Origin of the sequence: Thioclava electrotropha (assembly GCF_002085925.2) — a bacterium.
Classification (GTDB): Bacteria; Pseudomonadota; Alphaproteobacteria; order Rhodobacterales; family Rhodobacteraceae; genus Thioclava; species Thioclava electrotropha.
In genome coordinates this window covers 459,062-514,733 of sequence record NZ_CP053562.1, presented here as the reverse complement: position 1 = coordinate 514,733, position 55,672 = coordinate 459,062, and the positions used below count along the sequence as shown (strand labels likewise).

Here is a 55,672-nt window from a genome sequence, read left to right as displayed (position 1 = left end):
CATCGCGTTGTCGGCGGCCAGCAGATATTCGTCGGGCGCATAGCCATGATCTGCGAGCTCGTCTTTCGCCAGCATCAGCGAATCGAACGCCACGCCCTCATCGGGGTATTCATAGCCCCAGTACCACTGGTAGCCGGTCACCTTAACGGTGATGTCGCCTTCCGGGATTTCCTGCTGATTCCACAGCGCGGGCAGCGAAAACGCCCCGATCGCCACGAGAATCACGATCGGCACAAAGGTCCAGGTGATCTCGAGCGGCGTGTTATGGGTGAAGCTGCGCGGCGTCGGATTGGCGCGGCTGTTGAAGCGCAGGATCGCGTAGATGATCAGCGCGAACACGAAAACGCAGATCGCGGCGATGATCACCAGCAGCATATGGTCGAGCCATTGCTGATCTTCCGCGAGGTTCGAGGACGCGGGCTGGAACCCCGTCCCGCCCAGATGCGGCTTACCGATCACCGGCAGCCCCTTGATCATGTCCTGAGCCGAGGCCTGCCCGGCGACGATCGTCAACATAACAGCCGACGTGACAGCGGCCGCGATGCCGCGGCCCTTGCTTGCAAAGCGCATAAGTCCCATGTCTCCCTTTTGGCGGCGTTTCTCCCTGCCGCCCGACGGCGTTCGGATCTCCCAAACCGTTCACCGTTGCGTGTTCTCACTTTAAAATCATATTGGGAGGGTGGCGCAAGCAAAAGCTGCGACATTTTGTCAAAATTGATCGCCTTAGCAGGAGTCCAGATGACCAAGCCCGACCGTTTCGCCCCTTTCGAGGACAAGCTCGACCAGGATCGCGCGCTGCATCTGCTGCGTGAAGCGACCGCAGGGGCCGAGGATGGCGAGCTGTTTCTCGAGCAGCGCCGGTCCGAGGCGCTGGTCTTCGACGATGGCCGGGTGAAGACCGCCTCTTACGACGCCTCCGAAGGATTCGGCCTGCGCGCGGTGAAGGGCGATGTCGCGGGCTATGCCCATTCGACCGAGATTTCTGAGGCCGCGCTGAAGCGGGCGACCGAGACCGCGCGCCTCGCCGTGGGCGATGGCGGCGGCACGATGGCGCCCCCGCCCAAGGGCACGAACCTACATCTTTATAGTGACACCGATCCTGTCTCGGACACGCCCTTCGCCGCGAAGATCGACATCCTGCGCGAGATCGACGCGTTTGCCCGCGACCTCGACCCGCGCGTGGTGCAGGTCTCGGCCTCGATGGCCGCCAGCCTGCAGGAAGTGTTCATCCTGCGCCCCGAGGGCGGGCTGGTCTCGGATATCCGCCCGATGGCACGGATCAACATCTCGGTCATCGTGGAAGAGAACGGACGCCGCGAATCCGGCGGACATGGCGGCGGCGGGCGGTTCGGCCTGTCGGGCCTGATCGAGCCCGCGCATTGGCAGCCGGTCGCGCGCGAGGCGCTGCGCATCGCGCTGGTGAACCTGCGCGCCGAGCCCGCGCCTGCGGGCGTGATGGATGTGGTGCTTGGGCCGGGCTGGCCGGGCGTACTGCTGCACGAAGCGGTGGGCCATGGTCTGGAAGGCGACTTCAACCGCAAGAAATCTTCGGCCTTCGCCGGGTTGATGGGCCAGCAGGTGGCGGCGAAAGGCGTGACCGTGCTCGATGACGGCACGATCCCCGACCGGCGCGGTTCGATCACGATCGACGACGAGGGCACCCCCTCGGGCAAGAACGTGCTGATCGAGGATGGCGTGCTGGTGGGCTACATGCAGGACCGCCAGAACGCCCGCCTGATGGGCGTGGAGGCCACCGGCAACGGGCGGCGCGAGAGTTTTGCCCATGCCCCGATGCCGCGGATGACCAACACCTACATGCTGGGTGGCGATGCCGATCCGGGCGAAATTCTCGCCGATCTGAAGGACGGAATCTATGCGGTCGGCTTCGGCGGCGGTCAGGTCGACATCACCAATGGCAAGTTCGTCTTCAACTGCACCGAAGCTTACCGTGTGAAGAACGGTGTCGTCGGCGCACCGGTGCGCGGGGCGACCCTGATCGGCGACGGGCCGACCGCGATGCAACATATCCGCGCCATCGGCAACGACCTCGCGCTCGATCCCGGCATCGGCAATTGCGGCAAGGCGGGCCAATGGGTGCCGGTGGGCGTCGGCCAGCCGACCCTGATGATCGGCGGCCTGACCGTGGGCGGCTCTGCTGCGTAGACGATTCGCCGACGGGCGTGGGGGAGATGATCCGGAAGGTCCTCCCCCGTGGCCCCAAGCCGCAAATCGATAGCGCCCAAAATCTGCAACCAAAACGTGAAAAATTTATCCCAAACCCGTCGCGATACGGGGTTTGGTAACGAGTTATTAAGAATAACGCGGCAGAAAGGGTGAGCGATTGAGGCGGAGGGTCGGATGGAAACAGATTTGTTTTCTTACCCCACCCCTTCACCCCACCCACCACGGAAGAAGATGAACTGCCGGTTCTTCGCCTCATTCGTTCCCGACGTGTCGGACCCACAACCTTCCACAGATTGATCGGTGAACATGGCTCAGCGGCGGCAGCGCTCGCGGCCCTGCCTGAAGTCGCCCGCGCGGCGGGCGTCGCCGATTACATCCCCTGCCCCGAGAAACAGGCCCGCGCCGAGATCAAGGCGGGCAAGGCGGCCGGCGCGCGGCTGTTGATCCATGGCGGGCCGGGCTATCCCGCCGCCCTTGCGGAGATTGACGACGCGCCGCCCGTGCTCTGGGCGCTTGGCCAGCTGGAACTGCTCACCCGCCCGATGATCGCACTGGTCGGCGCGCGCAATGCCTCTTCGCTGGGGCTGCGCATGGCGAAGCGGTTGAGCGAAGGTCTGGGCGCGGCGGGCATCTGCGTGGTCTCCGGGCTGGCGCGCGGGATCGACGCCGCCGCCCATGAGGCCGCCCTGCCTACGGGCACGATCGCGGTGCAGGCGGGCGGCATCGATGTGATCTATCCGCAGGAGAATACGGCGCTTGCCCGGCAAATGGCCGAGACCGGACTGCGGCTGACCGAAGCCCCGCCCGGCACCCAGCCGCAGGCGCGCCACTTCCCCGCGCGCAACCGGATCATCTCGGGGCTCAGCGCGGGCGTCGTCGTGGTCGAGGCGGCGCTGAAATCGGGCAGCCTGATCACCGCACGCGACGCCCTCGATCAGGGGCGCGAGGTCATGGCCGTGCCGGGCCATCCGATGGACGGGCGCGCGGGCGGCTGCAATGCGCTGATCCGCGACGGAGCGACCTTGGTGCGCGGGTCCGAGGATGTGCTGGCGGCGCTGAACGCCCGCGCGGCGCCACCCGACCCGCACCCTGCACCAAACCCTCCGCCAACGCGCCGCGCCGTGAAAAGCGGCGATCTCGGCGCGAAGATCCTCGAACGTCTCGGCCCCTCCCCCACCGCCGAGGATCAGGTGATCCGCGATCTCGACGTGCCCGCGGCGGCCTTCTCGCAGGCCCTCACTGCGCTCGAAATCGAAGGCCGGATAGAGCGGCATCGCGGCGGCCTGATCAGCCGTCCGCTCTAAGGGGGAAGGGATTACCTCAGGGTCAGGATGCATTGACAATTCGCCCCAAACGCCCACATGTTCCGCGCCCAGACCCTTTTTGCACTGAATAGTGAGGACCTTATGGCTGTTGTTGTCGTCGAATCCCCTGCCAAGGCCAAGACGATCAACAAGTATCTAGGGTCTGACTACACCGTGCTCGCCTCTTTCGGTCACGTCCGCGACCTGCCTCCGAAGGATGGCTCGGTCGATCCCGAGCACGATTTCGATATGAAATGGGAAGTCGCGAGCGACTCGAAAAAGCACATCAAGGCGATCACCGACGCGCTGAAAGATGACGACACGCTGATCCTCGCAACTGACCCCGATCGCGAAGGCGAAGCGATCTCGTGGCACCTGCAGGAAGCGCTGGAGAAGAAGCTCAAGGGCAAGAATGTCTCCCGCGTCACCTTCAACGCGATCACCAAGACCGCGATCCTCGAGGCGATGAAGCATCCGCGCGATGTCGATGCCCCGCTGGTCGAGGCCTATCTGGCCCGCCGTGCGCTCGACTACCTCGTGGGCTTCAACCTCTCGCCGGTCCTGTGGCGCAAACTGCCCGGCGCGAAATCCGCGGGCCGTGTGCAGTCCGTCTGCCTGCGTCTCATCGTCGAGCGCGAGATGGAGATCGAAGCCTTCAAGCCGCGCGAATACTGGACGGTGAAGGTGATCCTGACGACGCCGCGCGGTCAGGAATACGAAGCGCGCCTGTCGGTTCTGGGCGGCAAGAAGCTCGAGAAATACGACCTCGAGAACGAGACCGCGGCCGAGATGGCAGTGCAGGCGATCACGTCGCGCGATCTCAGCGTGACCTCGGTCGAGGCGAAACCCGCCAACCGCAACCCCTACCCGCCCTTCATGACCTCGACGCTCCAGCAGGAAGCCAGCCGCAAGTTCGGCTTCGGCGCGCGGGCGACGATGTCGGCGGCGCAGCGTCTCTATGAAGCCGGTCACATCACCTATATGCGGACCGACGGCATCGACATGGCCCCCGAGGCCGTGATGCAGGCGCGCGATGCGATCAAGGACAAGTTCGGCGACAGCTACGTTCCGAAGTCCCCGCGCATGTACAAGAACAAGGCGAAGAACGCGCAGGAAGCGCACGAATGTATCCGCCCGACGGATATGTCGAAATCGCCCGACAAGCTGAAGCTCTCCGACGATCAGTGGAAACTGTATGATCTGATCTGGAAGCGCACGATCGCGTCGCAGATGGAGGCCGCGCGGTTCGAGCGCACGACCGTTCTCGTCGGCTCTGGCGATGAGCAGGTCGAGCTGCGCGCGACCGGCTCCGTCGTCGTGTTCGACGGCTTCCTGAAAGTCTACGATCAGGGCCGCGACGACGACGAGGGCGAGGACAGCAACCGCCTGCCGCAGATCCACGAGGGCGAAGAGGCCAAGAAGGGCGACATCACGCCCGAGCAGCACTTCACCCAACCGCCGCCGCGCTACACCGAGGCGACGCTGGTCAAACGGATGGAAGAGCTCGGCATCGGGCGCCCCTCCACCTATGCCTCTATCGTCACGACGATTCAGGACCGCGGCTATGTGCGCAAGGACAAGAACCGCCTTATGCCCGAGGATACCGGGCGGCTGGTGACGGCCTTCCTGTCGAATTACTTCAAGCGCTACGTCGAATACGATTTCACCGCCGATCTGGAAGACCAGCTCGACGATATCTCGGCCGGCGATCGCGACTATAAGGAAGTGCTCAAGCGGTTCTGGCGCGATTTCTCGGCGGCTCTGGAAGAGACGTCGGAGCTGCGCATCTCGGAAGTGCTCGACAAGATCGACGAAGTGCTCAGCCCCCATCTCTATCCGCCGCGCCCCGACGGGTCCGACCCGCGCATCTGCCCGCTTTGCGGCAGTGGGAAGCTGCATCTGAAGACCGCGCGCTCCGGCGGGGCCTTTATCGGCTGCGGCAACTACCCCGAATGCCGCTTCACCCGGCCCCTCTCCGCGCCCGATGGCGATGACGAGGTGCAGGCGCTTGACGGCAAGGTGCTGGGCTATGACGAGGATCAGGCGATCACGCTGCGCGTAGGTCGTTTCGGTCCTTACGTCCAGAAGGGCGAGCCGACCGAGGATGTGCCCAAACCGCCGCGTGCGTCGCTGCCCAAGGGCTGGAAACCCGAGGAAATCGACCTCGAGAAGGCGCTGCTGCTCTTGAGCCTGCCGCGCGAGATCGGCCCGCACCCGGAAGATGGCGAGCTGGTCGAAGCCGGGATCGGGCGCTACGGGCCCTACGTCAAGAAGGGCCGGATCTACGCGAACCTGCCCGAGGTCGACGAGGTCTTCACCATCGGTATGAACCGGGCCGTGGAAGTGATCGCCCAGAAGGCTGCCAAAGGCGGGCGTGGCGCTGCCGCGAAGCCGCTCAAGGAGCTGGGCGAACACCCCGAGGGCGGCCCGATCGCGGTCATGCCGGGGCGCTACGGGCCCTACGTGAAATGGGGCAAGATCAACGCGACCCTGCCGAAAGAGCTGGAACCGGAATCCGTCACGCTCGAAGACGCGCTTCCGCTGATCGAAGCCAAGGCGGCGAAGAAGGGCGGCACGAAGAAGAAAGCCGCGCCGAAGAAAACGGCCGCGAAAAAGCCTGCGGCCAAGAAAGCGCCCGCCAAAAAAACTGCGGCGAAGAAGACGGCAGCAAAGAAAACCGACGAGGAGTGAGGCGCCCGCGCCCCTTCCCCTTGGTGAAAATATTCCGGGGGAGCTCGCATCGCGAGCGGGGGCGGAGCCCCCTCTCTCTTAAGCCTTGTCGCCCTACGGCGACGGGGGCAGCGCCCCCTCTCCCGGTCTATTTACGCGTGAAGTTGACCCCAACGCCTCGCTTCGCCGCATCGCAGCAATTGACTCCCTCCGCCCCTCGCGCCATCCTCGCGCGCATATGAGCGGAGGACTTCTATGAGCAAGATTTACGGTTCCGCGGAAGAGGCCCTGGACGGGCTTCTTTTCGACGGAATGCTGATCGCGGCAGGCGGCTTCGGCCTTTGCGGCATCCCCGAAATGCTGATCGACGCGCTGGTCGAGAGCAAGGTCAAGGACATCACGGTCGCGTCGAACAACTGCGGCGTGGACGGGTTTGGCCTCGGCAAGCTGCTCGACACCAAGCAGATCAAGAAGATGATGTCGTCTTACGTGGGCGAGAATGCCGAGTTCATGCGCCAGTATCTGAGCGGCGAGCTCGAGCTGGAATTCAACCCGCAAGGCACGCTGGCAGAGCGCATGCGCGCCGCCGGCCACGGCATCCCCGGCTTCTACACCAAGACCGGCTACGGCACCCAGATCGCCGAAGGAAAAGAGGTCAAGGTGTTCAACGGCGAGCACTACATCCTCGAAGAGGGCATCTTCGCCGACGTCTCCATCGTGAAGGCGTGGAAAGCGGACGAGACCGGCAATGCGATCTTCCGCAAGACGGCGCGCAACTTCAATCCGCCGGCGGCGATGTGCGGCAAGGTCTGCGTGATGGAAGTCGAAGAGATCGTGCCCGTGGGCTCGCTCGACCCCGACTGCATCCACCTGCCGGGCATCTACGTGCACCGCCTGATCCAGGGCGAGCACGAGAAGCGCATCGAGAAAGTCACCACCCGCGAAAAGAAGGAGGCCTGACCCATGGCATGGGATAGAAATCAGATGGCCGCCCGCGCGGCGCAGGAGCTCGAAGACGGCACCTATGTGAACCTCGGCATCGGCATCCCCACGCTGGTCCCGAACTTCATCCCCGAGGGCGTGCACGTCACGCTGCAATCGGAGAACGGTATGCTCGGCATGGGCCCCTTCCCCTATGAGGGCGAAGAGGATCCCGACCTTATCAACGCCGGCAAGCAGACGATCACCGAACTGCCCAACACGGTCTATTTCGACAGCTCGATGAGCTTCGGCATGATCCGCGGCGGCAAGATCGCGATGGCGATCCTCGGCGCCATGGAAGTGGCCGAGAACGGCGATCTGGCGAACTGGATGATCCCCGGCAAGCTGGTGAAAGGCATGGGCGGCGCGATGGACCTCGTGGCGGGCGTGAAGCGCGTCATCGTCGTGATGGACCACACCAACAAGCATGGCGACAGCAAGCTGCTGAAGGAATGCACCCTGCCGCTGACCGGCACCGGCGTCGTCAACCGCATCATCACCAATCTCGGTGTGCTCGATGTGGTCGAGGGCGGGCTGAAGATCGTCGAATGCGCCGAGGGCGTCACCGAAGACGAGATCCGCGAAGCGACCGAGGCGACGATCGTCAACTGATCGCCTCTCGATAGGCTAGAGACGAAGAGAGCGGCCCTCAGGGGCCGCTCTTTGCCATTTGGGTGACCTGGAAGACGCAGCCGTCGCTCACCAGCTGCGGACGCGTCGCACAAAGCCCCCGCGCCACGTTCCACGCCGCCAGCACCTTCGGCACGTAGTCACGCGTCTCCGCATAGGGCGGCACACCGTCATTCTTCTTCACCGCGTTCTCGCCCGCGTTATAGGCGGCGATGACCATCAGCGGATCGCGGTCGAATTCCTTCATCAGCCAGTCGAGATAGCTCACCCCGCCCGCGATGTTCTGCGCGGGGTCCTTGCTGTCTGCGACGTCGAACCGCTCGGCCGTGGCCGGTATCAGCTGCATCAGCCCCACGGCGCCTGCATGGCTTTGCACATCATGGCGCCCGCCCGATTCCACCGCGATCATCGCCAGCACCAGCGCGGGCGAAACTTCGGTTCCGATGGTGGAGCGCAGAATATCGGTGCCATGGGCGCGCGCGATCTTCGCGAGATCGTTGAGCCGCGGCTCGCGCACCCGTGTGCCCTTCGGCCCTTGCGACAGCGCTGAGATCGCCTGATCGAACCGACCCGCCCGCTCTCCAAGGCGCGGCGAGACCTTGTTCCAATACCACGCGTAATGCGCAGGCGCGCGCGGCGTGGGCGTAGAGGCGGGTGCATCGCCCGTCGCGCCGTCCTCTTTGGCAGGGGCTGTTTCCGGCTCCCAAGGCTGCTTGGCCATCGCGGCAAGCTGGCGCTTCTGCTCCTCGGGGTCGATCTGGATCGTAATGAAGCGTTTGGTGCCGGGCGCAGGCGGCTTGACCGTCTTGGGCTTCACGCTCTTGAAGATGGGGGCTGCAGGCTCGGCCCCCACGGGCGCGACCACGGCCACCATCGCACTGCAGAGAATCCCTGCGAAAACCTTGCGCATCTGCGCCACCTGCTCACTGCCTCGCGCGGCTCTCGAGGGCCGCTTTGGCCCGACTATCCCCGAAAACCCGAAAAAATTCCAGAAAATCCGCCGTTTTCAGGCCGACGAATCGTGGTTTGGCGGCCGAAACTCGGACGTAAAATGCATATCTCACAAAAAGTCAGATTTTTGTTTCTTTAATTAACAATGACTTAGCTCCTTCGTCAGGCAGGATTTTCATTTTCGCGAAATCGCCTGCGATGCGCCCAAATCGCGCCACGTTCCGGGGGCCATATATCCCCATACCGCGAGACGGAAAACGGCAAGGACGCCAGCCGGGACCGCGGGGCAGAGACAAACCTTAGGAGAGACACCATGATGAAGTTTTTCAAAATCAAGAAGTTCCACGACGAAGAAGACGGCGCTGTGACCGTTGACTGGGTTGTGCTGACCGCTGCTGTCGTCGGCCTCGGCGCTGCTGCGATGGCGCTGATCCGCACCCAGACTGCTGGCCTGTCGGGCAAGATCGCTGCTTATCTCGATAAGGCGCCCGTAACCGAATCCTTTACTGGCGAAGAAATCACTGCTGGTGAAGCTGCAGGCTACAAGCCGCAGTAATTTCAGCTTCCGCCGGAAGTTAGAGAGACCGCCCTCTTTGGGCGGTCTCATAGTTTCAAACCGCGGCCTCAAGCCCTCTTCGCTGAAGCTTTTCGCCCGCGACAGGCCAGCTCGGTTGCAAGAAATACCCCGCGAGCGCCCGGATTCCGCCACGCCTTCCCGCCAAGTTTCCGTCGAAGGTTCCGAAAAGAAAGCCGAGACACCGAGATGAAAAAAGTGATTTTCAAATTAAGAAAAGTACTTCGCGCGGAGGACGGCGCTGTGACGATAGACTGGGTCGTTCTCACGGCATCTCTGGTCGCTTTTGGTTTCATGGCGACGGCCATGATCTGGACACAGACCGCGGGCACCTCGGGAAAAATCGCCAAATATATCGACAAGCAGGAAGTCAGCCCCGATTTCACGACCGAGGAACTCGCGGACGACGATGGCTGATACTCACCAGTGCTGCGGATGCGCCAAGTTTTCGCCACTTTGATCTGTAATAAGCGGCTCTGTTCACAGGATTGTCGCCGATCAGAAAACAGAAGGATGAAACGATGCGACTGATTTTTGTTCTTTTTCTCGTGGCCGGTGTCGGCCTCGCCGGCGTCGCCGTAATGATGGCACAAGGTCAAATTTCTCAGTTTCAAGCCGAACGCGACCAGCTCGCAGAGATGCAGAAAAACGCGCCGAAACTCGGCGAAGTGGTCATCGCGCGTCACTCAATGAAATACGGCGAGCACTTCAATGCTGAGGATTTAGCTGTCATCAAGATGCAGGCCAACGCAATCCCGCCGACGGCCTTTCGAACGGTCACTGCGAAAGCCGGAACGCCGGAGGCGGAACATGCCGTGTTCCTCGAGGGCGAAACCAAAAGCCGCGCCTCCATGCGGACGGTGACGGGGCGAGAAGTCATCCTGTCGGATCGCGTGACCAAGCCCGGCGAAAACGCGGGCATCATGGCAAGCCTGCCCGACAACCGCCGTGCCTTTACGATCCAGGTCTCATCGACCTCAGCAGTCTCGGGCTTCCTGCGTCCGAACGATCTCGTCGACGTCTACTGGTCCGGCACGATTAACGGCGAGCCGGTGACCAAGCTCATCGACACCAACCTCAAACTGATCGCGATCGATCAAAGCACCGATCCGGACCGCAGCAACGCCACGCAGATCGCGCGCTCGGTCACCGCTGAAGTCAGCCCCGAGCAGGTCGCGGCTCTGACGCTCGCGCAGAACACCGGGAACATCACGCTGTCGCTCGTTGGGCTTTCGAACACTGAGCAGGTGAGCCAGATCGAAATCAACCGTGACGAGCTGCTTGGCATTCAGAAGCAAGAGGCCAAACAGGTCGAAAAAGCACAGGTCTGCACGATCAAGACGCGCAAGGGCACGGACGTCGTCGAGACTCCGATCCCCTGCACCAACTAAATAAATGACAAATATCAGTCATTTGCGCGGGGTCCTACGGGGCCCCGCTTTCACATGTGACCGTTTATCCACATCAAGAACGGCGCTCAATCCATTGATTCTTGCAAAAAAACAGGTCTTGGCGCATTCTCCTTTGCAATAATGGACCAAAACAGTCCCTAAGCAGACAAAAGATTTGCGAGTGGCGTGATCGGAGAGGCAGGGTCACAGATGAAATTGAAAACCTTAATGCAGGCCTGCCTATGCGGCATGGCGCTGAGCGTCGCGGTAATGAGCCCGGCGCAAGCAGACACGTTGCGGATTCTGTCCGGAGCAACTCAAGCTCCGCTGACGGTTCCGTTGAACCGCGCGGTGGTCGTGGAAAGCGACACGCCGTTTTCGGAACTCTCGATCGCCAATCCCGGCATCGCGGACATCCAGACCCTTTCGGATCGCTCGATCTACGTGCTGGGCAAGGTGCCGGGCCGGACGACGCTGACGATCCTTGGTGCCGATGGCAAGCTGGTTTCGAATGTTGACGTTCAGGTGACCCCGGACCTCGCGGAGTTCAAGGAACGCCTCAAACAGATCCTGCCCGGCGAGAACATTCAGGTGCGCACTGCGAATGACGGGATCGTCCTATCGGGCACGGTCTCCTCGGCGCAGAAGCTCAGCCGCGCGCTGGAACTCGCCAATCGTTACGCGCCCGACCGGGTGTCGAACCTGATGATGGTCGGCGGTACGCAGCAGGTCATGCTGAAAGTGCGCTTCGCCGAGATGCAGCGCTCGGTCGCGAAAAGCCTTAGCTCCTCGATCAATGCGAGCGTCGGTCCGCGTGGTGGCTTCGGGACCGGGGCTGGCTTCGGCGGCACCCAGACTACCACCCTCGGCGCGACCACTCAAAGCTACGACAACGGCATCGGCCTTGGCCTCACCCGTGGCACGTTCCAACTGGGCGTTCTCATCCAGGCGCTGGAAAACAAAGGCGTCGTACGCACCCTCGCGGAACCGAACCTGACCGCACTTTCGGGCCAGTCGGCGGATTTCCTCGCCGGTGGCGAATATCCGATCCCGGTGCTCAACAACGGCGATGTCTCGATCCAGTACAAACCTTTCGGCGTCGAGATGTCCTTCACGCCGCGTGTGGTGGACGGTGACGTGATCAACCTAGAAATCGCCGCCTCGGTCTCCTCGATCGACACGGCGAACGGCTACACGAGCGGCACGTTCAACGTCAGCGCCTTCAAGAAACGCTCGACCTCGACCACGGTCGAGATGCGCGACGGCGAAAGCTTCGCGATCGCGGGCCTCCTTCAGGACGACTTCAACGATTCCGTGGGCCAGATTCCGTGGCTCGGCGATGTTCCGGTGCTCGGCGCGCTGTTCCGCTCGACCGAATTCGAACGCAAGCAATCCGAACTGGTGATCATCGTCACGCCGCATCTTGTCTCGCCCGTCAAGGGCGACACGCTGGCGCTGCCGACGGATCGCCTGAAGCCGCCAACCGAGTCCGAGCTGTTCCTCAACGGCAGAACCTCGGGCGGCAAAGCGCCGCAGAAAGGCCCTGCCGCAGAAGTCGCCAAGCAGGACTTCTCCGGCTCCTATGGCTATGTGATGGAGTGAGCGAGATGGCTGGAAACATGAAACTGCGCACTCTCGCGATCACCATCGGCACCGTCGCGGTACTGGCTGGCTGCACCGAAGGCACCCAGACCTTCAATTCCGAGGTCGGCTCGACGACGGAAGGATCGCTGGGCTTCGGCTCCGCCATCGCCCAGAACCAGGCAATGATGAGCGGCGACAAAAGCTACGTCATCAATATGACGCGCAAGTTCGCCGCCGACGTGCCGAACACGGTGCATTTCGCCTTCAACTCTTCGGTGCTCGATGCGCAGGCGCGCAATGCACTGTCGCAGCAGGCGAACTGGATCCGGCAGAACCCGGAAGTGCGCTTCCGCGTCTACGGACATACCGACCTTGTCGGTTCCAACGCTTACAACAAGGCTCTGGGGCTGCGCCGCGCGCGGGCCGTGGTGAATTTCCTCGTCTCGCAGGGCATCTCGCGGTCTCGGCTCGAGGCGCTCGTGTCCTACGGCGAAACGCATCCGCTGGTCTACACGCAGGCCCCGAACGAACAGAATCGCCGCACCGTCACCGAGGTCTCGGGTTTCGTGACCAAGGGCAAACCGATGCTGCTCGACGGCAAGTACGCGGCGGTGATCTATCGCGACTACATCGCCTCGGCGAGCGCCGGGGGCGAAGGCAACTAAGGCTCTGGATTCACCTATTTGTCTCGCTGCGGCGAGACGACACAGTACCGAACGGCGGGCGCTTTCAACAAAGCCCGCCGTTTTTCTTTATCGTCTCTCTTTATCCCACAATTGAAACAGTCTGGCCCCAATGTCGCCCAGATTGGAAACGAGATTGATCCTCGACGGAATAGGCGCGTCCAGCGAGTCGCGTCCGGTCTGCGGCGTAGCAACAGAGTTAACCGAACCCCGCCGCGGGTCACGAAAAAGAGGACAGAGGCAATGACTGCAGCAGCTATCATGACTTCGGAGCCGGCCCCGATTCAGGCGTGCACCGTGTCACGCGATGTGTCGAATTTCGACCTGTTGATCGAGGATATGGAGACCGAGCTTGGTGAAAGCTGGGGCGACCTTACCTTTGACGAAGCGGCAATCTTCCTGAGCCAACCCGATGCGGAACAGCTCGAGTTCATCGCGATCGCCGTGGATGGCGAAGACGAGGATGAGCTGACCAAGATCTCCGGCATCATCACCGAGGCCAAGGACCGTAATATTCGCGTCATCCTGATCGCCGACGAGGTCAGCCCGATCGCGCTGCATCAGCTGCTGCGCCTCGGGGCCGATGATTTCGTCCCCTACCCGCTTCCCGAAGGTGCGCTCCATGACGCGATCGAGCGTCTGGGCCAAGCCGCGCCCCCGCCCGAGATGTCGACCCCCATGCACGCCCCGACCTTTGCGGCGACCGGCAACCATGATGGTGTCGTTCTTCCGGTCCACGGCCTGTCCGGCGGTGTCGGCGCGAGCACCTTCGCGATGAACCTCGCCTGGGAAATGGCGACGATCCACGACGGCAAAAAGAAGAAGAAAGCGCCGTCGACCTCGCCGAAGGTCTGCCTGCTCGATCTCGACCTGCAATTCGGCGCTGCGGCGACCTATCTCGACCTGCCGCGTCGCGAGGTGATCTACGAGATGCTCGCCGATACCGAGCATATGGATAAGGAAACCTTCCGGCAGGCGATGCTCAGCTTCAACGACAAGCTCGATGTGCTGACCGCGCCGACCGACATGCTGCCGCTCGATCTGCTGAGCGGCGAGGATCTGGAGCGCCTGATCGACATGGCGCGCGCGCATTACGATTTCGTCGTGATCGACATGCCCTCGACCGTGGTCAGCTGGACCGAGACGGTGCTGAACAAGGCGCATCTCTACTTCGCGCTGATCGAGCTGGACATGCGCTCGGCCCAGAACGTGCTGCGGATGCTGCGCGCACTGAAATCCGAAGGGCTGCCGACCGAGAAGCTGCGCTACGTGCTCAACCGCGCGCCGAAATTCACCGATCTGAACGGCAAGGCCCGCGTGAAGCGACTGGCCGAGAGCCTCGATATCTCGCTCGAACTGCTGATGAGCGATGGCGGCAAGCAGATCACGCAAGCCAACGATCACGGGCTCCCGCTGGCGCTCTCGGCGCCGAAAGTGCCGCTGCGCAAGGAATTCCAGAAGCTTGCCGGCTCGCTGGTTGAGCTGAACGAAGCCGTCGAAGCGGCCGCCTGACCCGAAAGGACACGTCCAGATGTTTTCGCGCTACAAGAAAGACGGGGCAAAGCCCACCAACGGCAAGGCCGCCCCCGCCGCCCGCGCCCGGTGCCGCCAAGCCGCCGCCGATCGACGCTGCGCCGAAGACGCAGGTGCATCGCAAGATGGCGCCTCAGAAGGTCGCAGCCGACCCGGTGGCCGTCGACAAGGAAAAGAAGCGCAAGCAGCGCCTTCAGGAACTCAAGGTGGAGCTGCACAAGCGCCTGCTGGAGAACCTGAACCTCGCCGCGCTCGAGCACGCCTCGGAACGCGAGCTGCGCGCCGAGATCGCCGATATCACCGCCGAGGCGATGACCGAGCTTTCGGTCGCGCTGAACGCGCAGGACCGTCAGGCCCTACAGCAGGAGCTTTACGACGAGGTCATGGGTCTCGGCCCGCTCGAACCGCTGCTCAAGGACGAGACCGTCAACGATATTCTGGTCAACGGCCCGCAGCAGATCTTCATTGAACGCGATGGCAAACTCGAACTGAGCGACATCACCTTCAAGGATGAACGCCACCTGCTGCGGATCATCGACAAAATCGTGTCGGCCGTGGGTCGTCGCGTTGATGAATCCAACCCTTACGTCGACGCCCGTCTCGCCGACGGCTCGCGTTTCAACGCGATGGTGCCGCCGATCGCGGTGGACGGCTCGCTCGTCTCCATTCGTAAGTTCAAGAAGGACAAGCTCGGGATCGACGATCTCGTCAATTACGGCGCCTTCACCGAGGAAATGGCAGCCTATCTGCAGGCCGCCGTCGCGACGCGTCTCAACGTGATCGTCTCGGGCGGGACGGGCTCGGGTAAGACGACGACGCTCAATGCGCTGTCGTCCTTCATCGACAACGCCGAGCGCATTCTGACGATCGAGGACACGGCCGAACTTCAGCTGCAACAAACCCATGTGGGCCGGATGGAAAGCCGTCCGCCGAACGTCGAAGGCAAGGGCGCGGTCACGCAGCGCGACTGTCTCAGGAACGCGCTGCGGATGCGTCCCGACCGTATCATCGTTGGCGAAACGCGCGGCGAGGAAGTCATCGACATGTTGCAGGCCATGAACACCGGCCACGACGGGTCGATGACCACGATCCACGCGAACTCCGCCCGTGACGGCGTGGCGCGTCTGGAAAACATGATCTCGATGTCGGGCATCGAGATGCCGATGAAGGCGATGCGTAGCCAGATCGCGTCGGCTGTGAACCTGATCGTGCAGGCCTCGCGTCTGCAGGACGGCTCGCGCCGCATGGTCTCGGTGACGGAGGTCACCGGCATGGAAGGCGACGTGATCTCGATGCAGGAAGTCTTCCGCTACGAGCGTCTCGGCCTCGCCCCCGACGGCAAGATCATTGGTCGCTTCACCGCGACCGGCGTTCGCTCGCATTATTCCGATCGGTTCCGGCAATGGGGCTACGACCTGCCGGCTTCGATCTACGAACCCGTGCAGGACTAAGGACACCCCGCCATGGCGACCCCCATTATCTACCTGCTGATCTTCGTCGCAGTGCTTCTGCTCGTCGAAGGCGTCTATCTGCTGTTCTTCGGCAAGTCGATCTCGCTCAACAAGCGGGTCAACCGCCGCCTCGAGATGCTCAACAAGGGTGAGCGGCGCGAAGAGGTGCTGGAACGTCTGCGCAAGGAAGCGACGCAGCATAACGATGCGCGCTCGATCCCACTCTATTCGCTGCTGGCCGACAAGGCGCAGAAGGGCAATATCGCCTTCTCGCCGATGGCCCTGATCGGCATCATGGCCTTCGCCTGTTTCGCCGCCTTCATCGCGCTCACGGTGGCCTCGCAGGCGGGACTCTTCATCCGTATCTTCCTCGCGCTCTTCATGGGTGTGGGCGGCGTGTTTTTCTGGGTCAGCTCGAAGGCCAAGAAGCGTATGGCGCTGATGGAGGAGCAACTTCCCGATGCGGTGGAGCTGATGGTGCGCAGCTTGCGCGTCGGCCATCCGCTGGCCTCCGCGATCCAGGCGGTTGCACGCGAAATCCCCGATCCGATGGGCACCGAGTTCGGCATCATCGCCGATGAGGCCGCCTATGGGCGCAACGTGGCCGAGGCAATCTCGGAAATGGCCGAACGTCTGGATATGCAGGATCTGCGCTTCCTCGCGGTCGCCGTGTCGATCCAGCAGACCTCGGGCGGCAACCTCGCCGAAGTTCTCGAAGGTCTGTCGAAGGTCATCCGCTCGCGCTTCCGGCTGTTCCGCCGCGTGAAGGCGATCACCGCAGAGCCGCGCTGGTCGGGCATCTTTCTGTCGGCCTTCCCCGTCGTGGTGATGGTGATCATTCAGGTCGTCTCGCCTGATTATTACGACGAGGTGAAAACGACCGCCGCCTTCATCCCGGCCGCCATCGTGGTGTTCCTGCTGCTCGGCGCCAACGTGATCTTCATGAAGGTCATGACAACCATCAAGGTCTGAGGAGAGCCCAATGGATTTCGCTGCCATCAACCAGATGCTGACCGATGCGCTCGGGCCGATGGGGCCGATGATCGCACTGGCGGCGCTCGGCGGGCTTCTGGTGCTCGCCGCGATCCCTGCGCTCCTGAAGAAGCGCGAGGATCCGTTCGACAAGATCCGTGGGAAAGCCCCGCGCCAGCCGCGCCAGAATACCGGCGGCAACGCGGATAAAACCAACCCGAAGCTGCGCGACACCCAGAGCGACAAGCTGCAGAAATACTCGGCCTTCCTCGAGCCGCAAAACGCCGAGGAACTGTCGGAGTCGCGCAAATGGCTGCAATCGGCCGGCTATCGCGGCCCGAATGCCGTGCGCACCTTCCACGCGGTCCAGTTCGCGGCGGGTATCGGCCTGCTCGCGCTCGGCTCGCTCTATGTCGTGCTCTACAACTCCGGCGCGCCCGAGGGGCAAAGCATGGGGATGCTGGGCACGGTGCTCTGGGTGCTCGGCCCCGGCGGCGTCGGATATTACGGCCCGAAATACTGGGTGAACAAACGCGTAAAAGCGCGCACCGACGAGATGCAGAACGGTTTCCCGGACTCGCTCGACATGCTGCTCGTCTGCGTCGAGGCGGGCCAGTCGCTCGATCAGGGGATCATCCGCGTCTCGAAAGAGCTGAACAAATCCTACCCGGCCCTGTCCGAGGAATTCGCGATGGTCGCCCACGAGATCAAGGCCGGTCTCGACAAGTCGACCGTGCTACGCAATTTCGGCGAACGTTCTGGCGTGCCGGATATTGCAAGCTTCGTGACCGTGATGATCCAGTCGCAGCAATTCGGCACCTCGATCGCCGAAGCCCTGCGCCTCTATGCCGCCGACATGCGCGACAAGCGGATCATGCGCGCCGAGGAAGCCGCCAACAAGATCCCCACCAAGATGACGCTGGGCACGATGATGTTCACCGTGCCGCCGCTTCTGATCATTCTTGTTGGCCCGTCGATCCATGATATGCTTGAGAACTTCAAGAATATGGGCATTTGACGGCATGATCCCAGAGCGCCGCGGCCTGATACTGGCCGCGCTGACAGTAACCACACTGGCCGCCTGCAACCCGGGCGGCCTTTCGGCTGAGAAACGGGGCGCTTTCGCCCCCGGCACCAAACCCGGTGCGCAGGCAGTCGACGGGCTTCTCGTCGGTCACCGGCTGATGGAAGCGGGCGAATACGAGCTTGCTCTGAAAGCCTATTACCGCGCGGCGGGCCAGCATGGCGCGACGGCGGAAATCCTCTCGGGCATCGGTTCCGCCGACCTGAAGCTCGGGCGTCTCAACCAAGCCGAACAGATGCTGCGCCGTGCGACCGAGGCCGATCAGACCTTCGTGCCGGCGTGGAACAACCTTGGCGTCGTTCTGATGGAGCGCGGCAAATACGCCGAAGCCGCGCGCGTCTTCAAACTCGCCTTCGCGCTGGACAGTGGCCAATCGGACGCGATCAAGCAAAACCTCAAGCGGGCGCTCGCAAAAATAGAAGAGCCGGGTTACGCTGCGCCACAGGACAAGCAGTTCACGCTCGTCAGGAAAGGGGTCGGTGACTACCTGCTGCTGACGAAGCACTGAGGCTCGAGCAAAAAGGACGCAGGTAACATGCGCCACCCGATCTTTCTGGCAGCCTTGGCTGGCTGCGCGATGACTCTCTCCGGCTGTATGGGCAATAACAGCGACGCCGAAGTCGCCCGCGCGATGAAAAGCGTGAATGCCGTCGATGAGACCAACCTTACCGACATCATGCTGACGGTCGCCGATCCGAACGAGGCCGTGACCTATTTCACGCGGCTGTCCAACGACCACCCCGATCGGATCGACGCCAAGCGCGGCCTCGCGAAATCGCTGGTGCGCGCGCAAAAGCCCGTGCAGGCCGTGAAGGTCTGGCAAGAAGTCCTCACGATGCCGGGCGCGACCAATGACGACCGCGTGTCGATGGCCGAGGCGCAGATCCGCTCCAACGACTGGTCCGGGGCGAAGGCCACGCTGAACACCGTGCCGCCGACCCATGAGACCTATGACCGCTACCGTCTCGAAGCGATGGTGGCCGATAGTGACAAACAGTGGAAGAAGGCCGACAGCTTCTACGAGACCGCGGCGGGCCTGACCACGAAGCCCGCGGGCATCTACAACAACTGGGGCTTCTCCAAGCTCAGCCGCGGCGATGCCGCAGGCGCCGAGAAGCTGTTCAAGGAAGCGCTCACCTACGACCCGACCCGCTTCACCACGAAGAACAACCTCGTTCTCGCGCGGGCCAGCCAGGGCAAATACGACCTGCCCGTGATCGACATGACCCAGACGGAACGCGCGCAGCTTCTGTATACGGCAGGTCTGGCGGCAGTGAAGCGCGGCGACGTCAATATCGGCAAGACGCTGTTGCAAGACGCGATCGACACCAATCCGCAGTATTTCGCGGAGGCCGACCGGGCGCTTAAGGCGCTCGATCAGGGATCGTCGAGCGCACTGAAAGGCTAAGAGGATGCTCGGTCTCGCCCCGCCGCTTTCGGCGCTGATCTTTCTGGTGCTGATCACCCCGGTTTGCGCCTGGGTGGTCTTCACCGACCTCAAATACATGAAGATCCGCAACAAGGCGGTGCTGGCGCTTCTGGTGATCTTCGCTTCCGCGGGACCGTTCCTCTTGCCGATCGACGTCTATGCCTGGCGGTGGAGCCATGCGCTGGTCGTCTTCGTGATCGGCTACATCCTGAACCAGATCGCGCATTTCGGTGCGGGCGACGCGAAATTCGCAGCCGCAGCCGCGCCGTTCTTCTCGCATGAGCTGTTCGACGTGCAGTTGACGATGTTCCTGCTCTGCGCCTTCCTGCTTGCGGCCTTCGCCGCGCACCGGATCTTTCGCGCAATCCCCGCCGTGGTGAACGCCACGCCCGACTGGGTGAGCTGGAAGCGCAAGGACTTCCCGATGGGGCTGGCGCTGGTCGGCACGCTCTGGGCGTATCTGCTGCTCGTGGCGCTGGGCTGATTGTTCAGCCTCCCGATCGGGTATCGCGGCGATTACCCGGTTTTTCCAACATTTGGCCACAATCACCGGCAAGATTGGCCCGGACCGATCTTAGCCCCCGCGCAGGACCAAAGCGGGGTGCACAGCCGAGAGGACGCGCCAGATGAACATGATGACCTCGAATGTCATCGCCCCGGCCCCGCCGCGCGCGCTGGAGGAAACCGGGCTGAACGTCGTGATGATGCGGGACATCCTGCTCAAGACGATGTTCCGCACCAATACGGACACGGCCTCTGCGCTGTCCAAGCTGGTCTGCCTTCCGATGACGATGGTGCAGGACCTGATCGACATGTGCCGCAAGCAGGGCCTGTTGGAGGCGATGGGCACGCTGCACGCCAATTCCGGCGGCGAGATGGGCTTCCAGCTGTCGGACACCGGCAAGGCGCGCGCGCTCGATGCGTTGGCGCAGTCGGAATATTACGGCGCGATGCCGGTGCCGCTGACCGTCTATCGCGAACAGGTGAAGCGCCAGTCGATCCGCAACATCCAGCTGACCCGCCAGCAACTTCTGGGCGCGATGGGCCACCTGATCCTGCCGCCGGACCTGATCGGCCAGCTTGGCCCGGCGGTCTCCTCGGGGCGCTCGATCCTGATGTACGGCCCGCCCGGCAACGGGAAATCCTCGATCTCGAACGGCATCCGCGACGCGATCGGGGACAATATCTTCATCCCCCGCGCCATCGAATATGCGGGCCAGATCATCACCGTCTACGACCCGATCGTGCACACCCCCGTTCCGGTCGAGGAAGACGACCCGACCTCGCTGCGCAAGCGCGGGATGCAGTTCGACCAGCGCTACGTCTATTGCGAGCGCCCGACCGTGATCACCGGTGGTGAGCTTTCGCTCGACATGCTCGACCTGAAATACAACGCGACTGCGCGCACCTATACCGCGCCGCTGCAGTTCAAATCGGCTGGCGGCGTCTTCATCGTGGACGACCTTGGTCGTCAGGCCGAGCCGCCGCAGAAGCTCGTGAACCGCTGGATCGTTCCGCTGGAAGAGAACCGCGATATCCTCTCGCTGCAATCGGGCGAGAAATTCGAGGTGCCCTTCGACACGCTCGTGATCTTCTCGACCAACTTCCACCCGAACGAGATCTTCGATAAGGCGGCGCTGCGTCGTATCTTCTTCAAGATCAAGATCGACGGGCCGAACCAGTCCGACTATCTCAAAATTTTCCAGATGATGGCGAAGAAGCGCAACATGCCGCTCGACGAGAAGGCGCTGCTGCATCTCCTCAAGGTGAAGTACCCCACCATCGACAATATCTACGCGAATTATCAGCCGGTCTTCCTGATCGACCAGATGATTTCGATCTGCGAGTTCGAGGGCATCCCCTATCAGATGACGCCGGAACTGGTGGATCGCGCCTGGGACAACATGTTCGTCAGAGACGAGGTGATCGTCCACTAAGGGCGCTACTGGGCGGCCATCCCATCTGCACCGGGCGCGCGGAACCGCGCCGCCTCGACCTGCGGCTGATAGGTGCGCGAGACGGGCACCTCTTCGCCATCGGCCATCTGCAGGAAGAGGCGCCCCTTCTCCTTGCGCATGCCGCGCACCGCATCGCGCGCCACCCAATGCGAGCGATGGACCTGCAGGCCCGGCGCGCCCTCGGTCTCGGTAATCGCATCGGCAAGCCGGATCAGCAGGCTCGTCTGCCCGGCTTCGGTCACCACGTCGACATAGTGGTCATTCACCGCGAGGCGGATCAGCGGTGCGCGCAGGTCAGGCTCGAGCCGATAAAGCAAACGCGGCGCGCGCGAAGACAGAGCCCCCTTACCCGCTGCCTCAACGTCCCGGCGGGCCTGCTTCTCCGCAGCGTCCACTGAAGCCTCCTGCGTCCGCTTCGGACGCCCCTGCTGAGGCGCCATCCAGTGCCGCAGGGTGGAGCCTGCCATCGAGAGGCCGAGGATATAGCCCGCCATGTGGAATATCTCGAACCCCCGGAAGTTGGGCTTCGCCGCAAGCAGCAGAACGAGCAGGTAAAGCGGCACAGTCAGTACCAAAGCGGAAAGGCCGGCAAGCGTGGGCGCCTCGTAACGGAACCGGCGCAAACCCAGCTTCCGCCGCACAAAAATGCGGATCGCCGCGCCAATCAGGATGCCGACCGCGACACTGAGCGGCCAGAAAATCACGCGCGCACCGAGCAACATGGATTCGAGAGTGTTGAACGGGCCGGCCACGATGCCGAATAGCGATGCCACGACCCAGATCACCGGCAGAGCCGGGATCTTCAATGCCCGCCAATATATTTTCCAGAAACCTGCCATTGCCGTCACGCCCCAATGACGCTTGGGTAACGCAAGCGTTACGGTTCCGACAACGGCAAAGGCCGCTTACCCCACCCAACCTGTGGAAATCCTTACCTACCTTTGTCAGGCAGTCAAACCCTCAGGTTCGGGCAGGTTGTTCGCGCGGCAGCAGGCGGTGACCGTGTTGGCCAGAAGGCACGCGATGGTCATCGGGCCGACGCCGCCCGGCACCGGGGTGATCGCGCCCGCGACCTCCTTGGCGCTGTCGAAATCGACATCGCCCACCAGCCGGGTCTTGCCCTCGCCCTTCTCGGGCGCGTCGATCCGGTTGATACCGACATCGATAACGGTCGCGCCGGGCTTCACCCAGTCGCCCGGGATCATGCGCGGGCGGCCCACGGCGGCCACGAGGATATCGGCGCCACGGCAGACATCGGCGAGATCCTTGGTGCGGCTATGCGCGATGGTGACGGTGCAGCTATCGCGCAGCAGCAGTTGCGCCATCGGCTTGCCGACGATGTTCGAGCGGCCCACCACGACAGCATTCAGCCCCGAGAGGCTGCCCAGCTGGTCGCGCAGCATCATCAGGCAGCCTAGCGGCGTGCAGGGCACCATCGACTTCTGCCCGGTGCCCAGAAGGCCCACATTGAGGATATGGAAGCCGTCGACATCCTTCGCGGGGGTGATCGAGTTGATCACCTTCTCCTCGTCGATGTGATCGGGCAACGGCAGCTGCACGAGGATGCCATGCACCGCCGGATCGGCGTTGAGCTTCTCGACCAGCGCCAGCAGATCGGCCTCGGAGGTCTCCACGGGCAGCTTGTGCTCGTAGGAGTTCATCCCGGCTTCGAGCGTCTGCTTGCCCTTGTTGCGCACGTAGACCTGGCTGGCCGGGTCCTCGCCCACCAGCACCACCGCGAGGCCCGGCGTGATGCCGTGTTCCTCTTGCAGCCGGGTGACATGCTCGGCCACTTTCTCGCGCACGCTCGCTGCGAAGGCCTTCCCGTCGATGATCGTCGCCGTCATTTCATTCCTCCGTCACTCCGCCGCCGCGAAGGTCGTGCGGTAATGGTCCATCTGCATGCGGGTCGCGCGGACCGCGTTGTTCATCAGCGTCGAGACCGTGACCGGCCCCACCCCGCCCGGCACGGGCGTGATCCAGCCCGCCACCTCGGCGCAGCTGTCGAAATCTGCGTCGCCCACGGTGCGCCCCTCGACCCGGTTGATGCCGATATCGATCAGCGCCGCACCGGGTTTGAGCATCTCGCCATGCACCAGCCCCGGCTTGCCCACCGCGACGAACACGGCATCGGCGGCGCGCGAATGCACCGAGACCTGCCGCGTCATGTGGTGGCACACGGTGACGGTGGCGCCGAGCCCCATCATCAGGAAGGCGATCGGCTTGCCCACGATCTCGGAGTGGCCGATCACGCAGACATTGAGCCCTTCGGTCTGGAGCGGCAGGGATTTCAGGATCTCCACGGCCGCGACGGCGGTACAGGGACCGAGCTCCAGCTCGTTATAGACGATGTTGCCGATCGAGGACGGGTGCATCCCCTCCACATCCTTGAGCGGATGCACCGCCTTCTGCAGAACCTTGACCGGGATATGGGCGGGCAGCGGGCGCTGGATGATGATGCCATTGACGCGCGGATCGGCGTTCAGACCGGCCAGCACGCCCTGGAGCTGTTCGAGGCTGATCGTCTCGGGGTAGTTGCGCACTTCGAAGGCCACGCCGGCTTTCTCGGCGTATTTCTTCTGGTTGCGCACATAGAGTTCCGCGGCGGCGACATCGCCGACCGAGATCGAGACGAGGCGCGGCGCCCAGCCTGCCTCCGAAAGCCTCTGCGCCTCGGCATAGGCCTCGTCCAGCTTGACCTGCGCAAGCGCCTTTCCGTCAATGATCGTGGCGCTCATCGGGGTCTCCCTTGCCCAGAACCTGTTCTTCCTGCGCGATGAAATGCTCGATCATCTCGCGCCACAAACGGTCGGCGAGATCGGGATCGAGCCCGGCAGGACCGGCGGCGGCGCGTACCTTCGCAACCACATCCTCGACCCGGTCGGGGATGCGTGCGGGCCAGCCATTTCCCTGTTTGAGTTCCGCCGCACGGGCGATCAGCCGGGTGCGCGCACCGAGCATCTCGACCAGCTCCCGGTCGAGCGCATCGATGGCGACGCGCAGCTCTTCCATCGTGTGCAGGTCTGACGGAGATTTCATCGACAAGGCTCCCGGAACACTCGCGCCCCCTATCGCAGCTTGGCCCAACAAGCTCAAGACCGCGCCCCTAGAACAAACCCGTGATGCGGCCTTCGGCGTCGAGGCCGATCGTCTCCGCAGCCGGGTGCCGGGGCAGACCCGGCATGGTCATGATCTCACCGCAGATCACCACGACGAACCCCGCCCCCGCCGAGAGCCGCACTTCGCGGATCGGCAGCGTGTGGCCCGAGGGCGCCCCGCGCAGCGTCGGGTCCGCGCTGAAGGAATACTGCGTCTTGGCAACGCAGATCGGCAGGTTTCCATAGCCCGCCGCTTCCCAGTCGCGAAGCTGGTTGAGGATCTTCTGATCGGCATAGACGTCGCTCGCGTGGTAGATGCGCGTTGCGATGGTCTCGATCTTCTCGAAAAGCGTCATGTCATCGGGATAGAGCGGCGCGAATTGCGACGGACGCTCGGTCAGCGCGACGATCTTCTCCGCCAGCGCCTCGGTCCCCGCGCCGCCTTCGGCCCAATGGGTGCACAGAACCGCCTCCACGCCCTGCGCTTCGGCGGCGTCGCGCACCGCTGCGATTTCATCTTCGGTGTCGGCAGTGAAGCGGTTGATCGCGACCACGACCGGCACGCCGAATTTCTTCATATTCGCGATGTGACGCGCGAGATTGGCGCAGCCCGCCTCGACGGCGGCCACGTTCTCCGCGCCGAGATCCGCTTTCGCGACACCGCCATTCATCTTCAGCGCCCGCACCGTTGCCACGACCACCGCAGCATTCGGGCTCAGCCCGGCCTTGCGGCATTTGATGTCGAAGAACTTCTCCGCCCCCAGATCGGCCCCGAAGCCCGCTTCAGTCACGACGTAATCGGCCAGTTTCAGCGCGCTTTGCGTCGCGATCACCGAGTTGCAGCCATGCGCGATATTGGCGAAGGGCCCGCCATGCACGAAGGCGGGCGTGCCCTCCAGCGTCTGCACGAGATTGGGCTGCAGCGCATCTTTCAGCAGCACCACCATCGCACCATCCGCGCCGATCTCGGCGCAGGTCACGGGCGAGCGGTCGCGGCGATAGCCGACGACGATCCGACCCAGCCGCTCCTGCAAATCCGTCAGATCGCGGCTCAGGCAGAGACAGGCCATGACCTCGGAGGCCACGGTGATGTCGAAGCCGGTCTGGCGCGGAAAGCCGTTCGAGACGCCGCCAAGGCTGACCACGATATCGCGCAGCGCCCGGTCGTTCATGTCGAGCACGCGCCGCCACGTGATCCGGCGCGCGTCGATCTCGAGCGCGTTGCCCCAATGGATATGGTTGTCGATCATCGCCGAGAGCAGGTTATGCGCCGCCCCGACCGCGTGGAAATCGCCGGTGAAATGGAGGTTCATCGACTCCATCGGCACGACTTGCGCGTAGCCGCCGCCCGCGGCCCCGCCCTTCATCCCGAAATTCGGACCGAGCGAGGCTTCGCGCAAGCAGATCGCGGCGCGCTTGCCAATCCGGGACAGCCCGTCGCCCAGACCTACGGTCGTCGTCGTCTTGCCCTCGCCCGCAGGGGTCGGCGAGATCGCGGTGACGAGGATCAGCTTGCCGGTCTCGCGCTCATCCAGACCCGCGATGAACTCCGCCTCCAGCTTCGCCTTGTCGCGGCCATAGGGGATCAGCGCGTCTTCGGGAATATCCAGCTTCGCCGCGATTTCCGGCATCGGGCGCAGCGTCGCGGCACGGGCAATCTCTAAGTCACTCGTCATCGGGTCCTCCTTCTGAGGGAGGGTAGCCATTTGACGGCGCAGCGAAAGGGAAAGAAGCGACCGTTGCGGGATTAAATCGCCTCAGCGGACCTCGTCCATCAGCTCCCAGGCGCGCTGATCGGGAATATGCAGCCGCAGGGTTTCGCCCACGACCAGACGGCCGGGACGTTCGACCCATGCGGTCACGCCGCGCCGGCCTTGGGCTGCGGGTTTGTAGCGCTTGCCCTTCTCGGGATGGTGCTCTTCGATCACCCGGCCCGGCAGGACACAGGGGCGGTTCTCCATATCCACCACGAAGGTCAGCCCCGTCTCGTTCTGCAGCCGCGCCGAGGGCGGGATATGGGTCAGGTCCGGCAGGCCGCGCAGCACGATCGTCGCGCCGACCCAAGAGGGATCGATCTCCGGAACGCCCATCGCGAAGGCAGTCTCGGCCAGTTCCTCCGCCGAGAGGATCGTTAGCTGGCGGACATTGGCGATCTCGGTGCCCTTGGGATGCTGATCGGTCACGCGCGAGCAGGAAGGACGCGTGCGCCCGCCATGCAGCTCTCCCACGGGACCGTCGAAGGTGAAGTCGATCTCTTCGACCGGGGTCGAGGTCAGTTGCCCCTCGGTGGTCACCAGCCCGAGCCAGACGACCTCCCCTTGATATTGCGTGGGTTTCAGCGCGGCCATCAGCCCCTCTTTGACAAGACGACAAACAGACGACGGAACGGAAAAAAGACGCTGCCGTCGTCCCGCAGAGGATAAACCGTCTCGAGCGCGGTTTCATAGCGTTCGATGAGAACCTGCGCTTCAGTGTCGCCTAGGAGTCGCAGGAAAGGACGCATCGCCGTGCTTTCCGTGAAGCGGCGGACCGGATGCGCGCCCGGCGTGGGCTCCAGCTGCTGCAGATATTCGGTGTGCCAGATGTCGACCTCGCCCAAGGGGCTCAGCATTTTCGCGTAATCCACCGCCGGGGCCACGGGCGGCACCCAGCCCGCGAAGTTGAACCGGTCGGGGAACATCTCCTGCGACAGCTCGCGCAGGATGCGATGCGACGGCGCGCCATGCTGGGCGGGCATCTGCACCGCCAGAACGCCGCCCTCGCGCAGCTCTCCGGCCAGACGCGGGAAGAGCGTTGCGTGATCGGGCAGCCAATGCAGCGCGGCGTTCGAGAAGATCATCGCCGGCGGCTTGTTGGGCGCCCATTCGGAAATGTCGACCAGATCGCAGTGGTGATAGGCGCCTGTCGCCGCGGCGCGCTTCAGCATCGCCTCGGAATTGTCGACGCCCACGATCTTGCGTTTGGGGTAATGGTGGTTCAGCGCCTCGGCCACCGCGCCGTTGCCGCAGCCCAGATCGATGATCTTGCCGCGCTCGGGCAGTTGCGGCACCCGGGCCAGAAGGTCGAGTGCCGGGCGCAGCCTCAGATTGCGGAACCGCGCATAAGCGTCTGGATCCCAATCGGCTGCGCCCGGCACTGAAGCGTCACGCGTGACCATTCTCGCGAACCTTCGCGGTCAGGCCGAAGGCTCGGGGGTGGTTTCCGCCCCGCCGTCGCCCTGATCCTTCTTCTTGGACGTTTTGGGCAGCGCGGTCACCGACGGCAGGCTCCCCGAGGAGCTGTCGTCGTCGTCACCGCCCAGCGGCTCTCCGGAGAGGACCTTCTTGATCTCGTCGCCGGTGAGGGTTTCGTATTCCAGAAGGCCTTGAGCCAGACGTTCCCAATCCTCGATCCGCTCGGTCAGGATACGGCGCGCCTCTTGGTAGCCGTCTTCGATCAGGCCGCGCACCTCTTCCTCGATCAGCTCTTTCGTCTTGGTCGAGACCGAGAAGCCAGCGGTGTTGCCCTGATAGCCCTCATGCGCCTCGGCATAGTCGATATTGCCGACCTTCTCGGACATGCCCCAGCGCATCACCATGGCGCGGGCAATCGCCGACGCCTGCTGAATGTCACCCGCGGGGCCGTTCGAGACATGCTCTTCGCCCCATTTCAGGATCTCGGCTGCCTTGCCCGCCATGGTCATGGTGATCTTCTGCTTGGCCTCGTCCTTGTGGTAGTTGAGCTTGTCCATCTCGGGCAGCGAGACGACCATACCCAAGGCCTGACCGCGCGGAATGATCGTTGCCTTGTAGACCGGATCGCATTTCGGCAGCGACAGGCCGACGATGGCGTGACCGGCCTCGTGATAGGCGGTCATTTCCTTCTGCTCGGGGGTGAGCACCATCGAGCGGCGCTCGACACCCAGCATCACCTTGTCCTTGGCGTTCTCGAAATCTTCCATCGAGACGAAGCGACGCCCGACGCGGGCCGCCATCAGCGCGGCTTCGTTCACGAGGTTCATCAGGTCGGCGCCCGAGAAGCCCGGCGTGCCGCGCGCGATGGTGCGCAGGTCGACATCCGGCCCCACCGGCACTTTGCGCGAGTGAACCGTCAGGATCTTCTCGCGGCCCTTGATGTCGGGGTTCGGCACGTGGATTTGACGGTCGAAGCGGCCCGGACGCAGCAGCGCGGGGTCGAGCACGTCTTTACGGTTCGTCGCCGCGATGATGATGATGCCTTCATTAGCCTCGAAGCCGTCCATCTCGACCAGAAGCTGGTTGAGGGTCTGTTCGCGCTCGTCATTGCCGCCGCCGATGCCGACACCACGGGCACGGCCCACTGCGTCGATCTCGTCGATGAAGACGATGCAGGGCGCGTTCTTCTTGGCCTGCTCGAACATGTCGCGGACACGGGATGCACCCACACCCACGAACATCTCGACGAAGTCGGAGCCCGAAATGGTAAAGAAGGGCACGCCCGCCTCGCCCGCAATGGCGCGGGCCAGAAGCGTCTTACCGGTACCCGGAGGGCCAACCAGCAGCGCGCCTTTCGGGATCTTGCCGCCGAGGCGCGAGAATTTCTGCGGGTTGCGCAGGAATTCCACGATCTCTTCGAGTTCTTCCTTGGCTTCGTCGATACCCGCCACGTCGTCGAACGTCACGCGGCCATGTTTCTCGGTCAGGAGCTTCGCCTTGGACTTGCCGAAGCCCATCGCGCCGCCTTTGCCGCCGCCCTGCATCCGGTTCATGAAGAAGATCCAGATGCCGATCAGCACGAGGAAGGGAAGCCAGACGCCCAGCAGCGACATGAAGCCCGACTGCTGTTGCTTGACGACGCTCACCGCGATGCCCTTGTCGATCAGCTTCTCTGCGATCTGATCTTCCATCGGCTTGATGGTGGTGAAGCTTGTGCCATCGGCGAGCTGGTAGCGCACCTCTTCGCCATCGAGGCGAACGTTCTTCACCTCGCCTTTATCGACGGCGTCCATGAACTCCGAGTAGGTCGCTTGGGACGAGTTCATCGAAGATTGCCCATCACCGAAAAGGTTGAACAGGGCTAAAATCAGCAGGAACAGCACCGCCCAAAAGGCCAGATTGCGCGCATTACCCAAGGAATATCCTCCAATCGTATCGGGCGGCTGACCTGCGGTCGCCGCCTCTTCCTCAGTGAAAATAGGCATTACGCGCCGGGGTTCAACGTCGAATTAGCCAAGTGGCGAATGCGTCGCGGGAAATCCGCGCCCGCCAGCCCGCGCCAAAGCCCGCGATCGGCGCCGCGACAAGCGTCTCGCCGCGCCAAATGGCGGGACTTGCGGCAAGCGAGGCACGCGGAAGGCCGGTGTCGCGCCAGTCGGGGCATTGGCGCAATCCCGCCTCCCCCAGCGCCGCGACTTCCGCCACGTCCACTGCGGGCCCGGTGACCTCCCAGCGGTCCCAAAGCGCGGCGCCAGCTTCGACAGCCACGCGCAGATCGGCCGCGGCCTGCGCCTCGCGGGTAATGCGGATCGCGTCATTGCCGGAGGTGATGCGGCAACCATGCAGGGTACGGTCGCCGGGCAGCACGATCTCCGACAGCAGGCTCTGCACCTTCGCGGCGCGCGGCGCATACTCCGCCCCGGAGACCCAGCGCAGCGCAGCCACGATCAGGCGACGTTGCAATTCCGGATCCATCGCGGCGAAGCCCGCCGCATCGATCAGCAGATCGCCCGACGCCTCGGAGACGTGACATGCGACCTCCGCCATCAGCAACCGGTGCAGCGCCGCATTCGCAGCCGAGAGGTTCGCCGTCACGCCGGCGATCGCCTGCGCATCGACGCCCAAAGGCGCGAGCGCCCCGAGCGCCTGACGCGCCTTGACCCGCTCGAAGCGGTCATTCGCGTTGGAGGGATCGTCGATCCACGTGATGCCTTCCGCGCGCAGATGGTCGCGCAACGACTCGCGTGTCTGGGCAAGAAACGGACGATGCCATGTCACGCCCTCGGCCTCGAACCGCGGACGCATGCCCGACAGCCCCTCCAGCCCCGCCTCGCGGGCGAGCCGCATCAGGAAGGTCTCGGCCTGATCGTTGGCGGTATGCCCCAGCGCAACATGGGCAATCTCGTTTTCGCGCGCCCAATCGCCGATCAGCCGCAAACGCGCCCGGCGCGCGGCATCCATCAGATTGCCCTCGGCGCTGGCGCCATCCCAGCGCAGGACGGTATGCGCAATGCCGCGATCCGCGCAGAACCGCCCGACAAACGCAGCCTCGTCGGCGGCCTCGGGGCGCAGCCCGTGATCCACCGTCACCGCGGCGACCTCGAAATGCGCAGCCAGCAGCACCAGCGTCGCCATCGAATCCGAGCCCCCGGAAACGGCAACCCCGACGCGCCGGGGCGCATCGGGGTCAAAACCGTGTCTTGCGATGTCGTCCAGCGTCACCGGACCGCGCTCACTGGCATCCCAGCGATTGCTGCGCGCTCTGCGCCTCGCCCGCCGCCGACGAACCCGGGAAGCGTGCGCTCACCTGACCCAGCGTGGTGCAGGCCTCGCTCTGCTGACCGAGCTGCCCCAGCGCCTTGCCGAGCGACAGCAGGTTGTCCGCCGCCCGCGACCCTTTCGGATCGGCGGAGAACCCGTCGAGCCATGCCCGTGCAGCACCCGCCTCGTCGCCCTGCTTTTGCAGCGCGAGACCGCGATAATACATCGCGTCGCTGGTCAACGGAGAACCGGGATAGGTCTGCCGGAAGGTCGTGAGAAGATCGGCCGCCGAGGCGTAATCGCCATCCTCATAGGCTTTCTTGCCCGCTTCGAAATCCGATTTCTCGTTGATCGCGAGATCGGGACCGGGCGTCGAATCCGGCGCGGGGCCAGTGACCGAAGGCGCGTTGGTCGGTGCGTCGCCTCCCAGCGGCTTGGCCATGCCCAGCTTCGAAATGTCGCAGTTCTCTTCCATCTCGCAGACCCGGAAATTCAGATCGCCGATCCGCTTCGTGCCATCGGCGACGACGCGGTTGATCTTGTTTTCCAGCTCTTCGACGCGGTCGGTCATATGCGACAGCGACAGCTCCATCGAGTCCATGCGCTGCAGAGCGGAATCGCCGCCCGCTTTCTGCAGCCCAGCCTGGCCAGAGGCCTGCAGCTCCTGACGCAGGCTCCCGATCTCGGTCTGAAGCTGTCCCAGTTCGGTCTTGATATCCGCCAGCGTCTGGGCGCGGTTCGCGTCCTGAGCCAGCGCGGGCGCGGCTGCCAGAACAGCCGCGCCGAGAAGCAAAGCTCTCAGCATCGCGATCAGCTCCCGACCGCCGATTGCGAGATCACCGTCACGGCGCGACGGTTCTTCTTGTAGCACTCTTCGGTGGAGCAGATCGCCAGCGGGCGTTCCTTGCCGTAGGAGACCGTGCGCAGACGGTTACCGGCCACGCCCTGGCTGATCAGGTATTCCTGCACGGCCGAGGCACGGCGTGCGCCGAGCGCGAGGTTGTATTCGCGGGTGCCCTGCTCGTCGGCATGGCCTTCGATGATCGCAGTGTAGCTCGGGTGGCTCACCAGCCAGCTTGCCTGCTGGGACAGGATGCCGCGCGCGGTGTCGGTCAGCGTCGACTGGTCAACCTGGAAATGCACCATGTCGCCGATGGTCTGGCTGAAATAGGCCGGCGAGTTCGGATCGTTGATCCCGCCCTGGGTGATGCCGCCTGCACCGCCCGGGCCGAGCGCGCCGCCGGGGCCGGTCGCACCGGAGCCGTATTGATCGGGGTTCGAACAGGCCGCGAGGCCCAGCATCGAGATGGCCAGAACGGCCTTCACTGCAAAATTCATGGTTTCCGCCTTTGTTGATCTGCCCTTTTCGGGCGAGCCTACCAGTTTCTCTAACGCTTGTTAATCCGCTCTCATGGCAGAAGCGGCGACCAGGCCGGATCGGACGCGGCGCCCGGCGTGGAGACTTTCTTCAGGTTGCGCCCGGAGATATCGACCGAATAGAGCGAGGCCGACCCTTGGGCGCCGGGGCTCTCCCGGGTGAACATGATCACGCGGCCATTGGGCGACCAGGTCGGACCCTCGTCGAGGAAGGACGAGGTCAGCAGACGCTCTTCCGAGCCGTCGGTGCGCATCACGCCGATATGGAAACGGCCCTGATTTTGCTTGGTGAAGGCGATCATGTCGCCGCGCGGCGACCACACGGGGGTCGAATAGCGCCCGTCGCCGAAGCTGATCCGCGTCGCGTCACCGCCGCTCGCGGGCATGATGTAGAGCTGCTGCGTGCCCGAGCGGTCGGATTCGAACACGATCCGCGAGCCGTCGGGCGAGAAGCTGGGCGAAGTTTCGATCGCAGGCGAGGTCGTCAGGCGCTGGGTCTGGCCCGAGCTGATATTCATCATCCACAGATCGGTATTACCGTTCTGCTCCATCGAATAGACGATCTTCGTGCCATCGGGCGAGAAGCGCGGCGCGAAGGTCATCGTGCCGGGCACTTCCGGCAGAAGCCGCGCCGAGGCGGTGGCCACGTCGAGCATCTTGATGCGCGGGAAGCCGGTCTCGAAGGTGGTGAACAGCACCTTCGTCCCGTCACGCGAGAAGCGCGGGGCGAGCACGATGGTCGAGGCATCGGTGAGATAGGTCACGTTCGCGCCGTCGTAATCCATCACGGCGAGCCGCTTCTGGCGATTGTCCTTCGGCCCGCTTTCCGAGACGAAGACCACACGGCTGTCGAAATAGGGCCCCTCGCCCGTGATGCGCGAATAGATCACGTCCGAGACCTTGTGTGCCAGACGCCGCCAGCTTGCCGGCGAGGCTGCAAGCTGCTGCCCGTCGCCCATCTGCTGACCGGAGAACACGTCGAAGAGGCGGAACTTCACAACCACCTTGCCGCCCTGCATCCCCACCGAACCCACGACCAGCGCCTGCGCGTTGATCGCCTGCCAGTCGGAATATTTCACCGGCGTATCGAAGCTCGACACGTTCTGGATATAGGCGGATTTCGGGATTTCGCGGAACAGGCCCGTTCCCGTCAGGTCGCTCGAGATCACCTGCGTGATCTGGCTCGCCATATCGGCGGCCTCGGAACTTTCGGGGATGAACCCCGCGATCGCGAACGGCATCGGCTCGATCACGCCATCGGTGATCTCGATATGCAGCGGTTCGGAATCCTGCGCGGTTGCGGCGATGGGTGCCAGCATCACAGCCGCCAGCAAACTGAGAACGAAACGCATCATGTCACACACTCCCTTTCCGGGTCTTGCCCGGTTTGTAACGCGCTGCGGCACGATCGTGCATCACAACCCCATGACACCGCGCGGAAACTCGCCGATCCACCGTCATTTCATCCTCATTTTTTCGGGATTGAAGTCGATGGTGATCGTTTTCCAGCGGTCGTATTTCTCCGGCGGCAGCGGGAAGCCGTCCGAGCCGCACAGAACGATAGCGCGACGCCCGGCCTCGAAAGCCTGATCGACCGCGTTGCCGGTGCCGCCCGTCGCCCCGACCAGCTTGATCGAGGAGATGATCGGGTGGCCATCAGGCTGCATGTCGACCGACAGCGTCACCGTGGTTCGCAGCGCATCCGAGCTGAGCGCACCGGTGTTCCAGCATTGCTTGATGTCGACGATCAGCGCGTCCTTCTCGCCCGCGGTGATCGGCGGCCCCGTCGGCGCAGAGCCGGTGCCGCCCGTGCCCTCGCCACCCAAGGCTGCCGCGAGCGCATCGTTGACCGAGGCGCTGTCGACTTTCTTCGGCTCGCTCGGCGCGGGCTTGGTTTCTGCCGGTTTCGGCTCGGCAGGCTTCTTCTCGGCGGGCGCGGCGGCCGTCTGCGTCTCTTTCGGCGCAGGCGGTTTCGGCTTGGCGCTCGGACGCGGCGAGGCCAGCGGCGCAGAGCTTTCCGGCTTGTCTTCGGTCTTGTTCGCTTCGGTCACGATCTCGGTCGAAGCTTCCGGCGGCGCGGTCGCCTCCTTCGGCTTCTCAACCGGCTGATCGGGCGTATCGGCGGGTTTGGGCGCCTCTTGCGGCTGCGCCTGCGGATCGACCTTCGCTTCGGGCGGCGGCTCGGGCGCAGGGGTCGGTGCCACGCGCGGCGCCTGTTTCGGCTTCGGCGCGGGAGAGATGTCGGGCGTGACCGTCGGCGAGGGCTCCTCGACCGGCGGCACGATTTCGGGCGGCGTGTCGCTCACCTCGGCGGGCGGCGTCGGCTCTTGCAGGGCCGAGACGTCGGGCTGCGCATCAGGGGCCGGATCGGGCTGCTGCATCGCCTGCGGCTCGGGTTCCGGCTTGGCCTGCGGCTCAGGCGCGGGCGTCTCGGGCGGCGGTGTCGTCTCGGCGGGCGTATCGGGCGCCGTGGGCGCGACCGGATCCGGCGTCGGCTGCGGCGCATCCTTCGGCGCCGAGGCCATCATCGTGTTGAAGTCCTGCTCGGACATCACCGCGACCTGGCTGATCACCACCGGCTCGTTCGGCTTCGGGAAGAACCACTGCCCCCCGGCAATGACCCAGAAGAGCACGCCCACATGCAGCGCGCCCGACAGGCCGTAACCGATCTTGTCCGCACGGTTCATGCGATGCTGCCCCCTGGGCTCAGTTCCCCGCAGGCGCCGTCAATTGCGGCCCTCCGGTATCGGTGACGAGCGTGATGTTCGAGAACCCCGCGCCGTTGAGCGCGCCCATCACCTGCACCACCTGAGAATAGGAAATCTTGCCATCCGCGCGCAGGAACACCTTGTTGCTGTTACGCTCGGCCGAGATCGCCTTGAGACGGTCGATCAGCTGATCCTGCGGCACTTCCGAGTTCATCAGCGAGACCTTCCCGTCCGCCTGAAGCGAGATCGTCAGCGGCGTTTCCTGCTCGGTCGGCACGGCCTTGGCTGCGGTTTTCGGCAGTTCCAGCGGCACGCCCACCGTCATCATCGGCGCGGCAACCATGAAGATCACCAAGAGCACCAGCATCACGTCGACCATCGGCGTGACGTTGATCTCGCTCATCGCGGCGTGACGCCCGCGCCCGCTCCTGCGGCGCCGCGATCCGCCCGATCCGCGTTTTGCAACACCCGCGCCCATGATCAGCTATCCAACTGGCGCGACAGGATGGTCGAGAACTCGTCCGCGAAGGCCTCATAGTTGCCCGCGATGCGATCGGCATCGGACGACAGCTTGTTGTAAAAGATCACCGCCGGGATCGCCGCGAGCAGGCCCAGCGCGGTCGCGACGAGCGCTTCCGAGATGCCGGGCGCCACGACGGCGAGCGAGGTGTTCTGCGAGATCGCGATCTCCTCGAAGGCGACCTTGATCCCCCAGACCGTGCCGAACAGCCCCACGAAGGGCGAGATCGAGCCCACGGTCGCCAGGAAATTCAGCCCGTAATTGAGGTTCTCGGTGGCTTTCTGGATCGCGACATCCATCGAGCGTTCGATCCGCGCCTGCGCGCCGGTGATCAGCGCGCCGTCCTGACGATGCGACCGACGCCATTCCAGCATGCCGGCGGCGAAGATCTTCTGGCTCGCGCCCTCGGGCGCAGGGCCGATCTGGTCGAACAGCTCATCGAGCGGCTCTCCCGACCAGAAGGCCCGGTCGAAGGCTTCCGCCTCGGAGCGCGCCGCGCGATAGGCGATGAATTTGCGGATGATGATCGCCCAGGACCAGAAGCTGGCCACCACGAGGATGATCATCACGAGTTTGACGGTCAGCGATGCGCGCAGAAAGAGCGCAAGCAGGGAGAAGTCGATCTCCTGCGCCATCGCAAGCGAAGATTGGTCCATAGGTACTGCTCGCCGGTTGGGGCCACGTTATCGGGCCTCTGATTACCAGCGATTCTATATCAGCAGTAAGGGGAACGCCATAACAACAATGTAACCGGCGAAACCCCGCCGCTTTTCAGTGCAGTTTCGGGGCCAGTTTCCGGCGAATATCGGCGGGAAGCCGCTGAGCCGCCCCCGCTTCGTTGAGACAGACGATGGTGACCTGCGCGGTGAACAGCACCTCGCCGTCGCGCTGCACGGTCTGCTCCATCACGAAACGCGCGCCCGTTTCGGCCACCAGATCGGTCGTGACCACCAGCTCGTCGTCGAATTTCGCGGGGCGCAGATAATCGGCCTCGACCCGGCGCACCGCGAAGACCACCCCGTGATCGGCCTTCAGCGCGACCTGATCCACGCCCAGCGCGCGGACGAATTCGGACCGCCCGCGCTCGATGAACTTCAGGTAATTGGCGTAATAGACGATCCCCGCGAGATCGGTGTCCTCGTAATAGACACGGATCGGAAACTCATGCGCCATTCTCGTTCTCCTGATCGTCCGGCTCCGCCTCGTCCACTTCGCGCGACAATTCCCGCACCGCCTCTGCGGCCTCGCCCTGACGCAGACCTGCGCGGGCGGCAAGGCGCAGCGCGTGGCTCGGATCTTTCGCAACGGCCGGCATCGTCGGGTCGTAGCCCGCCGCAATGATCGCCGCGATCTCGGGGCGCAGCACGGTCACGCCGCGCGCCACCGCAAGCGGCGAGCGTTTCACGAAAGCCTTGTCGGACCAGAGCAGGATCATCTGCACCGCCTGGCTCAGCGCGATCACCTCGGCAGGCACCTCGTCGAGCCCGGCATCCATCCGCACGAAGGCGAAACAGGCCCGGATGGCGCCGTCCTTGTCGAAGCGGAAGACGCGATACTGGTTCGCGCCCTGATCGTCGAGCCGGATCACCAGATCCTGCAGCCCGTCGATCAGGTGATCGAGATTGGGCACCTCGAGCAATTCCTGCCAGTCGCGGAAGAAGAAGATCATCAGGTTCGCACCAAGCTCGGGATCGGTCTCGGCCATCTTGTGCCCGGCCAGTGCCACGACCGCCTCGACCGCACCCTTCACGGTCGCCAGCGTCGCAGCCTCCACCCCGAACACCACCGGCACGACCGGGCGCCCCCAGCGCGCGAACAGATACTCGTCGGAAGAGCGCCGGAAGAGCTGCTCCACCATTTCGCCCGTGATCTCTGCCTGTTCCGACATGCCGCCTCCCTCGCTTCGCCCTGACCCTAAGAGATCGCGACGGAGGGGGAAAGGGGCCAGCCCCATCTGCCGCGCATCCCCGGCTCTTGCCTGCAGCTGTATTTCGGCTTGGCACAAATATCCCGGGGGAACGCCCGACAGGGCGTGGGGGCAGCGCCCCCACTTCTTCGTCAATTGCGAACCCACAGTGACGGGCGGCAGCCCTCCCTGATCTGCGCTTGCCGCCCTGCGGTCGCACGCCTATAAGGGCGGCATGTTCTTGCTGGCTGCATATCCGCGAATTACCTGCCCGGCGCTCTGACGCGTCAGGGTAGCCGGGATATTGCGCCAAGCCCCGAGGCGTGCGCGCGCACGCCCTTCCCTTTCCCAAGGACGACAATTCCATGAGTTCCGACCAGACCACCGAGACGACCGCCCCCGATTATCGTGGCACCGTCTTCCTGCCGAAAACCGATTTCCCGATGCGCGCGGGCCTGCCCATGCGCGAGCCCGACTGGCTGGCGCGCTGGGAGAAGATCGGCGTCTATGACCGCCTGCGTGAGAAGGCCGCGAAGGACAACCGCCCGAGCTTCGTGCTGCATGACGGCCCTCCCTATGCGAATGGCCATCTCCATATCGGTCACGCGCTCAACAAGATCCTGAAGGACTTCATCACCCGCTCGCAGCAGATGATGGGCCGCGATGCGCGCTACGTTCCGGGCTGGGACTGTCACGGCCTGCCGATCGAGTGGAAGATCGAAGAGCAGTATCGTGCCAAGGGTCTCGACAAGGACGCGGTCGACGTCGTGGATTTCCGCCGCGAATGCCGTGCGTTTGCCGAGAACTGGGTCGACATCCAGCGCGAGGAATTCAAGCGCCTCGGCGTCTATGGCAACTGGGCCGATCCGTATCTGACGATGAACTACCATGCCGAGGCGGTGATCGCCGAGGAGTTCATGAAGTTCTTGATGAACGGCACGCTCTATCAGGGCTCCAAGCCCGTGATGTGGTCGCCGGTCGAGAAGACCGCGCTGGCCGAGGCCGAGGTCGAGTATCACGACCACACCAGCCACACGATCTGGGTGCGCTTCAAGGTGCGCCGGGGCGGCAACGCTGCGATGCCGACCGAGGATGCGGTCGAGTATGATGCGGCCGATCAGGCGCTGCTGGCCGATCAGTTGCACGAGGCGAGCGTCGTGATCTGGACCACGACGCCGTGGACGATCCCGCAGAACCGCGCCGTGTCCTTCCATCCGGGCATCGCCTACGGCCTTTACCGGGTCGATACGCTGGGCGAGAAATCGACCGCCGAAGAAGGCGAGTTGCTGCTGATGGCCGATGCGCTGGCGCAATCGGTGATGGATCAGGCGAAGGTCGAGAGCTTCACCCGCGTGCGCAATGTCAGTGCGGCAGAACTCGAGGGGCTGACGCTGTCGCACCCCTATGCCGGCGTCGACGGCGCGAATGGCGAATGGGATTTCGACGTGCCGCTCCTGCCGGGCGATCACGTGACCGACGAGGCCGGGACCGGCTTCGTGCACACCGCGCCGTCGCACGGTGACGACGACTATCAGATGGGCCTCAAGTTCGGCCTGCCGATGACCTACAACGTCGAACCCGACGGCACCTACCGCAAGGATCTGCCGCTGTTCGGCGGCGAGGCGATCGTCGCGGCGGACGGCAAGGACGGCCCGGCCAATGTGTCGAACATCAAGCAGCTCGCTTGGGCCGGAGCGCTTCTCGCCAAGGGCAAGATCAAGCACTCCTACCCGCATAGCTGGCGCTCGAAAGCGCCGCTGATCTATCGCAACACGCCGCAATGGTTCGCCGCGATCGACCACACGCTCGACGATGGCATGGGCACCTATGGCGACACGATCCGCAAGCGCGCGCTGACCTCGATCGAGGAGCTGGTGACCTTCACGCCCGAGAAGGGCAAGAACCGCCTGCATTCGATGATCGAGAACCGTCCCGACTGGGTGCTGAGCCGTCAGCGCGCCTGGGGCGTGCCGCTGACCTGCTTCGTCAAGAAAGGCGCCAAGCCTACCGACGAGGACTTCCTGCTGCGCAATGCCGAAGCCAATGCGCGCGTCATCGCCGCCTTCGAGACCGAGGGCGCGGATGCGTGGTATGAGGACGGGTTCAAAGCGAAGGTTCTCGAAGGTCTGGTGAACCCCGACGATTACGAGCAGGTCTTCGACGTGCTCGACGTGTGGTTCGACAGCGGCTCCACCCATGCCTTCGTGCTGCGCGACCGCGCGGACGGGGCCGAGGATGGCATCGCCGATGTCTACCTTGAGGGCACCGACCAGCACCGCGGCTGGTTCCACTCCTCGCTGCTGCAGGCCTGCGCCACGAAGGGCCGCGCGCCCTATCGCAACGTTGTGACGCACGGGTTCACGCTCGACGAGAAGGGCATGAAGATGTCCAAATCGCTGGGCAACACGATCGTGCCCGAGGAAGTCATCAAGCAATACGGCGCGGATATCCTGCGCCTCTGGGTCGCGCAGACCGACTTCACCGAGGATCAGCGCATCGGGCCGGAGATCCTGAAAGGCGTCGCGGACAGCTATCGCCGCCTGCGCAACACGCTGCGCTTCATGCTGGGCAATCTCGACGGGTTCTCCGACGCCGAGCGTGTCGATCCGGCGGAGATGCCGGAGCTGGAGCGCTGGGTGCTGCATCGTCTGGCACAGCTCGATGTGGAAGTGCGCAAGGGCTATGACGCGTTCGACTTCCAGGGCGTGTTCCAGCAGCTGTTCAACTTCTGCACCGTGGACCTGTCGGCCTTCTATTTCGACATCCGCAAGGACGCGCTCTATTGCGACCCTGAAGACGGCCTGCGTCGCCGTTCGGCGCGCACGGTGCTCGATCTGCTGTTCCATCGCCTGACGACCTGGCTCGCGCCGATCCTCGTCTTCACGATGGAAGACGTGTGGCTGTCGCGCTTCCCGGGCGATGACGCCTCGGTGCACCTGCGGGACATCCCTGAGACGCCCGCGGACTGGGCCGATACGAGCCTTGCCGCGAAATGGGACGGCATCCGCCGCGCTCGTCGCGTGGTGACGGCGGCGCTCGAAGTCCAGCGCTCGGCCAAGGTGATCGGGGCATCGCTCGAGGCAGCACCTGTCGTGCATGTCGAGGATGCGGACGTTCTGGCGGCGCTGAAATCGGTGCCCTTCGAGGATCTCTGCATCACCTCGAATATCGCGCTGACCGCCGATCCGGCCCCGCAGGAAGCGTACCGCCTGCCCGAAGTCTCGGGCATCTCGGTGGTCTTCGAGAAGGCGGATGGCGAGAAATGCGAACGCTGCTGGAAGATCCTGCCCGATGTCGGCACGCATAAGCATCCCGGCACCTGCAAACGGTGCGATGCGGCGCTGGACTGAGCAGATCGCTTCCTACGACAGAATGAAGGGCACCCCACGCGGGTGCCCTTTTTCATGTCAGTTCAGGACGGCATCTGATGCGGCGGCAGCGCCGGAGGCCCGAACCGGTTGCCGCCCGTGGAGCCGCGCTGAACGGTAAAGAAGAGCAGAACCAGCGTTCCGATCACCGGGATCAGCGCGATCAGGGCCCACCAGCCGGTCCGGTCGATATCGTGCAACCGCCGCACCAGCACCGCGAGCGATGGCAGGAACACGACGAGCGAGAAGATCGCGCCAAGAAGCGACGCATCGTCCCGCATCATCATTGGACCGAAGAGGATACGGTCCAGGATGCCGAAGACGATGTTGCCGAGAAAGATGAACAGAACGAACCACCAGAATTCGGGCCGGGCTGCGCGGCCAGTGAATGTCACGTAGTTCGAGAAACATTTGCGGATTGCATCGCTGAACTCCATCGGAGCGTCTCCCTCTGTTTATGTGCCGTAGGGAAAGCTTAGCCGCAGGATCGCTCTCGACGCCAGCCTCAATGCAGATTCAGACAGCATCCCTGTCGCGCAGCCAGCGTTGCAGCGTGCGCTCCTCGGTCTGTGCTTGCTCGCGCTTTGCCAGCTCCGCCGCGCGTTCGGCGCGGGCGCGGTCGAGAAGCGTGTCGTAGGTCTTCGCCTCTCGAAACAGCTCTCGCATCCGGTCTTCGAGCGGCACGCGGCGCTCGTTCAGCGTGCCGATTTCCTGATCGAGCCACGAGACCGTCTCGCGCACCGCCTCACGAAACCCGGCCGCATAGGGCGCGGTCTCGGGCGAGGTGACGTGAAGCTCGGCGCGGGCGCGCTCTGTCAGCGTATCGCGCTCGCCTTCCAGCCGCGCGACCTGCGCATTCAGTTTCGAGAGCTCGCCAGCCTGCTCTTCGAGCTCGCGCCGCCGCAGCCGCCCGATCACCTCCAGAGCCGCGATCCGGTTGCGCGCCATCGCCTGTTTACGCCGCCTGCGGCAGCTCTTTCTGCGCCTGTTCGACGGCGTAGAAATCGGGCTGATAGACGGTGGGGATGCTGCCGCGACCGATCTCGATGCAGATATTCGGCGGGTGGTCGCTCACCAGCGCCACGAAGATATCGCGGATCACGGCATAGAATGCGGAATCCTCTTCTTCGATCTGGCGCAGACGCCCGGACATCGGTTGCACGAAGCAATAGGCAAGAAACACGCCGAGGAAGGTGCCGACGAGCGCGCCGCCGATCATGCCACCCAGAATTTCCGGCGGCTGGTCGATCGCGCCCATCGTTTTGATCACGCCCAGAACGGCCGCGATGATGCCGATGGCGGGCAGTGCGTCAGAGACGGTCTGCAGCGCCGAGGCCGGTGCCATGACCTCGCGGTGATGCTTCTTGAGCTTGCGGTTGATGACATCCTCGGTCTGGTATTTGTCGTCGAAGTTCATCGCCAGCATCCGGAAGCTGTCGGTAATCAGCTGGATCGCGAAATGGTCCTTCAGGATGCGCGGATAGCGACCGAAGATCTCGCTCTCTTCCGGGGTCTCGATATGCGAGTCGAGCGCGATGATCCCCTTGTTGCGATAAAGCCGCGACAGTTCGAACAGCAGGTTGAGCAGATCAGTGTAATCCGCCGTCTTCCACTGGCTGCCTTTCATCACTTTCACAAGCCCACGCCCCGAGCGGCGGATCATGCTGAACGAGTTCGCGATCAGGAAAGAGCCCAAGGCCGCGCCGCCGATCATCATCCCCTCGAAGGGCAGAGCGTGAATGAGAACGTCCATGCTGCCGCCGGAAAGAAGAAAGCCGCCAAACACGAGGCCCACGACGGCCAACAGGCCAAGGATGATCGTCATTATTCTTTGTCCGTGTGTTGCGCGCCTGCGGCCTTTCTCGACCGACTGCCGCCGTTTCCTGAAATTCTTGGCTAAATCTCCGGTGATGCTCCCGTTAAGTCAAGTATAAATGCCAATCTTGCGAGCAAGATTAAGCATAAATCGAATATTCTGGAGGCTTAACAAGGAAACTTGACCGATTATTCATGAATAGATAGGTTAATCCAACACGGATCTTGCATTCAGGGCATTTCATGAGCGCCAGCGCGGAAGCCATAGCCTTTCTGCTCGAAGAGCAGGACCTGCGCCATCTGTTCCAGCAATGGCCGCAGCAGATGTGTCTGGCCGTCGGCCTCGACCCGGAAGGCGGCTGCGCGATGCTGGTCTTTCATGCGAGCGAGGCCGAGCGCGTCCTGCCCCGGCTTGCGCGCTCGATGAACTGGCGGGCGGATGAATACGCCGTCATCCCGAAGGTCGAGGGCTACCGGACCCGGCGGATGCTGTTTTCCGACGAGCAGAAGATCCTGTCCCTCGTACATGAGACCGACGATCTTCCGGAGATTGCGCGCGATTACGCGATCAACTTCGCCTATGCCGCCGATGAAGGCCTCGATCCGGAAGCGCTGACCGATGCGAAATCGGCCTCGGTCTCGCCCGCGATGCGCGAGGTGGAGCGGCTTCTGTCGGAGCTGAACCCGGAACAATCCACGACCACGCCGCCCGCGAGCAAGATCGCCGCGTCCCCGCCACGTGCCAGCACTGAGGCCGCGCGCACTACCGGCGAGGATGGCGGTCCGCCCGGCTTCCGGCGGTTGAGCGACACGCACCGGGCCGAGGCGCTGATGGCGACGTGCGAACTGAGCCTCAGCGCCGACACCGTGCGCATTTCCATCGAAGACGCCGGTGCCGATGCGCAAAGCTTCGGGGTGCGGGGCGTCTATTTCCGGGACGATCTGCACAGCTTCGCCATTCCGGTCGCCGAACTGGCGCGACAGGGCGCGACCGCCATGCCCGGTCAGATTCACGCCCCCGCAGACCATTTCCCCGCCTCGCTTCTTGCGACGCTGCGGCGGACCCCGCTCTCGGCGCGACTGACCGCGCTCGACCACTTCATCTTCATCGCGCCCGAAGCCGCGAAGCCGCAGGCCGCCCCCCTCGCCGCCCCGCTGCGCGAGGAGACAGGCAAGCTCCCGGTGAAGCGCACGGGCGCGAAGCCGCAGATGCGCACGATGCTGGGTGGTGCGGCACTGATCTTCTTCTCGGCGCTGGCGCTGCAACTTGGCCTGACGCCCGCGCTGAGCCATGGCGAGGCGCGGAAGGTCTCGCTCGATACGATCCGCGAGTCCGTCTTCCAGTCGCTTGCGGACGACCAAACAGGCGAGGAGCGCTGAGCCATGGATTGCGCCATCATCACCCCGATAGGCCCCGGCCACCGTGCACTGTTCGAGGAAAGCTGCGCGCCTTCCGTCGAGACCGCGATCGGCTTTTCCAAGGGCCCGTTCGACCGGATCCATCACTACGCGATGGACGACACGCAAGGGCTGCACGGCCGGTCTGCGCGCCGCAACGCCGCGATCCGGCAGGCACAGGAGGCAGGCATCGCGTGGATTTTCTTCCTCGATGCGGATGACGTTCTCACCCCGAACGCCTTCGAGGCCTTCGGCGCGCGCCTTGCAGCGGAGCCTGATCTCGACGCACTTTGGGGTCTGATCTGCGAATTCGACGCGGCGGGCGAGCCGCAACTGCGCGACGGTCAACCGGCCGAGATTTCCGCCTATGCGGAGTTTCTCGCCACCCCGCCCTTCTTCGCGGTTCAGATCGGCGCGTTCATCCGCACCGAATTGGTCGCGCGCTTCGGCTTCGACGAAGCGATGGATACGGGCGAGGATTACAAGCTCTACCTGCAGCTTTGGCAGACCGGGAATTGCGCGAAACGCCCCGAGATCTTCTTCGTCAATCGCCGCGACCAGCATTCCACCGGTCCACGCTCTGCGACGGGGGCCGATTGGGCCCGGCAGGTCGAGCGGATGTGGGCCGACGCGGTCGAGCGCGATCCGGTCTGGGCGCAGCTCGAACATCGGGGCGTGGCTGCGAAGATGCAGATCACCAATCCGCTCGACATCATTCAGAACACTCATCTTCAGGGGCGGTTCTTCGAGGATAGCTCGCTCGAGAAACTGCGCGATCTGATCGGCGTGGCGCACCCGCATATCGTCGAGGTCGGCGCGAATATCGGCAATCACGTCGTCTGGTATGCGCAGCACCTGGACCCGTCGCGCATCTATCCGGTGGAGCCGAACCCCGCCGCCTTGACGCTTCTGGAAGGCAATATCGCCGCGAACGGGATCGGAGACCTGATCGACCGGCGCGGCATGGGCTTCGGCGTCGGACGCGCGGAGGGCAGCTTCCGCGCCGAGACGACGGAGGAGAACAACCTCGGGGCCACGACACTGGTCGCCGACGAGGCGGGCGAGCTGAAGGTCGTGACGCTGGACGCGCTGATGGCCGATGCACGCGCCGATTTTCTCAAGATCGACGCAGAGGGAATGGAGCTCGATGTGCTCGCCGGGGCCGAGGCGCTGATCGCGCGCGACCGCCCGCTGATCTGGGTCGAGACCCGCCGCGACAACCTCCTCGCCTTCGCGCAGGAGTGGTGCCGCGCGCATGATTACGTGCTGATCGACAGCGTGTTCTACGTCCACTCGATCGACTACTTCGCCATTCCGAGGGAACGCGCATGACCCAGACAACCCTCTCGCGCAAGGACCGGCGCGCCCGGGCCGCCAAGGCCTCGAAGTATTATGGTATCGCGGACGGCGCCGCGGCGCTGACGATGCACGAAGCCTACGAGGCGCTGGCTGCGGCTGATGGTCCGAAAGCCGCCCGGTTGGCGCATGACGTCAGCCAGACGCACCCGGCCAACCGCCACCCGTGGCTCGTGTTGGGCACCGTGGCGCTGGATCGCCGCGAAGCGGAGGCGGCCGCGCAGTTCTTTGACCGCGCGCTGCTGATTGCACCCACCGATGCGATGGGTTTGGCGGGGCTAGGCAAAGCGCGGGTTTTGAAGGCCGACATCTTCGCGGCCATCGATCTGTTCGCGCAGGCGATCGAGCGTGGGAGCGAAGACGTTCCGATGGCCCGCCTTTATGCCGATCTGATGGGGCGCCTCGACCGCTCGACCACGGCCGGACGAAATCTGCGCAAGATGGCTCAGCGCATGAAAACGGCCGAGATGTGGCTCATCACCGCCGATGCCTTTGCCTCCGGCGAAAGTAACGCCGAGGCCGCGCCCGCCTATGAGGAAGCCGCGCGTCTCGCCCCGCAGCCGCTTTCCAACCGGATCGGCCTGCTCAAGGCGAAACTCTTTCGGCAGGACTATCAGGGTCTCATCGCCGGAGCTGACGCCCTGCTGTCCGAACTTGAGGAAAGGAACGCGCATCGCGACGAAATCGTGACCCTGCGCATGGCCGCGCTGCGGGCGCTGGGTGACATCCCGCGCGCGCTCGAGACGCTCTCGCATCGCTTCCAGGATCCGGACCAGTTTCAGCGTGCCCTCGGGTTTTCCGCCAATTGCCACCTCGACCGCGAGGCGTTCCATGAGGCGCATATTGCCTTCCGGGAGGCGCTGCATCTTGTCGATGGCGGCGGGCTCTGGGTGAAGCGCGCCTATGGCACCTTCCTGATGGGACAGGGCGATTTCGCTGGCGGCGCGCCTTACTACGCGGGACGTCAACCCGAGGCGAACCGCCGCCGTATTCCCTACGAGAACTCCGAACCCGATCGCCTCACCGCGCGCGAGCGTCTCTTTCTGGTCGACGAGCAGGGGATCGGCGATCAGCTTGCGCTGCTGCCGATCATCGACCGAGCCCCCCTCCCCCCTGGGGCGAAGGTGACTTTCGTGGGCGAGGCAAGGATGAAGCCGCTGATCGAGCGCTGCGGCCTTGGCGTCGATTTCGCGGAGACCACCGAGGTCGACAAGATGAACGTCGCGCCGGAAGAGATGATCTTCGTGGGCGATCTGGTGCGCTATCTCAGCGTCGAGGCGCTAGCGGAACAGCCGCTTGGCGGCTATTTGCGCGCGGATGCCGCGCGGGTCGAGGCGATCCGCGCCCGCTACCGCGAGATGGCGCAAGGCGGCCCGGTCGTTGGCATCGCCTGGCACAGCAACGACCCGATCACCGGCGCGCATCGCTCCCTCGCGCTCGAGACTCTGCTGGCGGCGCTGCCCGAGGGTGCGCTGGTGGTGAACCTGCAATACGGCGACCGGGAAGCAGAGCTTGCACAGGCCGCCCGCACCCGTCCCGATCTGACGCTTTTCGATGATCCAGAGATCGACCAGCTCGCCGATCTCGACGGGTTCGCGGCGCAGATCATGGCGCTCGACCGGGTGGTGAGCATCGACAACACCACTGCCCATGTCTGCGGCGCGTTGGGGCATCCCGACAGCCATGTGCTGATCCCGAAAGGGGCGGCTTGCATGTGGTATTGGGGCCGTCACGGAAGCCCGGATCGCTGGTATGGCAATCTGCAGCTTCATCGCCAGACGCAGCTTGGCGACTGGAGCGGTCCACTCTCCGAGATCGCCGCGCTTTAAGCGCCGCTCAGGACCGAGGGCTTACGCGCCCTCGCCATCCACCTCTTCGGGAAGCGGCACGTCGAAACCCGCTTCCAGTAGCAGCCTGTAGGTTTCCGCGAAGGCCCGCATCGACCCAAGCTGCTCCGATTTCCGCTGCGAGAAGAACACCGTCGCGCTTTGGTGGAAACGAATTGCGGCATCGGTGTCGGGATCGGCGCCGGGGCGATAGGCGCCCACCCGGATCAGATCCTCCATATCCGCGTATTTTCCGAGCGCGCGCCGGGCTGCCTGCATGATGCGATGCTCGGCATCGGTGTGGCAGTCGGGTAGCATCCGCGAGATGCTTTTCTGCACGTTCACCGCCGGGTAGCGGTCCTGCTCGGCGATGTGGCGGTCGAGCACGATATGGCCGTCCACGATCCCGCGCACGGTGTCGGCGATGGGCTCGTTCATGTCGTCGCCATCCACCAGAACGGTATAGAGCCCGGTGATATCGCCCGTCTCTTCGACGCCGGGCCCGGCCCGTTCCAGAAGATGCGGCAGCTCGGCAAAGACGGTCGGCGGGTAGCCACGGGTGGTCGGCGGCTCGCCCCCCGACAGGCCGATCTCGCGCTGCGCCATCGCGAAGCGGGTGACGGAATCGATCAGCAGCAGCACCTGCTTGCCCTGATCGCGGAAATGCTCGGCCACGGCGGTGGCAGTCCACGCTGCCTGACGGCGCAGCAAGGGCGGCTCGTCGCCCGTCGCCACGACAACGACCGCGCGCGCCATGCCCTCCGGGCCCAGATCGTTCTGTATGAAGTCCTGCACCTCGCGACCACGCTCGCCCACGAGCCCGATCACGATCATATCCGTATCGGTGTTGCGCGCGAGCATCGCCATCAGCGTCGATTTCCCGACGCCAGAGCCCGCGAAGACGCCCATGCGCTGGCCCCGGCAGATCGGGGTGAAGATATCGAAAACCTTGACCTGCGTCTCCAGCTTCGCGCCGACCCGCTTGCGGTCGAAGGCGCGCGGCGGGGCGGCCTTGAGGTCGCGCGCCGTCTCGCCCGGAGTCCAACCCGTGCCGCTGCGTACGGGGCGGCCCAGCGCATCCACGACCTGACCGATCCAGCTTTCATCGGGATGGATCAGATCGCCGTGCTGATCGAGTTCGACTCGATCCCCCACCGAGACGCCATCCCAGCTGCCGAACGGCAGAACGCGGGTTCCGGCCTCGTTCAACCCGACCGCCTCGGCGAGAACGGGACCGCGCCGCCCGTGCACGATGCACCGCTGACCGATTCCCATCGCGCGTTCGAGCCCGACGACAGTCAGCGACAGGCCCGTGACCGAATGGACATGACCGACAATTCTTGCCTCGTCGGCCTCATCAACCGCATAATTCAAGGAAGAAAAAATCGTATTCACAAGGATAAACCCTACCAATCCATTCTCATACCGATATACTATCCATGAAAACGGAGCGATCCAACGTGAAACTTGATACGATATCCTTTTTTAACCTCGCATCGGATCGGATGCAGTGGCTTGCGGCCCGCCAGAAGGTGCTGGCCGAGAACATCGCCAATGCCGACACGCCGAATTATCGCGCGCGGGATGTGACCGACTTCCAGAGCTTCCTCGAGAAGAGCGACGCGAACCGCTCGGCGGGCGGCCCGCTGCACGAAACCACGGTCGAAACCGTGGGCGGCAGCGGCGCTTGGGACAGCAGCCTCGACGGCAACGACGTGGCGCTGGAGCAGCAATCCGTGATGGCGAGCGAGAATGCCGATCAATACCGGCTGGCGGCGAACCTCTATCGCAAGGCCTATCAACTTCTCAATGCCGCCAGCGGCAAGGAATAACGCGAGGAGACACCATGAGCATGGACCCTCTGAAATCAATCGGTGCGATCGCGGCAAGCGGGCTGCGGGCGCAGGGGGAGCGGCTGAAGGTCGTCTCCGAAAACGTGGCCAACGCGGATTCGACCGGCTCGACGCCGGGCGCGGATCCGTATCGCCGCAAGACCATCTCCTTCGGCGAGCTGGTCGACGACGCCTCGGGCGCCTCGATGGTCGATGTGACCGATGTCGGCCGCGACACGTCTGATTTCGTGCTGAAATACGACCCTGCTCATCCGGCCGCCAATGCCGACGGCTTCGTGAAGCTGCCGAACGTCAATCCGATCATCGAGATGAGCAACATGCGCGAAGCCGCGCGCAGCTACGAAGCCAACCTGAACATGCTCGAGACCGGTCGCCAGATGCGCCGCGAGATGATCGACCTCCTGAAATAGGTGAAGCATGAGCGATCCAGTCCTCTCCAATGCAGCGATCCGGGGCGCCTATGGCGCCTCGCGCAGCCTGAGCGGCGGCCCGGCCTCCGCACATGAAGCAAAATCTGCCGGGCAGAGCTTCGGCGACATGCTCAAAGGCGCCGCCGAAGAGGCGGTGCAGACGATGCGCGCTGCCGATACGACCGCGCAGGCGGGGCTGACCGGGCAGGCAAGCACGCAGCAGGTCGTCGAGGCGACCATGGCGATGGAATCCACCGTCAAGGTCACGGTGGCGATGCGCGACAAGCTGGTCGAGGCCTATCAGGAAATCATGCGGATGCCGATCTGAGGCAGGCGGGGGCGACATGGAAGAAGCCGATGTCTATGCGATCATGTCGGACACGATCTGGACGATCCTTATGGGGGCTGGCCCTATTCTTGCGCTCGCGCTGCTCGTCGGGCTCGGCATCGCGATCTTTCAGGCGCTGACCCAGGTTCAGGAGATGACGCTGACCTTCGTGCCGAAGATCGTCGCGATCTTCGTCGGTCTCGTCCTCGCCCTGCCCTTCATCTACGCGACGCTGTCGCATCTGTCGGACACCGTCTTCGATCTCATCATGAACGGACCCGCGTGATGGCGCGGGCGGGGTGGCTTCAGGCCTTGGCGGCACTTGCGGTTGCGAGCTTCGCCGCGACAGGTCCCGCACGGGCCGAAGGCTGGGCGGGGTTCTACACCTCCAGCCGCCCCAGCGTGCCCGAGGCAACCACGCCTCTCCCCGCCACCCTAGGCAATGACCAGCAATGCCTGCGCCAGATTTTCGCGGCGCAGGACCGCTACGGCATCCCCGACAACCTGCTGCTCGCGATCGGGCTGCAGGAGGCGGGGTTTCGCAACGAAGGCCGCCTAACGGTCTGGCCGTGGAGCGTCAACGCCGCGGGTGAGGGCCGGATTTTCGACAGCCGCGAGGCCGCGATGGCGTGGGTGCACCAGAAACAGGCCGCGGGCGTCTCCTCAATCGATACGGGCTGCATGCAGGTGAACCGCAAATGGCATCCGGACGCCTTCGACTCGCTGGCCCAGTCCTTCGATCCGGCGGCGAATGTGGATTATGCCGCGCGGTTTCTGGTCGATCTGCATCGGCGGACGGGGGATTGGTGGATTGCTGCGGGCTCCTATCACTCCTTCACCCCGGAGGCGCGCCAGACCTATCTGACCGCGCTGAAGCGTAATCTCGCGGTGGCGCAGAAACGTGGCGATTATTTCGTCCAGCTCGCCGGGGCCGCCCCCGTGGACGCGCCCGCGCCGAGCACCTCGCCTCGCCCTGCGCGCCGGAAACTTCCCGTCTTCTGGTCGGCTGACCTGACGGCGGATCAGGACATGCGGCTGTCGATCTATTCGACCAACGACCTGCAACCCGTGCTTCCCAATTTCACGCGAACGAATTGAGCGACGGATGAGCCAAAATCAGACCAGTTTCGGCAAGAACCTCGTAGGGCTTGGGATCAAGAACCGCGATATCGGCTTCGCGATTGGCGTGACGCTGATCCTCGGGATGCTGTTCGTCCCGCTGCCACCGATCATCCTCGATTTCGGCCTCGCGATTTCGCTGTCGCTGTCGGTGCTGATCCTGATGGTGGCGCTGTGGATTCCGAAGCCGCTGGAGTTCAACTCCTTCCCGACGTTGCTGCTCGTGGTGACGATGCTGCGGCTGTCGCTCAACATCTCCTCGACGCGGCTCATTCTCAGCCAGGGCCATACCGGGCCCGGCGCGGCGGGCGGCGTCATCGAAGGGTTCTCGCGCTTCATCGTGGGCGGGGATTTCGTGATCGGGATCGTGATCTTCGCGATCCTCGTGGTGATCAACTTCGTCGTCATCACCAAGGGCTCGACCCGGATCGCCGAGGTCTCCGCGCGCTTCTCGCTCGACGCGATGCCCGGCAAGCAGATGGCGATCGACGCCGATCTCGGTGCCGGGCTGATCGACGAGGTTGAGGCCAAGCGCCGCCGCAAGGAGTTGGAAGACGAAAGCGGCTTCTTCGGTGCAATGGACGGTGCGTCGAAATTCGTGCGTGGCGATGCGGTGGCGGGGATCATCATCACGCTGATCAACGTTGTGGGCGGAATTCTGATCGGGGTCGTCCAGCACGGGCTGAGCGTCTCTCAGGCGGCGGGCAATTACACCGTTCTGACGATCGGCGACGGCCTCGTGACACAGATCCCGGCGCTGGTGGTCTCGCTGGCGGCAGGCCTGATCGTCACGAAAGGCGGCACCGAGGGCGCGGCGAACGAGGCGGTGCTGGGGCAGCTGTCGAACTTCCCCAAGGCGCTCTACATGGCGGCGGTGCTGCTGTTCGGGATCGGCCTGCTGCCCGGCTTCCCCATTGTGGTGTTTTTCGCGCTGGCCGGGCTGCTCGCCGGTCTCGGCTGGCTGATGCAGGAACAGGCCGCCCTGCGCGCCAGCGACGAGGCGGCGGCGGAGGCCCGCGCGGCCCAGATGGAAGAGACCTCGGCGGAGACGACGCAGCAGCAACTCAAGCTCGACGAGCTGCGCCTCAGCCTCGGCGCAGGACTGGTGCCGCTGATCTCGAGCATGGATGCCGCCCTGCCCGGCAAGGTCAAAAGCCTGCGCAATCTCTTCATGAAGGATTACGGCTTCGTCTTGCCCTCGGTGCGCATCAAGGACGACCCGATGCTGCCGACGAACAGCTATTCGATCCTCGTGCAGGGAGTCGAAGCGGCGAAAGGCGAGCTGCGCCCCAATCTGGTGATGGTGATCGACCCGTCCGGCGATCAGGTGAAGCTGCCCGGCGAACGGATCAAGGAGCCCACCTTCGGGCTGAGTGCGGTTTGGATCGACCCAGCCCGCGCCTCCGAGGCCGAACAGCAGGGCCATACGGTCGTCGACCCCGAGAGCGTGATCACCACCCACCTCACCGAGATCATCAAGGAGCATATGTCCGAACTGCTCACCTATGGCGCGGTGAAGAAGCTTCTGGCCGAGCTGGACCGCGACTACCAGAAACTCGCGAGCGACATCTCCAACTCCGCGCCGGAAATCCTGCTGCAACAGGTGCTGCAATCGCTGCTGGCCGAGCGGATCTCGATCCGCAACCTGCCGCTGATCATCGAGGCCGTGGCCGAGGCCGCGCCGTCGAGCACCAACCCCGCCGTGATCACCGAGCGGGTCCGTGCGCGCCTTGCGAACCAGATCTGCCGCGCGCTGGCGGATGGTTCGGGCTTCGTGCCGGTGCTGACGATGTCGGGGGCGTGGGAGCATGAATTCGGCGAGGCGGTGAAGATCAACGGCAAGGACCGGACCTTCCTGATGTCGCCGCAGCGCGTGCAGGAATTCGTGCTGGAGGCCCGTCAGGAAATCCAGCGCCACGCGGCACGCGACGAATGGCCCGCCCTGATGGTCGCGCCGGAAGTGCGTGGCTATGTCCGCTCGATGCTCGAGCGGGTCAGCCCGATGACGCAGGTGATCTCGCATAACGAGGTCCACCGGAAGGCCGCGATGAAGACGGTCGGGACGATCGGGGCCTGAGGGGTGAGCGGGCTGAGCGCATTTCTCGACGGACAGCTCTTCGGCTATCTCATCGTCTTTGCCCGGCTGGGCAGCGCGCTGATGTTCATGCCGGGCTTCGGCGAGATGCAGGTGCCGACCCGCAGCCGTCTGGCGATGGCGGTGGTGTTCAGCCTCGCGCTTTATCCCGCCACGCCGGTGTTGCCGATGCAGCCCGACAATCTCGTGACCTTCGCGATCTATCTCGGCCTCGAGGTGACTACGGGCCTCTGGATCGGGCTGACCGCGCGGGTGCTGTTCAGCGCGCTGCAATTCGCGGGCCATCAGGCCGGGCAGGTCTCGGGCCTCGCCAATGCTTTCGCGCCCAGCCTCGGCTCGTTCGAGGGCTCCACCATGATCGCGAGTTTCCTGCTGATTTCCGGCGTTGCCCTGATCTTCGTCACGAATACGCATCACATTATCATCCGCGCGCTGCTCTATTCCTACGACGTCTTCCCGCCGGGCACGCTTCTGCTGGGCGACATGGCGAAGCAGATCGTCAAAGCCGCATCTGCCAGCCTCTATATCGGGGCGGCGATCGCGGCCCCATTCTTCGTCATGGGGCTGATCTTCAATCTCGGGATGGGGCTTGCGAACCGGATGATGCCCGCGCTGCCGGTCTTCTTCGTCGCAGCGCCCGCGCTGATCGCGTCGGGCCTTCTGATCCTCGCGGCGGCCTCGCCCAGCATGCTGCATGTCTTCCTCGGCCAGTTCACCGACTGGCTCGGCACTTTCGTCATACCCTAAGGAGCGCGCAGTGGCCGAAGGCGACGAACAGGACAAATCCTCGAAGACCGAAGAGCCGACAGACAAGCGGCTGAAATCGGCGCGCGAGAAAGGCGACGTGCCCTCCTCGCGCGAGACCGGCAACATGATGTCGGTCTTCTCGCTGCTGCTCATCGTGGTGTTCGTCCTTCCGGTCGTCGCGGGCCGCGCAATGACATCGCTCGGTCAGGTCTTCGCAGGGGCGGGCCAGGTGACGATCGGCCAGGGGTCGGCAGGTGCGCGCGATATCGGCGACATCCTCAGCCTGCTTTTCGGCGAGATCGCCGGATGGGCCGCCCCGATTTTCGGCGTGATGCTTCTGGCCGCGCTGTTCGGCGTGTTGATCCAGGGCGAAACCGTGGTCTCGTCCGAGCGCATGAAGCCGAAACTGTCGAAGCTCTCGCCGCTCGGGGGGCTCAAGAAGATGTTCTCGCCCGGCGCGCTGGTCGAATTCGCGAAAAGCATCACCAAGGTTCTGGTTATCGGCGCGCTCGCGCTCTGGGTCGCCAAACGCGCGGTCACCGGGATCTGGCAGGGCGAGAATTTCCTGCCCGAGCATATCCCCAGCTACGCGGCCCATTGGGCGAGCTGGCTGCTGAGCGCGGCGATGGTGTTTCTCGTGCCGATCACCATCGGCGACATTATCTGGAAGCGGTTCGAGTGGCGGCGCAAACTGCGCATGTCGCTCAAGGAAATCCGTGATGAGATGAAGGATTCCGAGGGCGATCCGCAGATCAAGGGCCGTCGCGCCGAGATCGCGCGCCAGCGGGCCCGTCAACGCATGGCGCAGGCGGTGCCGACCGCGAGCGTGATCGTGACGAACCCGACGCATTACGCCGTCGCGCTGAAATACGAACAGGGCAGCGACGCCGCCCCTGTTTGCGTCGCCAAAGGGGCCGATGCCGTGGCCGCGCGCATCCGCCAGATCGCGCGCGAGAACGAGGTGCCGATCGTCGAAAACAAGCCCCTCGCCCGCACGCTGCACGCCACGATCGACGTGGACGACACGGTGCCGATCGAGCATTGGCAGGCGGTTGCGGAGATCATCGGCTACGTCATGGACCTGCGCCGCAACATTCGCCGTGCGCCGCCGAAGGGCTCGGTCCTGCGGGTCGACGAGGACTAAAAAAGGGGGCTGCGCGCCCCCTTTCCCCAATCAGCAACAACTGCGCCGCGCGGATCAGTTTAGCTTGACGTTGACCAGCTTCTGGTCGCCCGGCAGCTTCGAGCGTTCGAGAATGATCTTGGAGACCGCTCGCGCGCGCACCGGGTTCATCTCGGCCATGATCGGGGCGACGTCGCGCTCCTTCATCGTGGCCAGCACCATGACCGTCACCTCGATATCGAGGTCGTTCATGATCGAGGCCGCCGCCGCGGGCTTCATGTTCTTGTAGATCGACACGAGGCGATCGACATCTGCGGTATGCGATTTGCCGACCTGGTCGAGCAGCTTGGTCACCTTGTCCTTCAACTCGGTCAGGTGCTGCGACTGGGTGTCGAGACCCTGCTTGGCAAGCTCGATCTCGGCGCTGCGGGCGTCGAGTTTCTTCTTCTGCTCGGCGAGGAGGTCGCGCTCCTGACGCACGGACATCAACAGCTCTTCCGGCGTCGGGCCGCAGCCACCGGTCGCATCGGCAGAGGTATCGCTCGCCGGCGTCGCAGCGGCGTCCTTCTCCGCTCCGCTGGCAAGCGCGGCCTGCAACAGCGAATCCGGGAACGGGATCATGTCGGAGGGAAGGCTGGTCGCGAGTTTCGCACCGCCAGAGAGCAGCAATACGCCCACGAGAACCTGAAGCGGACGGCCCTTCACCATTGGCCCTGCGCCTCCCGGCGCACGCGGGTCTGCTCGAAGAAGCTTTTGACCAGTTCGGCCTTGCCGGTCACGCGGGTCAGACCCATCGGCGCTTTCGGCGCGGC

Annotated in this window: 55 protein-coding genes (2 of these 55 cut by a window edge); 30 read left to right on the top strand and 25 right to left on the bottom strand. The window is 64.1% G+C overall.

What is annotated here, in order from left to right; translation table 11 throughout:
* Nucleotides 1-570 carry the 5' portion of a cytochrome c oxidase subunit II gene (gene coxB, locus AKL02_RS02555; protein WP_108722365.1) on the bottom strand. The gene continues 309 nt to the left of window position 1, outside the view, so only the first 570 of its 879 coding nucleotides appear in the window; the start codon lies at nt 568-570; its stop codon lies off the left edge, out of view.
* 168 nt (nt 571-738) lie between these two features.
* Here coxB and tldD point away from each other — a divergent pair, with 168 nt between their 5' ends.
* From tldD to AKL02_RS02530, 5 genes are all read left to right on the top strand, one after another.
* On the top strand, nt 739-2,163 hold the full coding sequence (gene tldD / locus AKL02_RS02550; RefSeq protein ID WP_078540231.1) for a metalloprotease TldD: 1,425 nt from the start codon (nt 739-741) through the stop codon (nt 2,161-2,163).
* Nucleotides 2,164-2,420: 257 nt separating this feature from the next.
* Nucleotides 2,421-3,488, top strand: coding sequence for a DNA-processing protein DprA (dprA, locus tag AKL02_RS02545; RefSeq protein WP_456300827.1), 1,068 nt, complete (start codon nt 2,421-2,423; stop codon nt 3,486-3,488).
* A gap of 102 nt (nt 3,489-3,590) precedes the next feature.
* On the top strand, nt 3,591-6,179 hold the full coding sequence (gene topA / locus AKL02_RS02540) for a type I DNA topoisomerase (RefSeq protein WP_083077724.1): 2,589 nt from the start codon (nt 3,591-3,593) through the stop codon (nt 6,177-6,179).
* Nucleotides 6,180-6,413: 234 nt separating this feature from the next.
* A complete protein-coding gene (locus AKL02_RS02535) occupies nt 6,414-7,118 on the top strand; it encodes a CoA transferase subunit A (RefSeq protein ID WP_083077725.1) in 705 nt (234 codons plus the stop codon).
* A 3-nt stretch (nt 7,119-7,121) separates the two neighbouring features.
* On the top strand, nt 7,122-7,751 hold the full coding sequence (locus AKL02_RS02530; protein WP_078521878.1) for a CoA transferase subunit B: 630 nt from the start codon (nt 7,122-7,124) through the stop codon (nt 7,749-7,751).
* Between the two features lie 37 nt (nt 7,752-7,788).
* Here AKL02_RS02530 and AKL02_RS02525 read toward each other — a convergent pair whose 3' ends face one another.
* Nucleotides 7,789-8,679 carry a lytic transglycosylase domain-containing protein gene (locus AKL02_RS02525; protein ID WP_083077785.1) on the bottom strand — a complete coding sequence of 297 codons (891 nt, stop codon included), beginning with the start codon at nt 8,677-8,679 and terminating at the stop codon, nt 7,789-7,791.
* Between the two features lie 354 nt (nt 8,680-9,033).
* Here AKL02_RS02525 and AKL02_RS02520 point away from each other — a divergent pair, with 354 nt between their 5' ends.
* The 13 genes from AKL02_RS02520 to AKL02_RS02460 all read left to right on the top strand — a co-directional run bounded on the left by AKL02_RS02520 (nt 9,034) and on the right by AKL02_RS02460 (nt 21,358).
* Nucleotides 9,034-9,276, top strand: coding sequence for a hypothetical protein (locus tag AKL02_RS02520; RefSeq protein ID WP_108722366.1), 243 nt, complete (start codon nt 9,034-9,036; stop codon nt 9,274-9,276).
* Between the two features lie 207 nt (nt 9,277-9,483).
* A complete protein-coding gene (locus tag AKL02_RS02515) occupies nt 9,484-9,711 on the top strand; it encodes a hypothetical protein (RefSeq protein WP_083077726.1) in 228 nt (75 codons plus the stop codon).
* 104 nt (nt 9,712-9,815) lie between these two features.
* Nucleotides 9,816-10,685, top strand: coding sequence for a Flp pilus assembly protein CpaB (gene cpaB, locus AKL02_RS02510; RefSeq protein ID WP_083077727.1), 870 nt, complete (start codon nt 9,816-9,818; stop codon nt 10,683-10,685).
* Nucleotides 10,686-10,895: 210 nt separating this feature from the next.
* On the top strand, nt 10,896-12,287 hold the full coding sequence (locus AKL02_RS02505) for a type II and III secretion system protein family protein (protein WP_083077728.1): 1,392 nt from the start codon (nt 10,896-10,898) through the stop codon (nt 12,285-12,287).
* A 17-nt stretch (nt 12,288-12,304) separates the two neighbouring features.
* Nucleotides 12,305-12,934, top strand: a complete 630-nt coding sequence (locus AKL02_RS02500) for an OmpA family protein (RefSeq protein WP_232621700.1) — start codon at nt 12,305-12,307, stop codon at nt 12,932-12,934.
* Nucleotides 12,935-13,195: 261 nt separating this feature from the next.
* A complete protein-coding gene (locus tag AKL02_RS02495) occupies nt 13,196-14,464 on the top strand; it encodes a CpaE/TadZ family protein (RefSeq protein WP_083077730.1) in 1,269 nt (422 codons plus the stop codon).
* 146 nt (nt 14,465-14,610) lie between these two features.
* Nucleotides 14,611-15,936 carry a TadA family conjugal transfer-associated ATPase gene (locus AKL02_RS02490; protein ID WP_198453239.1) on the top strand — a complete coding sequence of 442 codons (1,326 nt, stop codon included), beginning with the start codon at nt 14,611-14,613 and terminating at the stop codon, nt 15,934-15,936.
* A 12-nt stretch (nt 15,937-15,948) separates the two neighbouring features.
* Entirely contained in the window at nt 15,949-16,908 is a 960-nt protein-coding gene (locus tag AKL02_RS02485; RefSeq protein ID WP_078521894.1) for a type II secretion system F family protein, read from the top strand.
* A 10-nt stretch (nt 16,909-16,918) separates the two neighbouring features.
* Nucleotides 16,919-17,926 (top strand): type II secretion system F family protein, encoded by a 1,008-nt coding sequence (locus AKL02_RS02480; protein WP_078602079.1) that lies wholly within the window; start codon nt 16,919-16,921, stop codon nt 17,924-17,926.
* Nucleotides 17,927-17,930: 4 nt separating this feature from the next.
* Nucleotides 17,931-18,500, top strand: coding sequence for a tetratricopeptide repeat protein (locus AKL02_RS02475; protein WP_083077731.1), 570 nt, complete (start codon nt 17,931-17,933; stop codon nt 18,498-18,500).
* A 27-nt stretch (nt 18,501-18,527) separates the two neighbouring features.
* Nucleotides 18,528-19,400: a tetratricopeptide repeat protein gene (locus tag AKL02_RS02470; protein ID WP_083077732.1), complete on the top strand. Its 873-nt coding sequence runs from the start codon at nt 18,528-18,530 to the stop codon at nt 19,398-19,400.
* Between the two features lie 4 nt (nt 19,401-19,404).
* Nucleotides 19,405-19,905 (top strand): prepilin peptidase, encoded by a 501-nt coding sequence (locus tag AKL02_RS02465; protein ID WP_083077733.1) that lies wholly within the window; start codon nt 19,405-19,407, stop codon nt 19,903-19,905.
* A 142-nt stretch (nt 19,906-20,047) separates the two neighbouring features.
* Nucleotides 20,048-21,358 (top strand): DUF8689 domain-containing protein, encoded by a 1,311-nt coding sequence (locus AKL02_RS02460; protein ID WP_078521903.1) that lies wholly within the window; start codon nt 20,048-20,050, stop codon nt 21,356-21,358.
* Nucleotides 21,359-21,363: 5 nt separating this feature from the next.
* On the opposite strand, the gene AKL02_RS02455 is transcribed toward AKL02_RS02460, so the two are convergent.
* The 17 genes from AKL02_RS02455 to AKL02_RS02375 form a co-directional block, all read right to left on the bottom strand.
* Nucleotides 21,364-22,218, bottom strand: a complete 855-nt coding sequence (locus tag AKL02_RS02455) for a LytTR family DNA-binding domain-containing protein (RefSeq protein ID WP_083077734.1) — start codon at nt 22,216-22,218, stop codon at nt 21,364-21,366.
* A 105-nt stretch (nt 22,219-22,323) separates the two neighbouring features.
* On the bottom strand, nt 22,324-23,226 hold the full coding sequence (gene folD / locus AKL02_RS02450; RefSeq protein ID WP_078545214.1) for a bifunctional methylenetetrahydrofolate dehydrogenase/methenyltetrahydrofolate cyclohydrolase FolD: 903 nt from the start codon (nt 23,224-23,226) through the stop codon (nt 22,324-22,326).
* A 12-nt stretch (nt 23,227-23,238) separates the two neighbouring features.
* Nucleotides 23,239-24,117 (bottom strand): bifunctional 5,10-methylenetetrahydrofolate dehydrogenase/5,10-methenyltetrahydrofolate cyclohydrolase, encoded by an 879-nt coding sequence (locus tag AKL02_RS02445; RefSeq protein WP_083077735.1) that lies wholly within the window; start codon nt 24,115-24,117, stop codon nt 23,239-23,241.
* Nucleotides 24,098-24,418, bottom strand: a complete 321-nt coding sequence (locus AKL02_RS02440) for a chorismate mutase (RefSeq protein ID WP_078521910.1) — start codon at nt 24,416-24,418, stop codon at nt 24,098-24,100. The genes AKL02_RS02445 and AKL02_RS02440 overlap by 20 nt, the downstream gene beginning before the upstream one ends.
* A gap of 67 nt (nt 24,419-24,485) precedes the next feature.
* Entirely contained in the window at nt 24,486-26,153 is a 1,668-nt protein-coding gene (locus AKL02_RS02435; RefSeq protein ID WP_083077736.1) for a formate--tetrahydrofolate ligase, read from the bottom strand.
* Nucleotides 26,154-26,234: 81 nt separating this feature from the next.
* Complete coding sequence (locus AKL02_RS02430; protein ID WP_078545210.1) at nt 26,235-26,825, bottom strand: MOSC domain-containing protein; 591 nt, start codon at nt 26,823-26,825, stop codon at nt 26,235-26,237.
* Nucleotides 26,825-27,634: a methyltransferase domain-containing protein gene (locus AKL02_RS02425; protein WP_083077737.1), complete on the bottom strand. Its 810-nt coding sequence runs from the start codon at nt 27,632-27,634 to the stop codon at nt 26,825-26,827. Before AKL02_RS02425 ends, AKL02_RS02430 begins: the two co-directional genes overlap by 1 nt.
* Before the next feature lie 18 nt (nt 27,635-27,652).
* Complete coding sequence (ftsH, locus tag AKL02_RS02420; protein WP_078521918.1) at nt 27,653-29,566, bottom strand: ATP-dependent zinc metalloprotease FtsH; 1,914 nt, start codon at nt 29,564-29,566, stop codon at nt 27,653-27,655.
* 82 nt (nt 29,567-29,648) lie between these two features.
* Nucleotides 29,649-30,872 carry a tRNA lysidine(34) synthetase TilS gene (gene tilS / locus AKL02_RS02415; RefSeq protein ID WP_232621699.1) on the bottom strand — a complete coding sequence of 408 codons (1,224 nt, stop codon included), beginning with the start codon at nt 30,870-30,872 and terminating at the stop codon, nt 29,649-29,651.
* A gap of 10 nt (nt 30,873-30,882) precedes the next feature.
* Nucleotides 30,883-31,716 carry a tol-pal system protein YbgF gene (ybgF, locus tag AKL02_RS02410; RefSeq protein ID WP_332836460.1) on the bottom strand — a complete coding sequence of 278 codons (834 nt, stop codon included), beginning with the start codon at nt 31,714-31,716 and terminating at the stop codon, nt 30,883-30,885.
* A 5-nt stretch (nt 31,717-31,721) separates the two neighbouring features.
* Nucleotides 31,722-32,249, bottom strand: coding sequence for a peptidoglycan-associated lipoprotein Pal (pal, locus tag AKL02_RS02405; RefSeq protein ID WP_083077738.1), 528 nt, complete (start codon nt 32,247-32,249; stop codon nt 31,722-31,724).
* 71 nt (nt 32,250-32,320) lie between these two features.
* Nucleotides 32,321-33,643 (bottom strand): Tol-Pal system beta propeller repeat protein TolB, encoded by a 1,323-nt coding sequence (gene tolB / locus AKL02_RS02400; protein ID WP_078521923.1) that lies wholly within the window; start codon nt 33,641-33,643, stop codon nt 32,321-32,323.
* A gap of 102 nt (nt 33,644-33,745) precedes the next feature.
* Nucleotides 33,746-34,975 (bottom strand): cell envelope integrity protein TolA, encoded by a 1,230-nt coding sequence (locus AKL02_RS02395; RefSeq protein ID WP_083077739.1) that lies wholly within the window; start codon nt 34,973-34,975, stop codon nt 33,746-33,748.
* 19 nt (nt 34,976-34,994) lie between these two features.
* Nucleotides 34,995-35,474 (bottom strand): protein TolR, encoded by a 480-nt coding sequence (tolR, locus tag AKL02_RS02390; protein WP_078540251.1) that lies wholly within the window; start codon nt 35,472-35,474, stop codon nt 34,995-34,997.
* A gap of 2 nt (nt 35,475-35,476) precedes the next feature.
* Nucleotides 35,477-36,172, bottom strand: coding sequence for a protein TolQ (gene tolQ / locus AKL02_RS02385; RefSeq protein WP_078521931.1), 696 nt, complete (start codon nt 36,170-36,172; stop codon nt 35,477-35,479).
* 115 nt (nt 36,173-36,287) lie between these two features.
* A complete protein-coding gene (gene ybgC / locus AKL02_RS02380; protein WP_078521933.1) occupies nt 36,288-36,689 on the bottom strand; it encodes a tol-pal system-associated acyl-CoA thioesterase in 402 nt (133 codons plus the stop codon).
* Entirely contained in the window at nt 36,679-37,404 is a 726-nt protein-coding gene (locus AKL02_RS02375) for a hypothetical protein (RefSeq protein WP_408648109.1), read from the bottom strand. The genes ybgC and AKL02_RS02375 overlap by 11 nt, the downstream gene beginning before the upstream one ends.
* Nucleotides 37,405-37,787: 383 nt before the next feature.
* Here AKL02_RS02375 and ileS point away from each other — a divergent pair, with 383 nt between their 5' ends.
* Nucleotides 37,788-40,772 carry an isoleucine--tRNA ligase gene (gene ileS / locus AKL02_RS02370; RefSeq protein WP_083077740.1) on the top strand — a complete coding sequence of 995 codons (2,985 nt, stop codon included), beginning with the start codon at nt 37,788-37,790 and terminating at the stop codon, nt 40,770-40,772.
* A gap of 62 nt (nt 40,773-40,834) precedes the next feature.
* Here the strand turns inward: ileS and AKL02_RS02365 are convergent, their stop codons facing one another.
* From AKL02_RS02365 to motA, 3 genes are all read right to left on the bottom strand, one after another.
* On the bottom strand, nt 40,835-41,227 hold the full coding sequence (locus tag AKL02_RS02365; protein ID WP_078540254.1) for a DUF805 domain-containing protein: 393 nt from the start codon (nt 41,225-41,227) through the stop codon (nt 40,835-40,837).
* Between the two features lie 79 nt (nt 41,228-41,306).
* On the bottom strand, nt 41,307-41,738 hold the full coding sequence (locus tag AKL02_RS02360) for a flagellar export protein FliJ (protein WP_083077741.1): 432 nt from the start codon (nt 41,736-41,738) through the stop codon (nt 41,307-41,309).
* A gap of 7 nt (nt 41,739-41,745) precedes the next feature.
* Nucleotides 41,746-42,615 (bottom strand): flagellar motor stator protein MotA, encoded by an 870-nt coding sequence (motA, locus tag AKL02_RS02355; protein ID WP_078521940.1) that lies wholly within the window; start codon nt 42,613-42,615, stop codon nt 41,746-41,748.
* A 233-nt stretch (nt 42,616-42,848) separates the two neighbouring features.
* Between motA and AKL02_RS02350 the strand changes: the two genes are divergently transcribed.
* Genes AKL02_RS02350 through AKL02_RS02340 form a run of 3 tightly spaced genes read left to right on the top strand, consistent with a single transcriptional unit; the run spans nt 42,849 to nt 47,188 of the window.
* The gene (locus tag AKL02_RS02350; protein WP_083077742.1) at nt 42,849-43,985 is read left to right on the top strand and encodes a hypothetical protein; all 1,137 of its coding nucleotides are present in this window, start codon (nt 42,849-42,851) and stop codon (nt 43,983-43,985) included.
* 3 nt (nt 43,986-43,988) lie between these two features.
* Nucleotides 43,989-45,335 (top strand): FkbM family methyltransferase, encoded by a 1,347-nt coding sequence (locus tag AKL02_RS02345; RefSeq protein ID WP_083077743.1) that lies wholly within the window; start codon nt 43,989-43,991, stop codon nt 45,333-45,335.
* Nucleotides 45,332-47,188 (top strand): tetratricopeptide repeat protein, encoded by a 1,857-nt coding sequence (locus AKL02_RS02340; protein WP_083077744.1) that lies wholly within the window; start codon nt 45,332-45,334, stop codon nt 47,186-47,188. The genes AKL02_RS02345 and AKL02_RS02340 overlap by 4 nt, the downstream gene beginning before the upstream one ends.
* Nucleotides 47,189-47,209: 21 nt before the next feature.
* On the opposite strand, the gene AKL02_RS02335 is transcribed toward AKL02_RS02340, so the two are convergent.
* Nucleotides 47,210-48,559 carry a FliI/YscN family ATPase gene (locus tag AKL02_RS02335; RefSeq protein WP_198453237.1) on the bottom strand — a complete coding sequence of 450 codons (1,350 nt, stop codon included), beginning with the start codon at nt 48,557-48,559 and terminating at the stop codon, nt 47,210-47,212.
* A gap of 131 nt (nt 48,560-48,690) precedes the next feature.
* On the opposite strand from AKL02_RS02335, the gene AKL02_RS02330 reads away from it, so the two are divergent.
* Genes AKL02_RS02330 through flhB form a run of 8 tightly spaced genes read left to right on the top strand, consistent with a single transcriptional unit; the run spans nt 48,691 to nt 54,881 of the window.
* Nucleotides 48,691-49,017, top strand: a complete 327-nt coding sequence (locus tag AKL02_RS02330) for a flagellar basal body rod protein FlgB (RefSeq protein ID WP_232621698.1) — start codon at nt 48,691-48,693, stop codon at nt 49,015-49,017.
* A gap of 20 nt (nt 49,018-49,037) precedes the next feature.
* The gene (gene flgC / locus AKL02_RS02325) at nt 49,038-49,448 is read left to right on the top strand and encodes a flagellar basal body rod protein FlgC (protein ID WP_083077789.1); all 411 of its coding nucleotides are present in this window, start codon (nt 49,038-49,040) and stop codon (nt 49,446-49,448) included.
* Between the two features lie 7 nt (nt 49,449-49,455).
* The gene (locus AKL02_RS02320) at nt 49,456-49,776 is read left to right on the top strand and encodes a flagellar hook-basal body complex protein FliE (protein WP_083077746.1); all 321 of its coding nucleotides are present in this window, start codon (nt 49,456-49,458) and stop codon (nt 49,774-49,776) included.
* A gap of 16 nt (nt 49,777-49,792) precedes the next feature.
* Nucleotides 49,793-50,062 carry a flagellar biosynthesis protein FliQ gene (fliQ, locus tag AKL02_RS02315; RefSeq protein ID WP_078540262.1) on the top strand — a complete coding sequence of 90 codons (270 nt, stop codon included), beginning with the start codon at nt 49,793-49,795 and terminating at the stop codon, nt 50,060-50,062.
* Complete coding sequence (locus tag AKL02_RS02310; protein WP_083077747.1) at nt 50,062-50,874, top strand: lytic transglycosylase domain-containing protein; 813 nt, start codon at nt 50,062-50,064, stop codon at nt 50,872-50,874. Before fliQ ends, AKL02_RS02310 begins: the two co-directional genes overlap by 1 nt.
* 7 nt (nt 50,875-50,881) lie before the next feature.
* Nucleotides 50,882-52,972, top strand: coding sequence for a flagellar biosynthesis protein FlhA (flhA, locus tag AKL02_RS02305; RefSeq protein ID WP_083077748.1), 2,091 nt, complete (start codon nt 50,882-50,884; stop codon nt 52,970-52,972).
* A 3-nt stretch (nt 52,973-52,975) separates the two neighbouring features.
* Nucleotides 52,976-53,737 carry a flagellar biosynthetic protein FliR gene (locus AKL02_RS02300; protein WP_232621697.1) on the top strand — a complete coding sequence of 254 codons (762 nt, stop codon included), beginning with the start codon at nt 52,976-52,978 and terminating at the stop codon, nt 53,735-53,737.
* Nucleotides 53,738-53,747: 10 nt separating this feature from the next.
* A complete protein-coding gene (flhB, locus tag AKL02_RS02295; RefSeq protein WP_232621696.1) occupies nt 53,748-54,881 on the top strand; it encodes a flagellar biosynthesis protein FlhB in 1,134 nt (377 codons plus the stop codon).
* Nucleotides 54,882-54,935: 54 nt separating this feature from the next.
* On the opposite strand, the gene AKL02_RS02290 is transcribed toward flhB, so the two are convergent.
* On the bottom strand, nt 54,936-55,568 hold the full coding sequence (locus AKL02_RS02290; protein WP_083077750.1) for a MotE family protein: 633 nt from the start codon (nt 55,566-55,568) through the stop codon (nt 54,936-54,938).
* Nucleotides 55,562-55,672: the 3' end of a hypothetical protein gene (locus tag AKL02_RS02285; RefSeq protein WP_083077751.1), read on the bottom strand. Its footprint extends 267 nt past the window's final position; only the last 111 of its 378 coding nucleotides appear in the window; its start codon lies beyond the right edge, outside the window — the gene reads right to left on this strand; its stop codon occupies nt 55,562-55,564. The genes AKL02_RS02290 and AKL02_RS02285 overlap by 7 nt, the downstream gene beginning before the upstream one ends.

Excerpts from the sequence above, each read along its gene's own strand:
- tldD (WP_078540231.1), top strand. The coding sequence starts at position 739 with ATGACCAAGCCCGACCGTTTCGCCCCTTTCGAGGACAAGCTCGACCAG.
- topA (WP_083077724.1), top strand. The coding sequence starts at position 3,591 with ATGGCTGTTGTTGTCGTCGAATCCCCTGCCAAGGCCAAGACGATCAAC.
- AKL02_RS02535 (WP_083077725.1), top strand. The coding sequence starts at position 6,414 with ATGAGCAAGATTTACGGTTCCGCGGAAGAGGCCCTGGACGGGCTTCTT.
- AKL02_RS02530 (WP_078521878.1), top strand. The coding sequence starts at position 7,122 with ATGGCATGGGATAGAAATCAGATGGCCGCCCGCGCGGCGCAGGAGCTC.
- AKL02_RS02525 (WP_083077785.1), bottom strand. The coding sequence starts at position 8,679 with ATGCGCAAGGTTTTCGCAGGGATTCTCTGCAGTGCGATGGTGGCCGTG.
- AKL02_RS02520 (WP_108722366.1), top strand. The coding sequence starts at position 9,034 with ATGATGAAGTTTTTCAAAATCAAGAAGTTCCACGACGAAGAAGACGGC.
- AKL02_RS02515 (WP_083077726.1), top strand. The coding sequence starts at position 9,484 with ATGAAAAAAGTGATTTTCAAATTAAGAAAAGTACTTCGCGCGGAGGAC.
- cpaB (WP_083077727.1), top strand. The coding sequence starts at position 9,816 with ATGCGACTGATTTTTGTTCTTTTTCTCGTGGCCGGTGTCGGCCTCGCC.
- AKL02_RS02505 (WP_083077728.1), top strand. The coding sequence starts at position 10,896 with ATGAAATTGAAAACCTTAATGCAGGCCTGCCTATGCGGCATGGCGCTG.
- AKL02_RS02500 (WP_232621700.1), top strand. The coding sequence starts at position 12,305 with ATGAAACTGCGCACTCTCGCGATCACCATCGGCACCGTCGCGGTACTG.
- AKL02_RS02495 (WP_083077730.1), top strand. The coding sequence starts at position 13,196 with ATGACTGCAGCAGCTATCATGACTTCGGAGCCGGCCCCGATTCAGGCG.
- AKL02_RS02490 (WP_198453239.1), top strand. The coding sequence starts at position 14,611 with ATGGCGCCTCAGAAGGTCGCAGCCGACCCGGTGGCCGTCGACAAGGAA.
- AKL02_RS02485 (WP_078521894.1), top strand. The coding sequence starts at position 15,949 with ATGGCGACCCCCATTATCTACCTGCTGATCTTCGTCGCAGTGCTTCTG.
- AKL02_RS02480 (WP_078602079.1), top strand. The coding sequence starts at position 16,919 with ATGGATTTCGCTGCCATCAACCAGATGCTGACCGATGCGCTCGGGCCG.
- AKL02_RS02475 (WP_083077731.1), top strand. The coding sequence starts at position 17,931 with ATGATCCCAGAGCGCCGCGGCCTGATACTGGCCGCGCTGACAGTAACC.
- AKL02_RS02470 (WP_083077732.1), top strand. The coding sequence starts at position 18,528 with ATGCGCCACCCGATCTTTCTGGCAGCCTTGGCTGGCTGCGCGATGACT.
- AKL02_RS02465 (WP_083077733.1), top strand. The coding sequence starts at position 19,405 with ATGCTCGGTCTCGCCCCGCCGCTTTCGGCGCTGATCTTTCTGGTGCTG.
- AKL02_RS02460 (WP_078521903.1), top strand. The coding sequence starts at position 20,048 with ATGAACATGATGACCTCGAATGTCATCGCCCCGGCCCCGCCGCGCGCG.
- AKL02_RS02455 (WP_083077734.1), bottom strand. The coding sequence starts at position 22,218 with ATGGCAGGTTTCTGGAAAATATATTGGCGGGCATTGAAGATCCCGGCT.
- folD (WP_078545214.1), bottom strand. The coding sequence starts at position 23,226 with ATGACGGCGACGATCATCGACGGGAAGGCCTTCGCAGCGAGCGTGCGC.
- AKL02_RS02445 (WP_083077735.1), bottom strand. The coding sequence starts at position 24,117 with ATGAGCGCCACGATCATTGACGGAAAGGCGCTTGCGCAGGTCAAGCTG.
- AKL02_RS02440 (WP_078521910.1), bottom strand. The coding sequence starts at position 24,418 with ATGAAATCTCCGTCAGACCTGCACACGATGGAAGAGCTGCGCGTCGCC.
- AKL02_RS02435 (WP_083077736.1), bottom strand. The coding sequence starts at position 26,153 with ATGACGAGTGACTTAGAGATTGCCCGTGCCGCGACGCTGCGCCCGATG.
- AKL02_RS02430 (WP_078545210.1), bottom strand. The coding sequence starts at position 26,825 with ATGGCCGCGCTGAAACCCACGCAATATCAAGGGGAGGTCGTCTGGCTC.
- AKL02_RS02425 (WP_083077737.1), bottom strand. The coding sequence starts at position 27,634 with ATGGTCACGCGTGACGCTTCAGTGCCGGGCGCAGCCGATTGGGATCCA.
- ybgF (WP_332836460.1), bottom strand. The coding sequence starts at position 31,716 with ATGCTGAGAGCTTTGCTTCTCGGCGCGGCTGTTCTGGCAGCCGCGCCC.
- pal (WP_083077738.1), bottom strand. The coding sequence starts at position 32,249 with ATGAATTTTGCAGTGAAGGCCGTTCTGGCCATCTCGATGCTGGGCCTC.
- tolB (WP_078521923.1), bottom strand. The coding sequence starts at position 33,643 with ATGATGCGTTTCGTTCTCAGTTTGCTGGCGGCTGTGATGCTGGCACCC.
- AKL02_RS02395 (WP_083077739.1), bottom strand. The coding sequence starts at position 34,975 with ATGAACCGTGCGGACAAGATCGGTTACGGCCTGTCGGGCGCGCTGCAT.
- tolR (WP_078540251.1), bottom strand. The coding sequence starts at position 35,474 with ATGGGCGCGGGTGTTGCAAAACGCGGATCGGGCGGATCGCGGCGCCGC.
- tolQ (WP_078521931.1), bottom strand. The coding sequence starts at position 36,172 with ATGGACCAATCTTCGCTTGCGATGGCGCAGGAGATCGACTTCTCCCTG.
- ybgC (WP_078521933.1), bottom strand. The coding sequence starts at position 36,689 with ATGGCGCATGAGTTTCCGATCCGTGTCTATTACGAGGACACCGATCTC.
- AKL02_RS02375 (WP_408648109.1), bottom strand. The coding sequence starts at position 37,404 with ATGTCGGAACAGGCAGAGATCACGGGCGAAATGGTGGAGCAGCTCTTC.
- ileS (WP_083077740.1), top strand. The coding sequence starts at position 37,788 with ATGAGTTCCGACCAGACCACCGAGACGACCGCCCCCGATTATCGTGGC.
- AKL02_RS02365 (WP_078540254.1), bottom strand. The coding sequence starts at position 41,227 with ATGGAGTTCAGCGATGCAATCCGCAAATGTTTCTCGAACTACGTGACA.
- AKL02_RS02360 (WP_083077741.1), bottom strand. The coding sequence starts at position 41,738 with ATGGCGCGCAACCGGATCGCGGCTCTGGAGGTGATCGGGCGGCTGCGG.
- motA (WP_078521940.1), bottom strand. The coding sequence starts at position 42,615 with ATGACGATCATCCTTGGCCTGTTGGCCGTCGTGGGCCTCGTGTTTGGC.
- AKL02_RS02350 (WP_083077742.1), top strand. The coding sequence starts at position 42,849 with ATGAGCGCCAGCGCGGAAGCCATAGCCTTTCTGCTCGAAGAGCAGGAC.
- AKL02_RS02345 (WP_083077743.1), top strand. The coding sequence starts at position 43,989 with ATGGATTGCGCCATCATCACCCCGATAGGCCCCGGCCACCGTGCACTG.
- AKL02_RS02340 (WP_083077744.1), top strand. The coding sequence starts at position 45,332 with ATGACCCAGACAACCCTCTCGCGCAAGGACCGGCGCGCCCGGGCCGCC.
- AKL02_RS02330 (WP_232621698.1), top strand. The coding sequence starts at position 48,691 with ATGCAGTGGCTTGCGGCCCGCCAGAAGGTGCTGGCCGAGAACATCGCC.
- flgC (WP_083077789.1), top strand. The coding sequence starts at position 49,038 with ATGGACCCTCTGAAATCAATCGGTGCGATCGCGGCAAGCGGGCTGCGG.
- AKL02_RS02320 (WP_083077746.1), top strand. The coding sequence starts at position 49,456 with ATGAGCGATCCAGTCCTCTCCAATGCAGCGATCCGGGGCGCCTATGGC.
- fliQ (WP_078540262.1), top strand. The coding sequence starts at position 49,793 with ATGGAAGAAGCCGATGTCTATGCGATCATGTCGGACACGATCTGGACG.
- AKL02_RS02310 (WP_083077747.1), top strand. The coding sequence starts at position 50,062 with ATGGCGCGGGCGGGGTGGCTTCAGGCCTTGGCGGCACTTGCGGTTGCG.
- flhA (WP_083077748.1), top strand. The coding sequence starts at position 50,882 with ATGAGCCAAAATCAGACCAGTTTCGGCAAGAACCTCGTAGGGCTTGGG.
- AKL02_RS02290 (WP_083077750.1), bottom strand. The coding sequence starts at position 55,568 with ATGGTGAAGGGCCGTCCGCTTCAGGTTCTCGTGGGCGTATTGCTGCTC.